Here is a 56,068-nt window from a genome sequence, read left to right on the forward strand (position 1 = left end):
GCGCATATTCCACGGGCGCAAGAGGCAGATTTGACTCAAATCCGCCTCAGCCCCCCATCAGGAAGCCAGCTCCAGCGGCTTGCTCTTCCAGATCTTGTCGGCGTATTCACCAATCGTGCGGTCGGCGGAGAACGGGCCCATCGCAGCCACGTTGCGCAGGGCCATGACGGACCAGGCTTCTTTGCTCTGGTAAGCCACGTCCACCTGTTCTTGCGCGGCGATGTAGGCGGCGTAGTCCGCCAGCAGCAGGTAGTGGTCGCCCCAGTTCACCAGCAGGTCATAGATACCCTGGAAGCGGGCGGGCTCGTCGGGGCTGAAGACGCCGTCGCGGATGGCTTCCAGCACCGCAGTCAGCTCGGTGTTGCCCTCTGCAATGGCGCGCGGCTGGTAGCCCGCGGCGCGGGTGGCGGCCACCTGCGGTGTGGTCAGGCCGAAGATGAAGATGTTGTCAGTACCCACGTTCTCCAGAATCTCCACATTGGCGCCGTCCAGCGTGCCGATGGTGAGTGCGCCGTTGAGGGCGAACTTCATATTGCCGGTGCCGGACGCCTCGGTACCGGCGGTAGAGATTTGCTCGGACAAGTCAGCCGCCGGGATGATGCGCTCGGCCAGGCTCACGCTGTAGTTGGGGATGAACACCACCTTGAGCAGGTTGCCCACACGCGGGTCGTTGTTGACCACGCTGGCTACGTTGTTGATGAGGTGAATGATCTGCTTGGCCATGTGGTAGGCCGACGCGGCCTTGCCGGCAAACACCACCACACGAGGCACCGTGACCGAGCCGGGGTTGTTGATGATGCGCAAATAACGCGTGACCACGTGCAGCACATTAAGCAACTGGCGCTTGTACTCGTGAATGCGCTTGACTTGCACGTCGTAGAGCGCGTCGGTCGGGATGGTCAAACCCATATTGGCCTGCACCCAAGCGGCGAGGCGCTGCTTGTTGGCGAGCTTGGCGCCCTGGAAAGCCTCGATGACTTTCGGCTGCGTCAACACTGCGTTGAGGCCGCTGAGTTGCGTGAGGTCGCGGCGCCAGCCGGTGCCAACCTGCTTGTCCAGCACGGCAGACAAAGCCGGGTTGGCCTGCGCCAGCCAGCGGCGCGGGGTGATGCCGTTGGTCTTGTTGTTGAAGCGCTCGGGCCACAGATTGGCAAAGTCGAAGAAGATGCTTTCCTTCATCAGCTCGGAGTGCAAAGCCGACACGCCGTTGACCGAGTGACTGGTCACCACTGCGAGGTAGGCCATGCGCACGCGGCGCTCGCCCGCCTCGTCCACCAGGCTCACCTTGCGCAACAGCTCGGCGCTGCCGCCGCGCTGGGAAATTTGGGTCAAAAACTGGGCGTTGATGTCGTAAATGATTTGCAGGTGACGCGGCAGGATGCGGCCCATCATCTCCACCGGCCAGGTCTCCAGCGCCTCGTGCATGAGGGTGTGGTTGGTGTAGCTGAACACGCCCTGGCACAGGCGCCAAGCGTCGGCCCAAGAGAGGTGGTGCTCGTCGAGCAGCAGGCGCATGAGCTCAGGAATCGCCAACACCGGGTGGGTGTCGTTGAGGTGGATGCTGACCTTGTCGGGCAGGCTCTCAAAGTTGTCGTGCGTGCGCAGGTAGCGGCGTAACAGGTCTTGCACGCTGGCGCTGCAGAAGAAATACTCTTGGTGCAAACGCAGCTCTTTGCCGGAGGCGGTGGAGTCGTCCGGGTAGAGCACGCGGGACACGTTCTCGGAATGGTTTTTGGTCTCCACCGCCGCAAAGTAGTTGCCGCGGTTGAAGGCGCCCAGGTCAATTTCTTGCGTAGCCTTGGCAGACCATAAGCGCAGTGTGTTGGTGGCCTTGGTGGCGTAGCCGGGGATGATGGTGTCGTAGGCCATGGCCTGCACGTCGTGGCTGTCGACCCACTTGGTAGGCGTCGCCCTCCTTCACCACATGGCCACCGAACTGCACGCGGTAGTTCACCTCGGGGCGCGGAAACTCCCACGGGTTGCCATGGGTGAGCCAGTAGTCGGGCACTTCCACCTGGCGGCCATCCACAATGGTTTGTTTGAACATGCCGTAGTCGTAACGGATGCCATAGCCAAAGCCGGGGATGTTGAGCGTAGCCATGGAATCCAAAAAGCACGCGGCCAGGCGGCCCAAGCCCCCGTTGCCCAGCGCTGCGTCGGGCTCCAGCTCAGTCACGGAGTCGATATCCACGCCAAAGTCGGCCAAAGCTTGCTTGACCCGCTCGCGCAGGCCTACGGCCAACATGGCGTTGCTGAAGGTGCGGCCAATCAAAAACTCCATGCTGAGGTAGTACACGCGCTTGGCGTCTTGGGCGTACTGGGCGCGGGTGGTTGTCATCCAGCGCTCCACCAGCTGGTCTCGCACGGCATAGGCGGCGGCGTGCAACCAGTCTTCGGGGCGGGCGGCTTCTGGGTCTTTGCCCACCACAAACATCAGTTTGTTGGCGATGGAACGCTTGAGTGACTCCAGATCGCGGCCGGGGGCATCAAATTCGAAATTGGGGGAAGTGGCAGAGGTGGCGGGGGCTGTCATTTGGGTCATGGTGTGGGCGTGTGGCGATAAGGGCCATCAGGCCTGGGCAATCAGGTTTTGGTACAGCGCGACATAGTGCTGGGCAGCACTGGCCCAGTCGAAGGCAAGCTTCATGCCCGTCTGGCGCACGCGGTTCCATTCGGCCTTGCGGTGGTACAGCGCAAAGGCACGGCGCACAGCGCGGCGGTAGTGGGATTCATCAAAGGCATCAAATACAAAGCCGGTGGCTGTGCGGTCTTCCAGGGTTTCCAGGTCACTGTCCACCACGGTGTCTGCCAGGCCACCCACGCGGCGTACCAAGGGCAGGCTGCCGTACTTCAGGCCATACATCTGGGTCAGGCCGCAAGGCTCAAAGCGCGAGGGCACCAACGTCACATCGCTACCCGCAAAGATGCGGTGGGCAAAGGTTTCGTCGTAGCCCAGCTTCACGGCCACACGGCCGGGGTTGGCCTTGGCTTGGGCCACAAAAGCCTGTTCCAGCCCGGTCTCGCCACTGCCCAGCACCAGCAGCTGGCCGCCGCGCGACACAATTTCATCCACCGCGGCCAGCACCAGCGGCAGGCCTTTTTGTTCGGTCAGGCGGCTCACCACGGCAAACAATGGCGCATCGGGCTCCAGCGCCAGGCCCATTTCGGCCTGCAGCGCGGCTTTGCTCTGGGCCTTGCCGGTCATGTGGCGGGCGTCATAGGGGTGGGCAATCAGCGCATCGGTAGACGGGTTCCACACGCTGTCGTCCACCGCGTTCAAGATGCCGCTCAGGTGCTGCTGGCGCGCGCGCAGCAGGCCGTCCAGCCCGCAGCCCTGCTCCGGCCCCTGAATCTCCCGCGCATAGGTGGGGCTGACGGTGGTGATGTGGTTGGCGTAAAACAGCCCGGCCTTCATGAACGAAAGCTGGCCATGGAACTCCATGCCATGCACATGGAAGGCGCGTCCGGGCAGGCCCAGGTCGCCAAAATGCTCAGGACCAAACACGCCCTGGTAGGCCAGGTTGTGCACGGTGTAGACCGAAGGCACACGCGGGCCCTGCCCTTCGTTCCACAGCGCCAGGCTGGCGGGGGCCAGCGCAGCGTGCCAGTCGTGGCTGTGCACCAACTGGGGGCGCCACTGTGCATCCAGGCCGTGCGCCACATGGGCAGCCGCCAGGCCCAGCGCCGCAAAGCGCCGGTGGTTGTCTCCGTAGGGCTGCTTGTTGGCATCTTCGTAGGGGTTGCCAGGTCGGTCGTACAGACCAGGCGCCATGAGCACGTAGGCGCCCAGCGTACGGCCGTCCCGCGCCAAGGCAGGCAAAGTACCGTAGACCACCTCCACCCGCTCGCCCCAGGGCATGGCAAAGCTACCCACGGGCTCCCCGCCCTCCAGCCCCGCACAAATGGCCGGAAAACCCGGCAGCATCACGCGCACATCACAACCCGCCACTTGCAAGGCGGCTGGCAGCGCTCCGGCAATGTCGGCCAGCCCTCCGGTTTTGAGCAGCGGAAAAATCTCGGCACTGACTTGCAGGATGCGCATGGTTTCTTTCTTGAAGTTTCCGGCAGCGGCTCAGGGGGTGCTTAGTTTCATCAGCATGTCCTTGGTGACCAGCACCACACCATTTTCGGTGCGCTCAAAGCGCGCGGCGTCCGCCACCGGGTCCTCACCGATCACCAGGCCCTCGGGTACGCTGCAACCGCGGTCCACCACCACGCGGCTCAGGCGGCAGCCGCGGCCAATGGTCACCTCGGGTAACAGCACGGCTTGGTCAATCACGCAGAACGAGTGCACCCGCACGCTGCTGAACAGCACCGAGTTGCTGACGATGGAGCCCGACACAATGCAGCCGCCCGACACCATGGTGTTGATAGCTTGGCCGTGCTTGCCATCGGCGTCTTGTACAAACTTGGCGGGTGGCAGCTGGCGCTGGCTGGTCCAGATGGGCCAGTTGGTGTCGTAAATGTCGAGCTCGGGCGTCACAGACGCCAAATCCAGGTTGGCTTCCCAGAACGCGTCGATCGTACCCACATCGCGCCAATACGGTACGGCATCGGGCGTGGACGACACGCACGACATGGAGAACGGGTGGGCAATCGCCCTCCCCTCGCGCACCACGCGCGGAATCACGTCTTTGCCAAAATCGTGGCTGGAGTCGGGGTTGGCAATGTCGTCTTCCAGCAGGTCGTAGAGGTACTTGGAATCGAAGATGTAGATGCCCATGCTGGCGAGCGACACGGCGTCGTTGCCGGGCATGGGTGGCGGGTCTGCGGGCTTCTCCACGAACTCGGTGATCTTGCGCGTACCGTCCACCGCCATCACGCCAAAAGCCGACGCCTCGGCGCGCGGCACCTCGATGCAGCCCACGGTGCAACCGGCGCCACTGTCCACATGGTCCTTGAGCATCAGCGAGTAGTCCATCTTGTACACGTGGTCACCGGCCAGCACCACCACATATTCGGGCTTGCTGCTCTGGATGATGTCCAGGTTTTGGTAGATAGCGTCGGCCGTGCCGCGGTACCAATGCTCTTCGTCCACCCGCTGCTGGGCCGGCAACAGGTCCACCATTTCGTTGAGCTCAGCACGCAAAAAGCTCCAGCCACGCTGCAGGTGGCGCAACAGCGAGTGCGATTTGTACTGCGTGATCACGCCGATGCGGCGAATGCCCGAGTTCACGCAATTGGACAGCGCGAAATCGACGATGCGGAACTTGCCACCAAAGTAGACCGCAGGTTTGGCGCGGCGGTCGGTCAGCTGCTTGAGGCGCGAACCGCGCCCACCGGCCAGCACCAGGGCAATGGTGCGACGCACCAACATGTGGGGCTGCATATGGCGTTCTTGCTGCACGAGGCTGCGCGATGTGTCTGTGGTGTTCATGCTTGTCTCCTGTTCATTTTTTAGTGGTGTCGTTCTGCAAAAAACTTGAAATGGATGCCTTCAGGTCATCACGGTGGGTTGGTCCATGCCGGTAAAGGCGCGCACCTTGGCCACGGCCTCTGCCAACGCCACCAATGGTTGCAATGCCTCTTGCGCGGGCAGGTCCTGACGGGCAGGGTTGGGTTCGTGGCGCTCCAGGTAGACACGCAGCGTGGCGCCCTCGGTACCGGTGCCGGACAGGCGGAACACCACGCGCGAACCATCGGTCAACACCACGCGCACGCCCTGCTTCTGGCTCACACTGCCGTCCACCGGGTCGGTGTAGGCAAAGTCGTCGGCAAATGCAATGGGCAGGCCCGCCACCGTGGTGCCGCCCAGCGTGGGCAAAGAGGCACGCAGCTCGCGCATCAGCGCATCGGCTTTGTCGGTGGGGATGGCTTCGTAGTCGTGGCGCGAGTAAACGCAGCGGCCGTGCGCCTGCCACAGCGCGCGCACCAATTGCTCCACGGTCTGGCCCGTGGCGGCCACCAGGTTGAGCCAGAACAGCACGGCCCACAGGCCGTCTTTTTCGCGCACATGGCTGGAGCCCGTGCCGTAGCTTTCTTCGCCGCACAGCGTGACCTTGCCAGCGTCCATCAGGTTGCCAAAAAACTTCCAGCCTGTGGGGGTCTCGAAGCACGGAATGCCCAGCGCCTTGGCAACGCGGTCTACCGCGGTGGACGTTGGCATGGAGCGTGCAACACCAGCCAAACCGGCCTTGTAACCCGGTACCTGCGTGGCATGCGCCGCCAGCACCGCCAGACTGTCGGACGGCGACACCACGAACTTGCGGCCGACCACCATATTGCGGTCGGCATCGCCATCGCTGGCCGCGCCCATGTCGGGTGCGTTGTCGGCAAACAGGTGGGCAATCAGGTCTTCGGCGTTCACCGGGTTGGGGTCGGGGTGCAGGCCGCCAAAGTCTTCCAGCGGCTCGGCATTCACCACGGTGCCCGCGGGCGCACCCAGTTCGCCTTCGAGCAGGGATTTGGCATACGGTCCGCCCACGGCACACATGGCGTCATACCGCAATCGAAAGCCGGAGGCAAACAGCTTGCGGATGGCGGCGAAATCAAACAGGCCCCGCATCACTTCGGCGTAGTCGGCCACGGGGTCGATGACCACGATATCGGTACCCTCGATGCGGTAGCTGCCCAACGCATCCAGGCCAATGTCGGGCGTGTCGGTGGTGTGCAGCTGGGCAACCTCCAGGGTGCGCGCGTAGACCGCATCGGTCACCTTTTCTGGCGCGGGGCCGCCATTGGCCACGTTGTACTTGATGCCAAAGTCGCCATCGGGCCCACCGGGGTTATGGCTGGCCGACAGCACAATGCCGCCGCTGGCGCCATGCTTGCGGATCACCGCACTCACGGCCGGGGTGGACAGAATGCCACCCTGCCCCACCAACACGCGGGCATAACCCTTGGCAGCCGCCATGCGCAAAATGGTCTGGATGGCGACGCGGTTGTAGAAGCGGCCGTCGCCCCCCACCACCAGGGTCTGGCCAGCAGCGTCGGGCAGCACGTCAAACAACGCTTGGACAAAGTTCTCCAAATAAAGCGGCTGCTGGAACACGGTGACTTTTTTGCGCAGCCCCGAGGTGCCAGGGCGTTGGCCGTCAAATGGCGTGGTGGGTACGGTGATGATGGACATAGAAGTGTGTGACGTAGTTAAAGAGCGGCGAAAAGGCTGGCTGCGCTGGCCAGCATGAGGCTTTGGGCCGGCAACCACAGCCGTGCGGGCAGCGGTTGATCCGGGCTGCTGCCGGTATCGGTTTCGAGGCGCAACTGCCACGCGGCGCCGGCTGGCGCAGGGGGTGGCACAAACTCCTGCGTTTGCGCCGTGGGATTGCATAACAACAGGCAGGCGGTGCAGGCCAGCGGGTCTACCGAGGCGGCATTGAGCTGTAGCGCCAACGCGTTGTCTTGCGGGTGGTGCCAGTCGGCGTGTACCAAGGTCTGGCCCAGCGGGCCCCACCACTGTGCGACAGGGCCTGGGCCAGGGCCGACGTCATTGGCACCGCGCCACCAAGCCCGGCTTTGCAGCACGGGGAGTTCGTGGCGCAGGGCAATGGCGCGGGCCACAAATGCAGTCAGCTCGGCATCGGCTTGGCCCCAATGCAACCACGTGGTGGCGTTGTCCTGGCAGTACGCATTGTTGTTACCGCCCTGGCTGTGGCCCAGCTCGTCGCCCGCCAGTAGCATGGGTGTACCCAGCGACCACAGCAGGCTGGCCAGCAAGACGCGTCTCTGGCGCAGACGCCGAGCCAAGACTTCGCCGTCTCCGGTCGGCCCTTCCACGCCGTTGTTCACGCTGAGGTTGTGGCCGTGTCCATCGCGGTTGTTTTCGCCGTTGGCTTCGTTGTGACGCTGGGCGTAGCTCACCAAATCCATGAGCGTGAAACCGTCGTGGGCAGTGACCAGGTTCACGCTGCTGTGGGCTCCACGCTGGGTGGGGCTGAAGACGTCGGCCGAACCGGCCAGGCGGTTGGCCAAATCGGCCCGCGTCGCGTGGTGCTGCAACCATGCGCTGCGCTGGGTATCGCGGAACCGGTCATTCCATTCCAGCCATCCGGCTGGAAACGCGCCCAGTTGGTAGCCCCCGGGGCCGATATCCCAAGGCTCAGCCACCATCAGCCGATCGCGCAGCACCGGGTCTTGCGCCACTGCCATCAGGAACGGGGCATTCGCCTCGAAGCGGTGCTGGCGGTCTGTGCCCGCGCGCGCCAGCACGGGCGCCAGGTCAAAACGGAAGCCGTCCACGCCAAACTCCACGACCCAGCCACGCAGGCTGTCCATCACGGTGCGCAGCACCAGTGGGTGGCTCAGGTTCACACAGTTGCCACAGCCGGTCCAGTTGGCGTAGAGCGCGGGGGTGGTGTGATCGAGGTGGTAGTAGGTCGCGTTGTCAATACCGCGCAAGCTCAACGTGGGGCCAATTTCATCGGTCTCTCCCGTGTGGTTGTAGACCACATCCAGAATTACCTCCAACCCAACTGCGTGCAGCGCATCCACCAGCGCGCGGAACTCGCTGCGTGGGCTGGTGCCGGGTGCACCACTCCAGTAACGCTGTTCGGGCGCATTCCAGGCGATCGGGCTGTAGCCCCAGTAGTTAGAGAGCCCCATGCGCAGCAGCCGCACCTCATCCGCCCGTTGCGCCACGGGCATCAGGCACACGGTGGTCACACCCAATCCCTTGAGGTGTGCGATGGCGGCAGGATGCGCCATGCCCGCATAGGTGCCACGCAAACCGGCAGGAATCTCCAGGTGCTGGGCGGTGTATCCCTTGAGATGCACCTCGTAGAGCACCCTGCGCGCCGCATCTACCCGCACACGCCCCGACACCGGCGGCAGATCCTGCACAACGCGTGCCTTGAGCGCCGTGACTGCGTTATCACGTAGATCGGCACGCAAAGGTTCACCGGGCACATGGCCCAGGTGGAGGTCATCGCCATCGTAATGCCCCAGCACCTCACGGGCACACGGGTCCAGCAGCAGTTTGGCGGGGTTGAAACGCTGGCCCTGTGCCGGCTCCCACGGGCCATGCACCCGCCAGCCGTACACCAAGCCGGCCTGCGCGCCGGGCAAAAAACCATGCCAAATGCCATCGACCGGGCCATGCATCGCCAGACGCTGCACCTCTTGCGTGGCACTCCCATCAAAAAGGCACAAGTCAACAGCCTGTGCGTTGGGTGCGGCCAGGCAAAAGTTCACGCCACCGTCGCGCAGCTGTGCGCCCAGTGTGTCGGTGTGGCCGGCTTCCAGTGGCATGTATTAGGTGTCCAGGTGGCGGGTGGCAGGGACTACAGGCGTAAGCAGCAGGCATGCCAGCGGAGGCAAGTTCAAGACCACGGATTGCGAACGTCCATGGTCGGCCACCGCCTCCGTCGCCAGCTCACCGTTGCCCACACCGCTGCCACCATAGACGGCGTTGTCCGTATTGATCAACTCGCGCCAGGTGCCGGCATGGGGCATGCCAATGCGGTAGCCATGGCGCGGCAGCGGCGTGAAGTTGCACACCACCACCGCACATTCGCCCCGCAGTCCATGGCGCACAAAGGCCACCACCGACTGGGACGCATCTTCATGCGCAATCCATTCGAACCCTCCGCCCTGCACGTCTTGCTGGTGCAGTGCCGGGAAGGCTTGGTAGACACGGTTTATATCCCGCACCAGACGCTGCACGCCCTGGTGGGCGGGCTGCTGCTCCAGTGACCAGGACAACTCGGAGCCATCCGCCCATTCGGTGGGTTGGGCCAGCTCGCCGCCCATGAACAGCAGCTTCTTGCCGGGGTAGGCCCACATGAAGCCATACAGCGCGCGAAGATTGGCAAAACGCTGCCAATCGTCGCCCGGCATCTTGCCCAGGAGCGAACCTTTGCCATGCACCACCTCGTCGTGCGAGAGCGGCAGCACAAAGTTCTCGGTGAAGGCATACATCAGCCCGAAGGTCAACTGGTTGTGGTGGTGGCGACGGTGCACCGGGTCCAGCGAGGCGTACTTCAGCGTGTCGTGCATCCAGCCCATGTTCCACTTGTAGTGAAAACCCAGGCCACCGCTTTGTAGGTCCGCACTGGGCGGGCGGCTCACGCCGGGGAACGCCGTGGACTCTTCAGCCAGCGTGATGGCGCCGGGCCGTTCGGTTCCCACCGTGTGGTTCATGCGGCGCAAAAACTCAATGGCCTCCAGGTTCTCGCGGCCCCCATGTTTGTTGGGAATCCACTGGCCTTCTTCGCGGCTGTAGTCGCGGTACAGCATGGAGGCCACGGCGTCCACGCGCAGGCCGTCAATACCGTAGCGCTCCAGCCAGTAGAGCGCGTTGCCCACCAGAAAGTTGCGCACTTCGGTGCGGCCAAAGTTGTAGATCAGCGTGTTCCAGTCTTGGTGGAAGCCTTCCTTCGGGTCGGCGTATTCATACAGGTGCGTGCCGTCAAACTCGGCCAGACCGTGCGCGTCGCTGGGGAAATGCGCAGGCACCCAATCCAGAATCACGCCCAGGCCGGCAGCATGTGCGGCATCCACAAAGAACTTGAAATCTTCCGGCGAACCGAAACGCGAGGTCGGCGCAAACAGGCCCAGCGGCTGGTAACCCCAGGAGCCGTCAAACGGGTGCTCACTAACCGGCAACAGCTCCAAGTGGGTGAACCCCATCTCCTTGGCATAGGGCACGAGCGTGTCGGCCAGCTCGCGGTAGCTGAGCCAGCGCCAGCCGTCGGCCTTGCGCCATGAGCCCAGGTGCACCTCGTAAATGCTCAGGGGTTTGTCAAACGCATTGGCTGCAGCGCGGTCCGCACGCATGGGCAGGCGTGGCGGCAGCGGGTAGACCACGCTGGCGGTGTCGGGCCGCAGCTGGGCGTGGAAGGCAAAGGGATCGGCCTTGACGGCGATCTGGCCCTTGGCGCCCAGGATTTCAAACTTGTACAGGTCGCCTTGGGCGACTTCGGGAATGAAGATTTCCCACACGCCGCATTCACGGCGAAAGCGCATGGGGTGGCGCCGGCCATCCCACTGGTTGAACGAGCCCACCACCGACACACGGCGCGCATTGGGCGCCCAGACTGCAAAGCTGGCCCCCGACACACCGTTGATGCAGACCAGGTGTGCACCCAGGCACTCAAACGGACGCTGGTGCGTGCCCTCGGCCAAGAGCCACAGATCCAGGTCTTGCAACACCAGGGGAAAACTGTACGGGTCATCGATCAGCTGCTGGGCGCCGTCCGCCCACTGCACTCGCAACCGGTACGCAAACGAAGCAGACTCAGCCAGCAACGCGCCAAACACCACACCACCCGCCAGGCGTTGCAGCGTGGCGCACACCTGCCCGCTGGCCTTGTTGACCAGCTCCACCTGCTCAGCGCCCGGCAGGAACGCATGCACCGCCAATCCATCCGGGCGGCTGTGCATGCCCAGCACACTAAAAGGGTCGGGATGCTCTGCCCGCATCAGTGCTGACAGGTCGTGATCTTGAAGCGTCATGGTGTTGGTGCACCAGCATCCAAGATGCCAGCGCTTGTCTCTGGTTGACGAACAGCTTAGTACATTATCAAGGGAGTTTATTTAGTCAAAACCCTTGGACAAACACGGCAAGGCACTATGTAACCCACATTGTCGGAAGTTACCGACACTTCGAAGGACAGCGTGGGCCATTGCAGCATGGGTATCAGCGCTCGTACACCTTGCGCACTTGCTTGCGCATGCGAGTGTGCAGCGCCAGCTGTGCCTCCGGGCAGCTGCTCAAGGCCTGCGGTTTGCCGTCAACCCACACGCGGCCCGCCAGCTTGGCATCTTGGCAAAGCGCCGGCTGCGGCATGGCGGGTGCACTGGCGGCCAAGTCCAGAGACTCTTTGCGCAGGCGCTGCATCCTTTGCGCATCGGACACGTAGTTGCGCTCCATGTGCACAACTTCGAGGCGCTCGATGCCCTGCGCGTCCCGCACCAAGCGGCAACGGCCGTAGTCGCGCGGCAAAGCCAAGCGCAACTGCAAGCGCCCACCAGGTTTTAGCATCTGTCCATCGACGAGCGTAAAGCTGCGCTTGTCCTGGTCGAATACAAAGATGGAGTAAAGCCCGGTTTGGGGATGCTGCTCGGCAACGTCCACGTAACCGTTGCGCAAGGTCCGAACCTCATCGGGCGACTGGTAGTGCTCGGTCTTGACCGCAGTGCAACGCTCCATCAGGCTTTCAAGGGTACTGGCTTCGTACTGCTGCAGCGCCTGTTGACTGTTGTTGAACTGCACCGGAGGCTGAGCCAGCACAACGCCGTGGACCAACACAAAGACTGCAAATCGCGTGATTACCCTGATCATTGTTGTAATAAAACCGTGCAATTTATTGAGAGAATGGCGTTGGCACTTTGTGTGCCTCCCTATAACAATAGCTTAGCGCCTTCCGGGGCAACGGCAACCCTCACCTTTTGTTCATTGGTATTCACTGTCACACCTTCATCATGAAAACATCGATCCAATTTCCACAATCCTCCTCCGGTGCCTATGTGGGCGCGACCTTTGCCTGTCTCGGGCTCGGCACCGCTGGCTTCTTGCTGGGTTTGTGGAATGCTGAAATGCAGCTGAACGAAAAAGGCTACTACTTCACCCTGCTGGCCTTTGGGCTATTTGCGGCAGTCTCGCTGCAAAAGTGCGTGCGCGACAAGCTCGAAGGTATTCCGGTGTCTGGCGCCTACTACGGCATCTGCTACGGCGCCGTAGGCCTGTCACTGCTCTTGCTGGCCACCGGCTTGTGGAATGCCACTCTGCTGTTGTCAGAGAAAGGCTACTACGCCATGTCCTTTGTGCTGGCCTTGTATGCCGCGGTCACCGTGCAAAAAAATGTGCGCGACAAAAAAGGCCAAGGCGCCAACGAGAGCAGCGCGCTGGAATAACTAGACCCGCCTGAGCCGCGCTCAGCGCGGTTTGCGGTTCAGTTTGGTGCTCGGCTTGGCGGCGCCGGTTACCCGCGGGGGCAGCCCGGTGTGCTGGGTGAGCATGCGGCCCTTGACGGGTTTCACGGGCGTCGACGGCTTGGCCAGCGCCACGGTGGAGTTTTTCTTGCGCGCACTTTGGTAGCCGCCATCAGTTAGCGGCTGGAACGTGGGGATCAGGTGGTGCTTGCCATTGCCAACCAGATCAGCCCGCCCCATCGCCTTCAGCGCTTCACGCAACAGCGGCCAGTTGTTGGGGTCGTGGTAACGCAAAAACGCCTTGTGCAAACGACGGCGTTTTTCACCACGCACGATGTCCACGGTCTCGTCCTCGCTCTGCGCGGTGCGGTGCACGCGCTTGAGGGTATTGCGGCCTGAGTGGTACATGGCCGTGGCCGTGGCCATGGGGCTGGGGTAGAAGGTCTGTACCTGGTCGGCGCGAAAGCCATTCTTCTTGAGCCAGATGGCCAGGTTCATCATGTCTTCATCAGTCGTGCCCGGGTGGGCCGCAATGAAGTAAGGAATCAGGAACTGCTTCTTGCCCGCCTCGGCACTGAACTTTTCGAACAGCTGCTTGAACTTGTCGTAGGAGCCGATACCCGGCTTCATCATCTTGGTCAGTGGCCCCTGCTCGGTGTGCTCGGGGGCGATCTTGAGGTAGCCACCCACATGGTGTTGTACCAATTCCTTCACGTACTCAGGGCTCTTCACCGCCAGGTCATACCGCAGGCCAGAGCCGATCAAGATCTTTTTGATGCCCTTGAGCGCGCGGGCACGGCGGTAAATCTTGATGAGCGGGTCGTGGTTGGTCGTCAGGTTCTGGCAAATACCAGGGTACACGCAGCTGGGCTTGCGGCAGGCCGCTTCAATTTCGGGGCTCTTGCAGCCCAGGCGGTACATATTGGCCGTGGGGCCACCCAAGTCGGAGATGGTGCCGGTAAAGCCCTTGACCTTGTCGCGGATGTCTTCCACCTCTTTGATGATGGATTCTTCCGAGCGGCTCTGGATGATGCGGCCTTCGTGTTCGGTGATGGAGCAGAAGGTGCAGCCGCCAAAACAACCTCGCATGATGTTCACGCTGAAGCGGATCATTTCCCACGCCGGAATCTTGGTCGCGCCATCATGGCTACCGTTCTCATCCGCGTAGCTGGGGTGCGGGCTGCGCGCATACGGCAGGTCAAACACCATATCCATCTCGGCCGTGGTCAACGGTATGGGGGGCGGGTTGATCCACACGTCGCGCGCCGTGGTGCCTTCGCCATGCGCCTGCACCAATGACCGGGCGTTGCCCGGGTTGGTTTCCAGGTGCAGCACGCGATTGGCATGGGCGTAGAGGATGGGGTCGCTCTTGACCTGCTCGTAGCTGGGCAGGCGGATGACCGAGCGCTCCCGCGGCGGCACCTTGATCTTGCCCTTGGTGCTGGCCAACGCGGGGTTGGCAAAGAAGGTCAGCGGCGCAATGGCAGCATTGACCTCAGATTTAGAGTCTTTTTGGCCTCTAGCCCCCGTAGAGTCTGCGCAAACAGCTCCTGAATTTATAGCACCGCCAGCCTCCGCAGCTTGGGCCACCGCTTTCGCCTCATCTTCTTTGGCGCAGGTGGCTCCGTTCTCGGCCGCCTGCTCGCTGGTGGTCATGTAGGGGTTGACATGGGCTTCCACGCGGCCCGGTTCATCGACGGTGGTGGAGGTGATTTCGAACCAGCCTTTGCCGGTTTCATCGTCTGGTCGGCGTACAAACGCTGTGCCACGCACGTCGGTGATGCGCTCCACCGGCTCCTTGGCAGCCAGACGGTGCGCGATTTCCACAATCGCTCGCTCGGCATTGCCGTACAGCAGCAGGTCGCACTTGGCGTCCACCACGATGCTGCGGCGCACCTTGTCGCTCCAGTAGTCGTAGTGGGCAATGCGGCGCAATGAGCCTTCGATGCCGCCCAGAATGATGGGCGTGTCCTTGAAGGCCTCACGGCAGCGCTGGCTGTAGACGATGGCGGCGCGATCTGGCCGCTTGCCGCCCACGTCGCCCGGGGTGTAGGCGTCGTCACTGCGAATTTTGCGGTCGGCGGTGTAGCGGTTGATCATGGAATCCATGTTGCCGCTGGTTACGCCCCAGAACAGGTTGGGCTTGCCCAATACTTTGAAAGCGTCAGCGCTGGACCAGTCAGGCTGGGCGATGATGCCCACCCGAAAACCCTGGGCCTCCAGCATGCGGCCGATCACGGCCATACCAAAGCTGGGGTGGTCCACATAGGCGTCCCCCGTCACCAACACAATGTCGCAGCTGTCCCATCCCAGCTTGTCCATCTCGGCCCGGTTCATGGGCAAAAACGGGGCCGTGCCGAAACGGGCCGCCCAGTACTTGCGGTAGCTGGACAGCGGCTTGGCGGCGCGCGCGAAAAAGGAGACGTCAACAGGGGCGTTCATAGGGAATCCGGGGTAACCCGAGAGTGTAAGGTTTCGCGCATATCAACGCACCCCCAAGGGGCAAGTAGCTACCTTTCGCTCACGCGCAATCGGAACTTTGGAAACCGTTCGCCTGCCGAAAGCGCGAAATACCCACATTTCCACGGTAAAAACCCCAATGCACTGGTGTGGGGCGGCATCAAATTTGCTCTGCTTAGCCCGTAGAATGATTTTTCTTACATTTTCAAACCGCCGGAAATGCGTTTCCGGTATTTCTAGGGACTTATTCATGAAGAAACTCCTGCTGGCACTGGCAGTGACCTCCGTTTTGGCCGCTTGCGGTAAAAAAGAAGAAGCTGCTCCTGAAGCGCCTGCTGCGCCCGCATCGGCTCCCGCGGCTGCTCCTGCCCCCGAAGTGGGCCCGCTCAAAGTGGCTATCGACCCCACCTACGAGCCCTTTACCTTCAAATCTGCAGATGGCCAGCCTACTGGCTTCGATGTGGACATCGCCAATGCACTGTGCGAACAAATCAAGCGCAAGTGCGAGTTTGTCGAACAGGTGTGGGACAGCATGATCCCCGGCCTGAACGCCAAGAAGTACGACGTCATCATCTCCTCCATGTCCGCAACAGACGAGCGCAAGAAGGAAATCGACTTCACTGACAAGTACTACCAAACACCCAGCCGTATCGTCCTGAAAAAAGGCACCAAGTTCACGGACCTGGCTTCCTTGAAGGGCAAAAAAATTGGCGTACTGAAGGGCTCTACCCAAGAAAAATACGCCATGGACAACCTGAAGCCGGTTGGCGTAGTGGTGAACTCCTACGAAGCCCAAGACCAGGTCTACTTGGACATCAAGTCCGGCCGCCTGGACGGTACTGTGGCTGATTTCTTGGAAGTCACCGGTGGTTTCCTGAGCAAACCTGAAGGCGCCAAGTACGAGTTTGTTGGCCCCGTGTTGAGCGATGTGAAGTACTTCGCTGGTGCCGCTGTTGCGCTGCGCCAAGGTGAAGACAAGCTCAAGGGCGAGTTGAATGAAGCCATCAAGACCATCCGATCCAACGGCACTTACAAGACCCTGAACGACAAGTACTTTGCCAAGTACAACATCGACGTTTACGGCGAATAATCTTGTAACCGCTCAACACAACGGGGCGCATGTTTGCGCCCCGTTGTGTTAATTGCCCATAGCCTCTCATGAATGCTTATTACGTCGCCATCCTGCAAGGCTCGGCCCTGACGGTCGGCGTCTCGCTCTGCGCCCTGCTGGTCGCGATCGTTCTGGGCCTGCTGGGTGCTAGCGCCAAACTTTCGGGCCGGCGGGTACTGAGCTCCCTCGCTGCGACCTACACCACCGTGATCCGTGGGGTCCCCGACTTGGTGGTCATGCTGCTGGTCTTCTACGGCGGCACCATCGGACTGAATCACCTGCTGGAACTCGCCGGCAGCAAAGCCACCGTGGACATCAACCCTTTTATGGCCGGCGTGCTCACGCTTGGTTTCATATACGGCGCTTACATGACGGAAACCTTCCGCGGCGCCATCCTTGCCATTCCCAAAGGCCAGATGGAAGCTGCAGTCGCCTACGGCATGCATCCGTTGCAAGCCTTTGTGCGCATCACTTTGCCCCAGATGGTGCGTTATGCCCTGCCCGGCTTCACCAACAACTGGCTGGTGCTGATCAAGTCCACCGCGCTGGTGAGCCTGATTGGCTTGAAGGAAATGACCTACCTCTCCAAACAGGCCAGTGCGGCCACGCGCTCGCCGTTTGCGTTTTTCTTGTTCACAGCCGCCCTGTTCCTCGTTTACACCACCATCTCGCTGTACGCGCTGCGCAAGCTCAATGCGCGCTACAGCCTGGGCACCAAGCGGGGCGAACTATGAAGTGGCATGTGATTTTTGAGCCTCAAAACCTGGAGCTCTACGCCACCGGCATCCTCACCACGCTGGGCCTGCTGTTCTCGTCGCTGGGCATTGGTGCCGTGTTGGCCCTCATTTTTGCCCTGCTGCTCACGGGCCCTTGGGCGCCACTGCGCTGGATTGTTGGGGCCTACACCTACGTGATCCGCGGTACGCCGCTGCTGATTCAGGTATACCTGATCTACTACGGCCTGGGCCAACTGGAATGGATTCAGGCACGCTGGGACGATGTCTGGCCCTGGACGCATTTCAAGGAACCCTTTTTCTGCGCGCTGCTGGCTTTCAGCCTCAACACCGCGGGCTACACGGCAGAAATGCTGGCCGGGGCGATCCGCGAGACCTCCGCTGGTGAGATCGAATCGGCCCAAGCCTTTGGCATGAGCCGCTTTCAGGTCATGCGCCACATTGTGTTGCCCAGTGCCCTGCGCCGAACCTTGCCCGCCTACAGCAACGAAGTGGTCATGATGCTGCAAAGCACCAGCCTGGCCAGTGCAGTGCCCAGTATGCTGGACGTCACCGCGGCAGCCAGCCGGGTGTACTCCGACTATTACCTGCCGTTTGAAGCCTATATCGCTGCGGCCGCCATTTACCTGGTGGCCTCGTTCTGCCTGATCGGGATATTCAGGGTCGCAGAAAAGCACTTCCTGGCCTACCTGGCCCCCCGCACGCACTAAACCGCCATGCAACGCATTGACCACCCCTTGCTCTCCAACAGCTTGGGCAGCCACCGCAGCCTGAGCAGCTTTCACTACGGCACGCCCAGCCGCGGACCCAAGGTCTATATCCAGGCCAGCCTGCACGCCGAGGAACTGCCCGGCATGCTGGTAGCCCACCACCTGCGTGCGCTTCTGGAAGCCGCAGACGCGGCCGGCCAGATTCGCGGAGAAATCATCGTGGTGCCCGTGGCCAACCCCATCGGTCTGGCGCAGCGCGTGGACCACAAGCCCATGGGGCGCTTTGAGCTGGCCAGCAGTGAAAACTTCAACCGCCACTACCCGGACCTCGCCAAGGCTGTGTTTCCGGTAGTCAAGACCCAGATGGGACCAGACGTTGCCGCCAACGTGGCCACCGTGCGCCGCGCCATGGCTGACTACCTGCACCAGTGGCAACCCGACACCGAACTGCAAAGCCTGCGCCGCACCCTGCTGACACTGGCGCACGACGCCGACTACGTGCTGGACCTGCACTGCGACTGCGAAGGCGTGATGCACTTCTATACCGAGGAACCGTGCTGGCCCCAGCTGGCGCCCTTGGCACACTTGCTCAAGGCCCGCGCGGTGTTGCTGGCCAAAAACTCGGGCAGCGGCCCTTTTGACGAATGCCTGTCTGGTGCTTGGTGGCAGCTGGCAGAAGCACTGCAGGCCGCAGGCGTCTCTGCGCCATTGCCACAGGGCTGTAACAGCACCACCATCGAGTTGCGCGGCGAGGCCGATGTCACCCACGCCTGGGCCCAAGAGGATGCGCATGCGGTCCGGGCTTTCTTGCAACACATCCAGGTGCTGTCCTGCCCAAATCCACCGTCGATTCCTGCCCCGCTGTGCCCGGCAACGCCATTGGCAGGCTCAGAGACCCTGCGTACCCCGGTGCCAGGCGTAGTGGTCTACCTGGCCGACGTTGGCCAATCGCTGCGCATGGGTGATCTGGTGGCCGAAGTGATTGATCCGATCGCCAACACCACCCACCACGTGGTGGCCGGTGTGGATGGCGTGTTCTATGCCCGGGTACGCGATCGCTACGCCCTCTCTGGTGCCGAAATTGGCAAGATTGCCGGCGCCACCCCCTTCCGAACTGGCGAGCTGCTGGGTGCCTGAGCCCGCAGCATCGCCTCCTTACGCCCCTGTTTGCACCATGACTACCAAGCCTCTCAAACTCCAGGTCGAAAACATCCACAAGCGCTTTGGCAGCAACGAAGTGCTCAAAGGTGTTTCCTTGACGGCCCATGCGGGTGATGTGATCAGCATCATCGGCAGCTCCGGCTCCGGCAAAAGCACCTTTCTGCGCTGCATCAACATGCTGGAGAAACCCCACCAGGGCCGTATCCATGTCGCAGGGGAGGAACTGCTGCTGCACCCCGACGCCAAGGGCGAACTCCAAGCGAAAGACCCCAAACAGCTCCAGCGCCTGCGCACCAAGCTGGCCATGGTGTTCCAGCACTTCAACCTTTGGGCGCACATGACAGTACTGCAAAACATCATCGAAGTGCCGGTTCATGTGCTGGGTATTCCCAAAGACCAGGCAGTGGAAACCGCTCGCAAGTACCTCACCAAGGTGGGTCTGTCAGGCGTGGAAGACCGCTACCCAGCCCACATGAGCGGTGGCCAGCAACAGCGCGTGGCCATTGCCCGTGCCCTGGCAGTGGAGCCTGAGGTGATGCTGTTTGACGAACCTACCAGTGCGCTGGACCCGGAACTGGTGTCCGAAGTGCTCAAAGTCATGAAAAACCTGGCCCAGGAAGGCCGCACCATGGTGGTAGTGACCCATGAAATGGGCTTTGCCCGCGAGGTGGCCAACCATCTGGTGTTTTTGCACAAGGGACTGGTGGAAGAAGAAGGCCGCCCGGCCGACGTGCTGGCCAATCCGAAAAGCGAACGCTTGGCCCAGTTCTTGTCAGGCAGCCTGAAATAAACCACGGGCCAGCGCCCATGCCCAGCCGCGTAACGTCCAGCCTGTTTGAGCAATTGCCCATTGGGGCGTACCGATCCAGCGTGGATGGGAAACTCTTGCAGGTCAACAGCGCGTTTCTCCGGCTCAATGGCTATAAAAGCCTGGAAGAGATGGAGGCCGACCCGCAGGCCCACCGCAATCCCTACTTGCAGTCGCAAAGGCGCGATCGCTTTGCAGAACTGATGCGAGAGCATGGCCAAGTGACCAACTTTGTGTCCGAGATGGTCCGCCTGAAAACAGGGCAAGCAATGTGGGTAAGGGAGCATGCCCACGTGGTGCGCGACGAGAAGGGAGAACTGCTGTTTTACGAGGGTACGGTCGAAGACATCACCCCAGAACGTGCCTCGCGCGCTGCCTTGCGCCGCAGTGAAGCGCTCCTGCGCAATCTGCTGCAAACCATTCCGTACCAAGTTTGGCTCAAAGACATTGACGGTGTTTACCTGACCTGCAACGAGGCCTTTGCCGCCACACTCGGCGTGCCCGCCAAAGACATCATTGGTACACGCGACGCCCACTGGCTCGAAGACCGTGTAGTCGAAATATTCACCATGTCTGACCGCTGGGCCATTCAGGCTGGCAAAGCGGTCACCTTTGAAGAAAACACCCCGACCTTGGTCAACCCGCATGGTGATCTGTTCGAGGTCACCAAGACACCCATGCGCGATTCGGCTGGCAACATCATTGGGGTGCTGGGCGTTGCCCGCAACATCCAGGAACGCAAGGTGGCCGAAGCCTTGCTGCGGGACACCACCGAACAGCTGGAACTGGCCATCATGGGCGCTGACCTTGGCCGCTGGGACCACGACCTGACCAGCGAACGCGGCTACTACCTGGATGAACGCTCCTGCCAGATGCTGGGCCGGGATCCACAAGAAAGTGAACTGGCCCGGGCCTGGGGCCATCTGGTTCACCCGGATGACTTGGCCACGGCCATGCAAGCCATGCGGGCTCACCTGACCGGCAACTCTCCCGCCTACCAAGCCGAATACCGGGCGCGCCATACCAATGGCCGGTGGATGTGGCTTAGCAGCCGCGGCAAGGTGGTGCAGTTCAGCAAAGACGGGGCGCCCCAGCGCATGGTGGGCACGTTGATGGACATCTCGGGCCGCAAGCAGGCAGAAGCCCAGCTACAAGCTACCCAGGCAGAACTACAAGCCACACTGAGCGCCCTTCCTGACCTGCTGTTTGAGTTCAGTGCCGCAGGCCATTACCGCGCCGTGCACAGCCGCAACACAGCGTTGCTGGCGCACGCTCCCGAAGTACTGCTGGGCCGTACTGTCAATGAAGTGCTGCCAAAGGATGCCGCCGGCGCCTGCATGTCAGCACTGGACGAAGCGCGGTTGACGGGAGGATCCCACGGCAAGCAGTACAGCCTGGAGCTGCCTGCGGGCAAGCTGTGGTTTGAATTGTCTGTGGTGCGCAAGCCCACGGTACCGGGCGAAGAAGAACGCTTCATTGCCATTGCCCGTGATATCAGCGAACGCAAAGCCGCCGAAGAAGCCATTCGCCATCTGGCCTTCCATGACACGTTGACTGGATTGCCCAACCGCCGCCTGCTGACCGACCGCTTGCAGCAGGCCATGGGTACCAGCCAGCGCAAAGGCGAACATGGCGCACTGATGTTTCTGGACCTGGACCAATTCAAACAACTCAACGACACCTACGGCCACGATGTGGGCGATCTGCTACTGCAAGAAGTGGCCCGACGGCTACAACAGAGCATTCGTGCGGTGGACACCGTGGCTCGGCTGGGAGGCGACGAATTTGTGGTGCTGATCCAGGACCTCAGCCCTGACAGGGATGAGGCGAGCCTGCACGCCACTGCCGTGGGCCACAAGATCCTGGCCAGCCTGAACGACCCCTATCTGCTCAAACACACGCAACACACCACCACCCCGAGCATCGGCATTACACTGTTCAAAGGCGAAGCCGTAGCGCCCACTGAGCTCTTGAAACAAGCCGACACCGCCATGTACCAGGCCAAAGCCAATGGCAGAAACACGCTGTGTTTCTTTAAACCGTAACAAGCCCATGTTGAATTTCCTGCCTGCGCCCCTGTTGGGGGCCCTTGCGTTCGCCCTGCTCTTGCTCAACATCCTGTTTTGGGTGCCGCTGCTGTTTGTCTTCGCCGCCATCAAACTGGTGCTGCCCTTCAGGGCCGTGCGCCTGGCGCTGGACCCCATCATCCTGTCGATTGCCGAGGGCTGGATTAGCTGCAACAGCGGCTGGATGCGCCTGACCCAGCGCACCGTGTGGGATGTTCAGGGGATTGACGGTCTGGAGCCGCACAGCTGGTACATGGTGAGCAGCAACCACCAGTCCTGGGTGGACATCTTTGCCCTGCAGCACCTGCTGAACCGCCGCATTCCGCTGCTCAAGTTTTTCCTCAAGCAACAGCTTATCTGGGTTCCCATCATGGGCTTGGCCTGGTGGGCGCTCGAATTTCCTTTCATGCGCCGCCACAGCGAGGCCTTCCTCAAGAAGCACCCCGAAATGCGTGGCAAGGACCAGGAAACCACCCGCAAGGCCTGCGCCAAGTTCTCGCTCATCCCCACCAGCGTGATGAATTTTCTGGAGGGCACCCGTTTCACAGCGGCCAAACACGCCAAACAACAGTCGCCCTACCAGTACCTGCTCAAGCCCAAGGCCGGTGGCTTGGCACTGGCACTGCAGGCCATGGGGGACAAGTTCCAGTCCATTCTGGACGTGACGATTTACTACCCCGAGGGCGTTCCCACGTTCTGGGGTTTTCTGTGCGGCAAGGTGCACCGCGTGGTGGTGCGCGTGCGCGCCATCCCCGTGCCGCCCGCGCTGTTGGGCGGCGATTACGGGCAAGACCCTGAGTTCCGCGCTGCCTTCTCCGCCTGGGTAGCCGAGCTCTGGCGCGCAAAAGACAGCCAACTCGCCGCCCTGCACCAGGCCGATGCACCATCTTCTGCGGCAAACGCATCCTCCACTTCCGTGCGCGGCTAAGCCGCGCACGTCTCTTACCTTCTGCCGTGTCTTTTTTTACCCGCCCACGCTCTGTTTTCTTTCTCGCAGGCCTGTGCTGTCTGCTCTGGGGTAGCGCCTACCCCGCCATCAAGCAAGGCTACGCACTGCTAGAGATCGGCCGCGGTGACCTTGCCGCACAAATGCTGTTTGCCGGCTACCGCTTTGTCGGCGCCGGGCTCTTGCTGTTGGTGTTTGCCAAACTGTCTGGCAAAGCGCTCATGCTGCCGCGCGCGCAGGCGGGCCAAGTCGCGCTGCTGGGGGTGCTGCAGACCACGCTGCAGTACATTTTTTTCTACATCGGCCTCGCCCACACCACGGGCGTCAAAGCATCCATCCTGAACGCCTCTGGCGTGTTCTTCAGCGTGCTTCTGGCACATTTTGTGTACCACAACGACACCCTCACCTGGCGCAAGCTGCTGGGGTGCGCGCTGGGCTTTGCCGGGGTGCTGGCCGTGAACATCGGCGGACTGCTGGGCGGCGCAGCTACCGAGGGCGAGTTCACGCTATTGGGCGAAGGCTTCATCGTGCTGGCTGCATTGGTGCTGTCCTCCGCTTCCCTGTACGGCAAGCGCATCTCCCAGGGCATGGACTCGGTCGTCATGACCGGCTACCAGCTTGGCATCGGTGGTGTGGTGCTGGTGCTGATTGGCTGGGTCGCAGGCGGCCACATTGCAGCGTTCACGCTGGCGCCCAGCCTGCTGCTGGTCTACATGGCACTGCTGTCGGCCGTCGCATTTGCCCTGTGGGGTGTGCTGCTCAAGTACAACCGGGTCAGCACCGTGGCGGTGTACAGCTTTCTGATTCCCGTGTTTGGCGCCTGCTTGTCGGCGCTGTTTCTGGGCGAGTCGCTGCTGGAGTGGAAGTACCTCGTGGCGCTGCTGCTGGTCAGCGTGGGCATCTGGTGGGTTACACAAGAAAAGTAGCCAAAAAGCCCATAGATAAGGCGCGAGAAGCTACTTTATTCATAGCAAAATCACCCTGCGTTGCGGGGTCTTCCCGGTGTCGTCAGGCAGCACCATTTCCACGTGACGATTGAGCTGGCGGTTGGCTGCACTGTCATTGGCAGCCAATGGGAACGACTCCCCATAGCCACGCACGCCAATGCGTTCACCAGCGATTCCCATCTGCAACAGGGCCTTGCGCACCACCATGCCGCGGCGCTCAGAGAGCGTCTGGTTGTAGGTGTCAGAACCGGTGCTATCGGTAAAACCTTCCACCAATACCGTGCGATTGTGGGCATCTGCTGTCGCTGTCCTACGACTGCCCAAGCTGTGGGCGCGCTCCTACAGGGCAGCGGCCCGCACACTGACAGCGCCACGGCCCGCTGGCCGATTCCGCCAAACCGGGTGTGTGCCGACAATCCATTCCAGTCCCGCCCCCTGCAGGACAGCACTCGAAAGGCTTCCATGACACACGACACCATCACCACCCAACTCAATGACACCGCCAACCGCGTCGGCCCCATGCTGGACCGCGCCACCGAACAGGCCAGCGCGCTGACCCAGCGGGGCCTGCATGTCGTGCACGACAGTGCCCTGCAGCTGCGGGAAAAGGCCACCCACACCAGCGAAGCCACCGTGCGCTATATCCAACGTGAACCCGTCAAGGCGGTGCTGATTGCAGCGGCCAGCGGCGCCGCTCTGATGGCATTGGCCAGCCTGCTGAGCGGCTCACGCAAACAGTAAGCCGACGACCCGCAGGACCGAACCGCCATGCTGCATCCGCTATTCCATCTCATTGCCACCCAACCACAGCTGCTGGGCGACCATGCACAAGCCTATGGCGAACTATTGGGGTCAGAGCTGACAAGTCAGGCCACCCAGCTTAAACGCCGTACGCTGCTGGGTGCGTTGGGCTTGTGCCTCATGGGTGTAGCACTGGTGTTGGCTGGTGTGGCGCTCATGCTGTGGGTCACCTTGGCACCTGCGCCAACGCCAGGCACCCTGTGGGTCTTGGTGTTAGTGCCGGGCATACCGGCGCTAATGTCGGTGCTGTGCGGCTGGCTGTTGCGCGCCCCCGGCAGTTTTGCGGAGCCGGCATTTGGCGAATTGCGCCGCCAGGTACAGGCCGACGTGGCGCTGCTGCGCAGCTTGTCCACATGAGCGCCCCCATGCTCAGCGCCGCAGAGCGTTTGACGCTCTCGCGCGAACGCTTGCGCCTCACCATGGCCCAGCCATCGCAGTCACAAGGGCCCAGCCCGGGCAGGCCTGATACGGGCTTGTTAGGCCTTCTCAAATCTGCCCTCCCCGGCGCGAGCCTGCTGATTGACACCCTTCAACCAATGGTGGGAGCACCACCCCTTGCACGCCACTGGCGCGCTCGCCAACGGGCTTGCCCAAACACTGCTTCGCCCCCTGGCGCAACGCCACCCCTTGGCCTTGGCGGCAGGTGCTGCAGCGGTAGGCGCCATGCTGGCTTTGAGTCGCCCATGGCGTTGGGCCTTCAAGCCCACACTGCTGAACGCGATGGGGCCAGCCTTGTTGTCAAGCCTGCTGGCTTCGGGCGCCGTGCAATCATGGATTGCTGAGGTTCTGGCCAAAGCAGCGCCCGGATCACCGCCGCCGCAATAACATGGGACGGCACCCCGCTATTGGATGCCCGGTAAGCTAACCGTTTTGCCACGTAAAAGGCACCTGTCACCCTCGCCAACGCGAGGCAGTAGCCGGGTTCCAACGCCCGCACCAAAGGACATCTACCCATGCTCGTTCAGCTTACCTACGCCAGCCGCTCCGCCCATGTACTGGGGCCGGGCGACGTCAAAGACATCTTGCAAAGTTCGGCTCGCAACAACCAGACTGCGGGCATCACAGGCGCACTGTGCCTGTCCAACGGCATCTTCTTGCAACAGCTCGAGGGGGACCGCCAGGCCGTGAATGCGCTGTACCACCGCATCTTGAAAGACAGCCGGCACAAGGACCCTGCGATTCTGGATTTCTCGGAAATTGTTGTGCGCCAATTCGGCCATTGGTCCATGGGCTTGCTGGCTGCCACCCAGGACAACCGGCAGTTGTTTTTGAAATACTCCAGCAGCGCTGACTTTGATCCCTACAAGATGAGCCCCCATACCTTGCGCGCTTTCTTTGCCGAAGTGCTGCAAAACGTGCGCTGGCTCGCCTGAGCACAGGCACATTGCTGGCCAGCCATGGCCACCTGCCATGAGAAAAATGCACCAAGTCCAAGGCGCCAATACGGACCATTCACCGTCTGCCGCCCCATGGCTACCAGCGGATCCAGGCCCTTTGCTACCCACTCTGGCGGCGGCGCACGCGCGCATCGCAGCGGTACACCCCGACGCTTACGCACGCACCCGCAATGCACTGGATGGCGCGGTCAGCGGCCTGTCGCCCTACATCAGCCATGGCTTCGTCACACTGGCAGAGGTGTTGGCCAATGTGAACGCCCGCCACGCACTCGATATCCAGCACAAATTCGTTTACGAATTGGGGTGGCGCGCATTCTTTCGCCACGTCTGGCAGCACCGGGGAGCGGCCATATGGGACTCCCTGCACGAAGGCCCCTTGCCCGACCATGCCTACACGCCAGCCCTGCCGGAGGATATCCGCCAGGGCCGTACCGGGGTGCCCGTGGTGGACATGGCGGTACACACGCTCTACACCACGGGCACGCTGCACAACCATGCCCGCATGTGGCTCGCCAGCTACGTGGTGCACCTGCGCAAGGTGCACTGGCGCGCGGGAGCCGATTGGCTTTATGCCCACCTGCTCGACGGTGACTTGGCCAGCAACCACCTGAGCTGGCAGTGGGTAGCAGGCACCGGCAGTAGCAAGCCCTACCTGTTTAACGCAGACAACGTGGCCCGCTTCGCGCCTGCGCCGTGGCACAGCCCGGGCAGCAGCATCGACACCTCCTACGAAGCTCTGGACCTTTTGGCGCGCGATCCGCGTGCGATCGCCGCCGCCCCGCATCCGGGCGCGACGCCTCTGGCGACCACAACGGAGCCACACCTGCTCACTGCCCCGCCAAGCGCCCTGGGCATCACGCAAGCCGATGCGGCACTGGTGGAGGGCCGAGCAGTGTGGCTGGTTCACCCGTGGAGCCTGGGCGACTTGCCCGTAGACCTGGCCCCTGGCACGGTGGTTATCGGCCTGTACCTGTCAGACTTTCACCGCCTGTGGCCCTGGAGCGAGGCACGCTGGCGCTTTGTGGGCACACGCATGGCCCAGCTGGCCCCTGTTTGCTGGCATGCGGATGCTGCGACCATCGGCCAGGCGTTGCGCGGGGCTAGCCAGGTGGGCTTTGTGGCAGAGCCCCACCTCATGCCGTGGTTGAAGCCATGGGTGCGCGGCTCCCAGGGGCCTGCGCTATTTCCTGCGGTGGGCCAACCCTGCACCTCGTTTTCACAGTGGTGGAGCCGCAGCACGCGTGGCATCGCAAACGCCACAGAGCTGCTGGCACTGGCGAAATCACCCTAATTTGCTATCGTTTAAGGAGCTGCTCGCGCATAATCCATGCGCTCTAGAGGCCCAAAACCCTATAAATGCGCCAGCGGAATGCTGCCCGCCTCATCATCTGCCGCCAACAGGACCACCAGTTTTTCCAGATCGCGATTCAGGTTGTCCAGGGTGGCCTCGTCGAGCTGCCGCAGGGCATTGGGTAGCACGCCTTCAAATGGGCCGGGCATCTTCTTCAAGGCTTTTTTCCCTTCGGGCGTCACACGCAACTCCACCACGCGCTTGTCTTGCGCTGACTTCTCCATGGTGATCAGCGCTTTCTTGAGCAGCACCTTGATCAGGTTGCTGGCGGTGGACTGGTGGATGTCCATGCGCGTGGCAATCTCCCCGACCCCCAGACCGGGGTGCTGCTGGATCAAACTCAGCGCCCACACCTGGGCGCCGCCCAGGCCGGTGTCTTTCTCCACCTGCCGGAAGTGCGTGCGGACGGCATTGAACACCACCCGAAACTGCCGCAGCGCCAGCGCAGCGGAGTCGGTGGGGTTGGCGGATGGCTGGGAGGCTTTCATGAACACACCGGGCTGTGGAAGGTGCCCGCATCATAAATCGCCCCCTCTCGACCGCCCGGCTAAGCCGCTGTTGCGGCGCCCGCCAGCAACTGCGCGCGCACCCGCTTCATCAGCAAATCGTCAAAGGTGTAGAAGCCGGGTGCGCAGTGGCGCAGCTCGTTCAGGGCAAACGCAGCCCCGGTGCCAAAGGCCTCCCGCTTGATGGAGTCGTGAATAAGCCGCACGGTTTGGTACGGAAAACCGAAGATCACCTCGTGGTGCCCCACGATGCCGCCCAGGCGCATGGACGTGATCTTGTCGCCGCCCACGTCCAGGCTCTCGGCAATCTTTTTGGCCGTGCCAGACACCTCCGGCTTGTCCCGAAAATGCTGCTCCAAAATTTCCACATCGGCAAACGGCGCAATCTCGCGCAGCAGGCGCGCGGCCATGATCAAAAAGTTGATACCCACGGTGATGTTGGGCGAACACAGCACCCGCGCATGTGCCCCCAGCGCACGGATGGCGGCCAGCTGCGCGTCGTCATAGGACGAAATGGCCGTCACCAACATCAGCCCGCGGCGCGCCACTTCGTCTGCGTAAATAGCCGCCGACTCCGCGTTCGAAAAATCCACCAAAGCATCCACTGGGTGCTGGTCCAGCCAATCCGCCAGGCTGTCTTTGGACAACGCGGTGACGGGAATACTGGCGTCACCCAGCGTCACCGACACCGGGGTACCGCTGCGCGTGGCAATCCACTGCAGCGCGTAGCGCGGGTCTTCACTCAACACCTGGGCCACTGCGCTGCCCGCCTTGCCGTATCCGATCAATCCCACTTTCATATGTGTCTCCTCGGGTTGCTCGTTTTGTAAATACATTTGTGCAAATATAGCAAATTACATTTGTATCAATGTATGATTTACAACAACACCCCCACGGGCAGCCAGACAATGCGACCGCACCCCCATATTTATTCGGCCTTCCGCAACGAGCTATACGACGCACACCTGTGGCGCGGGCGCGCCCTGTTCATCGCCTTTGCCGCGCTGGCTGGGCTTTCCGTGGTGAGCTTCACCTGGCTCAGCGAGCACGCACTGGCCCTCTTCTTCACCCTGCAATCAAGCCACTGGTGGGCGCCCCTTGCTGTGGACGCCACTCACCGCTGCGGCCATCGTGTGGGTCACCCGACGCTATGCGCCGGGCGCAGCCGGGTCCGGCATACCGCAGGTGATGGCGGCACAAGACCCCAGCGTGAACGAAAGCACACGTGGCCTGTTTGTCTCCCTGCGCTTGGCAGTGGCCAAGGTGGTGCTCACCGCCTGGGGCTTGCTGGGCGGCTTGTCGCTGGGGCGCGAAGGCCCGTCGGTGCAGATTGCAGCGGGCGTCATGCACAGCGTGCGCCGCTGGCTGCCCAAGCGCTCCCAGATCAGCGAACACAGCCTGCTGGTGGCGGGTGGTGCAGCCGGCATAGCTGCGGCCTTCAACACACCTCTGGGCGGCGTCATGTTTGCGATTGAGGAACTCACCCGCAAGCCCGAACACCGCAACCACGGCCTCACCATCGCCGCCATTGTGCTAGCCGGGCTGATGGGCATCTCGGCCTATGGCAACGGCAGCTACTTCGGCATCATCCGCGTTGAAGGCTTTGGCTGGTCCACTCTGTTACCGGGCCTCCTTGTCTCATTGGCTTGTGGCTTGCTGGGTGGCTTGTTTGCGCGCCTGCTGGTGGTGTCTTTGGCCGGCCATTCGCTGGACTGGTTCAGCACACAGCGCAAGGCGCGGCCGGTGGCCTTCGCCGCAGCATGCGGCCTGGCCATTGCCGTCATTGGTGTGGTGACGGCGGGCGACACCTTTGGCAGTGGCTACGCACACACCAAGGCCTCGTTGGAGAACACTGGAGACACCAGCCCTTTTTATGTGCTGCTCAAGTTCGTCACCACCTGGCTCACCACCTGGGCGGGTGTGCCCGGTGGCATCTTTGCACCGTCGCTGGCCATTGGGGGGGCCGTGGGCGGCGATGTGGCGCAATGGACTGCCTACGCCAACCCGCCTACCCTGATCGCCCTGGGCATGGCGGCGTTTTTGGCAGCCGTGACCCAAGCCCCTCTCACGGCCTTCATCATCGTCATGGAAATGGTGGACGGCCACGCCCTGGTGCTGAGCCTGATGGCCAGTGCCCTGTTGGCCAGCGCCGTGTCGCGTCTTATCAGCGCGCCCTTGTATGCGTCGCTGGCCGAGCTGCAGCTCACCCGCCTGCCCAAAGCCTGAGGTTTCGTTATGGTCCGAAAAATCCTGGTCGTTGTGGACGACCGTCCCGTCACCCAATCCGCCATTGACCACGCCATTGAAATGGCACAAACCCACCGTGCCGACATTTTTTTCTTCGGGGTGCTGCCGCACTACGACTACCCGGCCGTCGACATGCTCCCGGTGGCCGATGTGTCCGCCGAAGGCTTGCAGGCCAAAGCGGCTGCGGAAGCCTCACGCTTGCTGGCTGCCGCAAGCGCGTGGGCAGAGCGCTGCGGGGTGCACAGCCACCGCGCGACCGCCATGGCAGGTGATGCCGCCCACGCGGTGGCCGACGCTGCCATCAAACGGCACTGCGACCTGATCGTGGTGGGCACCGAAGACCACAACGCCGTGGTGCGCCTGCTCAATGGCAGCATTGTTCCGGGGCTCATCTCCAAGGCGACCGTGCCGGTGCTGGTCTGCCGGGACCGCCCCTTGCGTGCCAAACGCAACAGCCACCTGCGCCGCCCCTTCGACAAAAAAATAGCGGTCCGAGAATTGGGCACCCGTGATGACGACGAACCGAATGACTAGAGCCACGCCCCCACGCACCACAAGCGCCCTCGCCCCGCTGCGCCGCCGCCTGCTCCAGGTTATCGGTGTAGGCAGCTTGTTGCTGGCCCCAGGCTGGGCCGCGGCCCAAGCTCCCAGCTGCAGCGACCTGTGTGCCCTCTATGGCAGCTTGGTATTGGCACCCGAGCGAGACTTGATTGGCAGCATCCGCACACTGGAAAAAGTAGCCAAACCCGCCGTGGGCCCGCGCAACACCCGCGGCCGCTGGATACAACGCAGCGCCTACCTGGGCACCGAAGCGTTTGACAGCACCTTCTACCTCAAAGGCGGGCTGGTGCAGCGCATTGAACTGCTGAGTACCGCCCCCGAAGCCCAATGCCGCGCCCGCACCCCATGGGCGGCCACACTGTCCACCTTGCAGGCCTGGCAGGGACAAGCCGCCGTGAGCGGTGAATTCAACACGAGCGAAGGCGCACAGCAATCGGCCCATGTGGTGGTGGGCGATCTGAATGTGTCCGTCTACCTGTCCGTGACACCCACCAGCTGCGCAACCACCGTGGCTTTTCAAAAGCGCGATGTGAAAGACGCCTCTGAGTTGTAGAGACAGAGCTGTATGGAGCCTACTGCGGCCCGCCTTTTAGCTATCAAAACAGTAGCTATTCGCGCAATATCCAAAAGGCCTAGAGGCGTATTTGACCCTCAAAGCGCAGCCGCAATCGCTTTGCCCACATCGGTGGTACTGGCGGTGCCACCCATGTCGGGCGTGCGTGGACCGGTAGCCAGGGTGGCCTCAATGGCGCGCAGGATCGCGTCGTGGGCTTGCGTATGTCGGCCGTCGCCATTGCCCAGAAAGTCCAGCATCATCGCGCCCGACCAAATCATGCCAATCGGGTTGGCAATGTTCTGGCCATAAATGTCTGGCGCTGAGCCGTGCACCGGCTCGAAGAGGGACGGAAACGTGCGCTCCGGGTTCAGGTTGGCCGAGGGCGCGATCGCAATGGTGCCGGTGCAGGCCGGGCCCAGGTCCGACAGGATGTCGCCAAACAAATTGGATGCCACCACCACGTCAAAGCGCTCGGGGCTCAGCACAAAGCGCGCCGCCAGGATGTCGATGTGGTACTTGTCCCAGCGCACATCGGGGTAACGCTGGGCCATGGCCTCCACCCGCTCATCCCAATAGGGCATGCTGATCGCCATGCCGTTGGATTTGGTGGCCGAGGTCAGGTGCTTCTTGGGGCGCTTCTGCGCCAGCTCAAACGCGTACCGCACGATGCGGTCCACCCCCTTGCGGGTGAAAACCGATTCTTGCAACACTGTCTCGCGCTCGGTGCCCTCAAACAGCCGCCCGCCGATGGAGGAATACTCCCCTTCGGTGTTTTCGCGCACCACATAAAAGTCAATGTCTCCCACTTTGCGGTTGGCCAGCGGGCACGGCACACCGGGCATCAGGCGCACGGGGCGCAGGTTCACGTACTGGTCAAACTCGCGGCGGAACTTGAGCAGCGAACCCCAAAGCGACACATGGTCCGGCACCAGCGCAGGCCAGCCCGCCGCACCAAAGTAAATGGCATCAAAGCCCCGGAGCTGCTCAAACCAGTCCGACGGCATCATCTGCCCGTGCTCGCGGTAGTAGCCGCAGTGCGCCCAGTCAAAGGTGGTGAATTCCAGCGCAATGCCAAACTTGCGCGCAGCGGCCTCCACCACGCGCAGCCCCTCGGGCATGACCTCGTTGCCAATGCCGTCTCCCGGCAGCACGGCGATGCGGTGTGTGTGCATTCCAGTCTCCTTGTGTTAACCAGCAGCCCCATGGCCGCGTTCACAAATCGTAGTTTTGTCCACCAATCAATACAATCCACCGAAACATAGCTTCACAAGCCACGAAACGTGAACAATCAACCCCTGCTGGAAGACATGCGCCTGTTCTGCGCCGTGGTGCGCGCCCAATCGTTTGCCGCAGTGGCGCGTGACTTGGGCCTGTCCAAAGCCGTTGTCAGCAAGCGCATCAACCTGCTGGAGCGCGCGCTGGAGGCCAAGCTGCTGCACCGCACCACCCGGCGGCTGACGGTGACCGAGCAAGGCGACACCGTCTACCAGCGCGCCACGCGCATTCTGGAAGACGTGGACGCCATGGCCCAGGCAATCACCACCCACCGCGAGGCGCCCAGCGGCCTGCTGCGCCTGTGCAGCAGCTCGGGCTTTGGCCGGCGCAAGCTGGCACCGGCCCTGGCAGCCCTGGCCAAGCGCTACCCGCAACTGGAGCTGCAGCTGGAGCTGCTGGACCGCCCGGTAGACCTGGTGGGCGAAGGCTTTCACCTCGACATCCGGCTCGGCCAGGTGCAAGAGCCCCACCTCATCACCCGGCGCATTGCCCACAACCAGCGCGTGTTGTGCGCAGCCCCAAGCTACGTGGCGCAACACGGTGCGCCCCAGAGCCTGCAAGATTTGACGCAGCACCAGTGCCTCGTCATCCGCGAACGCGACCAGGACGTAGGCCGCTGGACACTGAACGGCCCGCAGGGGCCAGAGACCGTCAAGGTATCGGGCGCGCTGTCAGCCAACAACGGCGAGGTGGTGCACCAATGGGCGATCGAGGGGCTGGGCATTTTGTTGCGCTCCGAGTGGGACGTAGGCCCCAGCATCGCGCAAGGCAGACTGGTACGGCTGCTGCCGGACTACGCGCAGGACGCCCCAGTGTGGGCCGTGTACCCCACGCGCCTGAACCTCTCGGCCAAGGTGCGGGTGTGTGTGGAATTTCTGGAGGATTGGTTCAGGGATCCTGATGAGGTTGTGGCCAAGCACCTGTTGACCTAAGGCTTGCACACCGGGTTAATTTTATGTATGATACACATCATGCGAAAAACAGGTAACGCCCGATCTGCTGCCAAAGAAGCCTCCCACGAGCGCATTGTGGATGCGGCTGCCAAAGCCATCCGCCGCAGCGGTTATGACGGCACAGGCGTGGCTGACATCATGAAAGAAGCGGGGCTGACGCATGGCGCCTTCTATGCCCACTTTGAATCCCGTGAAGCCATGCTGGCAGAAGCGGCCGACCGCGCGGGGGCCGAATCTAATGCCCTGGCGGCCCGCATCGTCGCCTCGGCAAAGCCTGAAGAATCGTTGCAGGCACTGATGCAGGTATACCTCTCCAAAGAGCATTTGGCCAGCATCGAGACGGGCTGCCCCATCTCTGCCCTGGGCTCGGAAATGCCACGCCAATCGCCCGAGGTGCGCTTGGCCGCTACGCGCCGTATCAAAGAGATGATTGACTTGGTTGCCCGCCAGTTTCCCGATTGGGGCCAACCCAGCGCCCATGAGCGCGCCCTGGTGACCGTTGCCACCATGGTGGGCACGCTGACACTGGCCCGTGCGGTCAACGACCCTGCGCTGTCCGATGCGTTCTGCAAAGCCACGCTTCAAAGCCTCATTTTGCCGAAAGCGGACTCCGTCAACTGACGGTTTTTTTTGACCTTTAATATGATGATCATCATCTGAATTTGCAATCCATCGCAGCAGACCATCGCCCCCAACCACTTCACTGAAACCATGAAAGCCCTCACCTTCCAGCGCTACGGCAAATCGCCCGAGATCGGATTCACTACCGTGCCTACCCCCACGCTCCAGCCCGATGAGCTGCTGGTTCGCATCCATGCCGTGGGCCTGAACCCGATTGACAACGCGATTCCCACCGGCAAGTTCAAACCGGTGCTGGCCTTCCAACTGCCGGCCACGATCGGCAGCGACTTGGCCGGCGTGGTGACCGAGGTCGGCAGCCGCGTGACCCGCTTCAAACCGGGCGATGAAGTCTTTGCCAGCCTGTTTGACCTGGGCAAGGGCTCTCTGGCTGAGTTTGCAGCGGTGCCCGAGAGTGCCGCGGCGTTCAAGCCCAGCAATCTGAATTTCGTCCAAGCAGCCTCCATTCCCATGGTCGGCCTCACCGTGTGGCAAGCCCTCAAGGAGCGGATCAACCTTCGGCGCGGCCAGAAGGTGTTCATCCCCGCAGGCTCGGGTGGCATTGGCACCTTTGCCATCCAGCTGGCCAAACACTTGGGTGCCAAGGTCGGCACCAACACCAGCACGCCCAACGTCCCGCTGGTGAGCCAACTGGGCGCGGACGAAGTGGTGGACTACAAGAAGCAAAATTTTGAAGACGTGCTGCGCGGATACGACGCCGTGCTGGGCACCATCCCCGGCGACACCATCGAAAAGTCCATCGGCATCCTCAAGCCCGGCGGCAAGATCGTGTCTCTGGTGGGCCCACTGGACGCGGCATTCGCCCGCACCAAAAAGCTCAACTTCGTGCTGACCTTCGTATTCGGTCTGATGGGCCGCAAGATCACACGCCTGGCCCAAAAGCGGGATGTGGGCTACTCCTTCCTGTTCGTTCGCCCCGATGGCCAACAGCTGGGCCAAATCGCTGAAATTCTCAACAACGGCGGCATCCAGCCCGTTGTCGACAAGGTGTTTCCGTTCGAGCAAGCCATGGATGCCCTCGCCTACCTGGGCCAGGGACGCGCCAAAGGCAAAGTGGTCGTCTCGCTGCGCTAATTCCCCCTCGCCCGCCATGCGTGTGGGCGGCTTGCCACACGGCCAAGTCGCTCGCCCACACATATGACGACCATCATTCCAAACCTAATTTAGCCATCCAACCTCTTATGAAAATCGAAAACTCTGTAGCCCTGGTAACGGGTGCCAACCGTGGAATCGGCCTGGCTTTTGCGCAAGCCTTGTTGGCCCGTGGCGCACGCAAGGTCTACGCGACCGCGCGCGATCCCTCCTCCATCACCTTGCCCGGTGTGGAAGTCATTCAACTCGACGTGACCAAGCCGACAGACATCCGGGCGGCGGCGCAACTGGCATCCGATGTGACGCTGCTGGTCAACAACGCAGGCATCGCCCAACCCGGCGGATTTTTGGCGCCCGATAGCGACGACCTGACTCGCCGCATTTTTGAGACCAATGTCTACGGCGTGTTGAACATGAGCAAGGCCTTTGCGCCCGTGCTCAAGGCCCATGGCGGTGGTGCCCTGCTCAATGTGCTCTCTGTAGCGTCGTGGGTGAACGATGGCGCACTGGCCGCCTACTCGGCCAGCAAATCGGCAGCCTGGTCGCTCACCAACGCACTGCGCCACGAACTTGCAAGCCAACACACCCAGGTATTGGGCTTGCACATGGCCTATGTCGATACCGACCTCACGCGCGGCATTGACGTGCCAAAAACCAGCCCTGAAGACATCGTGCAGCGCGCGCTGGACGGCTTGGAAGCCGGTGCAGATGAAGTCTTGGCCGATGCGCTGACGCAGCAGATCCACCAAGGACTGACGGCACCACGTCCGTTCTACCTGCGCTCACAAAACTGAGTCCGGTCCGCACCATTCCTGAAAGAAAACCATGCTGTTTCAACCCCTTGCAGGTGCGCATCTTCAACTGCGCAACCGGATCGTCATGGCCCCCATCACAGGTATTGGTGCTGCAGACAGCAAAACGCCTTCTCTGAGGAGGGCGGAGTATTACGGCAATCGCGCTACGGCGGGTTTGGTCATCACCGAAGGCACATCACCGTCCCCCAATGGTTTGGGCCGCGCCCACATACCAGGGCTGTTCAACAACAAGCAGGTGGGAGGCTGGAAGCTGGTGGCCGACGCCGTACAAGCGCAAGGCGGCAAGATCTTCCTATCACTCATGCACACGGGCCGCGTAAGCCATGTGGACAACCTGCCCGCTGGCGCAGAAGTGCTGGGGCCTACTGCATTAGCTTGCCCTGGAGAGATCCACACGGACACACAAGGCATGCAAGCGCACAGCACCCCACGCGCGATGACGGAGGCGGATATTGCCCAAGTGGTAGCGGAGTACGCCAAGTCAGCCAAATTGGCGATATCTGCTGGATTTGATGGTGTGGAACTCCACGCTGCGGATGGGTACCTGGTGGAGCAATTTCTCAATGCCAATGTGAACCAGCGTATCGACCGCTACGGTGGCAGCATCCACGGCCGCAATCGCTTTGCGCTCTAAATCCTGCGTGCCCTGGTGGATGCCATCGGCGCGCACCGCGTGGGCATTCGCTTGTCGCCCTACGGGGTGGCCAACAGTACCGGTTCGTATGCCGACCTCGAAGCACAGTACCTGGCGCTGATCGACGCCATGGCGGAGATGCGGATTTTGTATGTCCACTTGTTGGATCACTCTGCGATGGGAGCGCCACCGGTACCCAATAAATTCAAGTTCCGGCTGCGCGTCGCCTTCGCAGGCATTTTCATTTTGACAAGCGGTTTTGACCGCGTCTCCGCAGACTACAGCATTGGTGCCGGCCATGCAGATCTCATAGGCTTTGAGCGACCGTCGGTTGCCAGCCCTGACTTCGTAGAGCGCATACGGACCAAAGTGGACCTGAACGCACTGGACCAAGAGGCCTTCTATGCACCCGGTCCCAAAGGTTACTCCGGCTATCCCTCTTTCACCGCTCACCAAGGACACTGAAATGCGCAATTATTTGAAACTCACAATGGCCGCCATCACGGTATTGGCAACACTGCATGCGGCACCTGCAAGCTCTGCCGAGGCACCAGGCCCAAATGCGGGGCAAATGCCGCCAGCCACCAGCCGCGCTTTCCATGACACCTGGAAAACGGTGCCCACACAAACCATCACCGCCGATGGCATCAGCTTCGCCTACCGCGAGATGGGACAGCACAACGGCGGAACACCCGTGGTGTTTCTGGTCCACCTCGCCGCCGTGCTGGACAACTGGGACCCCCGGATCATGGACGGCATTGCGGCGAAGCACCATGTCATTGCCTTCGACTATCGCGGTGTCGGCGCATCCAGTGGGTCACCGGCGAACACCATGGAGCAAATGGCAGACGATGCCCTCACGTTCCTCAAAGCCAAAGGGCTCAAGCAGGTAGACCTCTTGGGCTTCTCGATGGGCGGCATGATCGCCCAGGAGATGGTTCTGAAGGAGCCGCAGCTGATCCGCAAAATGATTCTTGCGGGCACCGGCCCTGCCGGGGGTGAAGGCATCAGCACCGTAGCAGGCGTGGCCAACTACGACATTCTTCGGGGCCTGCTCACGGGCCAAGACCCCAAGCAATACCTGTTCTTCACCCGCACATCCCATGGCATCGACGCTGGCAAAGCCTTTTTGGCGCGATTGAATGAACGCACGGACAACCGCGACAAAGAAGTCAGCGTTGCTGCCTTCATTGCGCAGTTGCAAGCTCTGCGTGCGTGGGGCCAGAAGCAACCCGCGGATCTGTCCGTGGTCAAGCAGCCTGTGCTGGTGGTCAACGGCGACCAGGACCGCATGGTGCCTACGAGCAACACCCACGACTTGGCGCGACGGCTTCCAAACAGCACCCTGATCATTTATCCCGACGCGGGCCACGGCGGCATCTTCCAGTTCCACGCCGACTTTGTACCCAGCGCGCTGACATTTCTTGCCCAGTAACGCAAGCAGGCGCACCTCTCCAACCCATCACCCTTTACGACAACGCTTTATGACACATACCCCATCTTCCAAAACCGCCCTCATTACCGGAGCCTCCTCTGGCATCGGCGCCGTCTATGCAGACCGCCTGGCCCAACGCGGATACAACCTCATCCTGGTTGCCCGACGCGCAGACCGCCTGGAAGCCCTGTGCGCGCAGCTCAGCAAGGCGCATGGCATCCAAGCCGAGGCCGTTGCGGCAGACCTGACCAACGACCAGGATGTGGCGCGCATCGAGGCGCTGCTAGCAACCCGCGCGGACGTGCAAGTGCTGGTGAACAACGCCGGGATAGCCCGCTTGGCGCCTGCGGCCCAGACATCTGCCAGCGACGCGCAGACCCAGATCGCCCTCAACATCACCGCCCTGACGCGCCTGACGCAAGCGGCCGTGCCGGCCTTCGTGGCAAAAAAGCAAGGCTTGATCATCAACATCGCATCCGTCCTTGCCGTGCACTCCATGGCCATCAGCGCCATCTACAGCGGCACCAAAGCCTATGTTTTGCAATACACCCGAGGCCTGCAGCAAGAGCTGGCCGAAACCGGTGTGCAGGTTCAACTGGTGCTGCCAGCCTCCACTGCCACCGAACTCTGGGATTTGTCGGGCGTGCCGTTGGCAGCCCTCAACAAAGACACCCTGATGACGACCGAACACATGGTCGATGCGGCGCTGGCAGGCCTGGACCAGGGCGAAACCATTACCTGGCCATCGGTTGCCGATGCGAGCCTGTGGGACAAGTACGACGCCGCCCGCGCCGAACTGTTTGCCAACACCCAAGCTGGCAAGCCGGCCCCCCGATACCAGATTGCTTGATTCCGACGCACTGAGCAACGCAACTCAGCCCGTCTTCTGCACTTCCATTTTTAAATGGTCACCCCATGCTTTTCGATTCATTCCAACTTCGCGCCACCCCACTCAGCAACCGCATCGTGATGTCGCCCCTCACACGCAGCCGCGCCATCGACAACACCGCCAACAGCCTGATGGCCACCTACTACGCCCAACGCGCAAGCGCCGGCCTCCTCATCACGGAAGGCACCTCGCCCTCCCCCAACGGCTTGGGCTATGCCCGGATTCCGGGTCTGTTCAATGACGCCCAGATGCAAGGCTGGAAGCTGGTGACCGACGCGGTGCACGCCAAGGGCGGCAAGATCGTGGTGCAACTGATGCATACCGGCCGCGTGTCCCACCAGGCCAACCTGCCTGCGGGTGCCGAGGTGTTGGGGCCTTCGCCCGAAACCTGCCCCGGCGAGATGTGGACCGACACGCAAGGCAGCCAAGCGCACACGCCACCGCGCGCCATGACAGAGGCCGACATCCAGGCCGTGGTGAGCGAGTACGCCAACGCCGCGCGCCTGGCCATGCAGGCGGGCTTTGACGGTATCGAATTGCATGCGGCCAATGGCTACCTGCTGGAGCAGTTCCTGAATGCCAACATCAACCGCCGCACCGATGGCTACGGTGGCACAGCGGAAGGCCGCAACCGATTGGTGCTGGAAGTCGCCCGCGCTGCCGCAAAAGAAATCGGCGCAGAGCGCGTAGGCATCCGCCTCTCCCCCCACGGCGTGGTCAACGCCGCGGGTGCATTCGATGGCGTAGACGAACAGTACCTGGCACTGGTGCAGCAACTTTCCGCACTCGGCCTAATGTATGTGCACGTGCTGGACCATTCGGCCTTGGGAGCCCCGCCGGTTCCGGCCACGCTGAAGGCGGATCTGCGGGCCGCGTTCAACGGCCCCTTCATCCTGGCCGGTGGACTCGACAAAGCCAGCGCAGAGCAGGCCCTGAGTGAAGGCCGCGCAGACCTGACGGCCATGGGCCGGCCCTTCATTGCCAACCCTGATTTGGTGGAGCGCCTGCGCCAAGACGCCGCGTTGAATGCGCCAAACCCCGCCACCTTCTACACGCCCGGTTCCGAGGGCTACACGGACTACCTGACGCTGGCCGCCTGAACATCAAGACGCGCACAGCACTCGCGGTTGTCTGAAGCATCGACAACCGCGCCCTCAACCACAAACCATCAGGATTTTTTTCATGAAAACAAATAAACGCGTTGCGCTCGTTACTGGCGCTTCCTCAGGCATCGGTGAAGCCACCGCCAACAAACTCGTCGCCGCGGGCTACAAGGTCTATGGCACAAGCCGGCGCGGCGCGCAGGCGGGCCACGGTGCCATGACCATGCTGGCGATGGATGTGACAGACGACGCCTCGGTCCAGGCCGCTGTCGATACGCTGCTGCAACACGAAGGACGCATCGATCTGCTGGTGAACAATGCGGGCTTTGGTTTTGGCCCGGCCGCCGCGGAAGAGAGTTCGATCGCACAGGTGCGGGCGATGTTCGAGACCAATGTGTTCGGCGTGGTGCGGGTCAGCAATGCAGTCTTGCCCACCATGCGCAAGCAGGGCAGCGGCCGCATCCTGAACGTGGGCTCCGGGCTGGGCATCATCCCGGCGCCCTTCAACGCCCATTACTCGGCCACCAAACACGCCATCGAGGGCTACTCCGAATCGCTCGATCACGAAGTGCGCGGCTTCGGCATACGCGTCGCGGTGATTCAACCGGGCGTGACCCGCACCGCATTCGACGCCAGCGTGACACCCGCCGATCAGCCCCTGGCCGCCTACGACGCCAGTCGCAAAAAGTACCTCGTCGCATTCGAGGTTGCAATGCGTGCCGCAGATAGTGCCGACAGCGTGGCGGACACCATCGTGCTGGCCGCTGACGACCAGACGCCGCTGCTGCGCTACCCCTCCGGCAAGGTCGCGCGCCAGGGCGCGTTCGCCCGCCGCTTTCTGCCGCGCGGCTTCTTTGACAAGGTGCTGCACAAGCAATTCGGATTAGGCTAAGGCAAAGGGAGGCTGGGGGCGTGGGGCGGGGGGGTGGGTAGGGGGGGGAGGAGGGGGGGGGTGGGGGGGGGGGTGGGGGGAGAGTAGGGAGGGTAGAGAGGGGGGGGGGAAAAAAAGGGGAGAGAGCAGCGGGGAGTGAGGGGGTAAAGGGGGGGGAGAGTAGAAGGGGGGGGAAAGAGGGGGGGGGGAGGAGGGGAGGAGGGGAGAAAGGGGGGGGGGGGGGGGATGGGGAGAAATGGGGGGGGGGAGGGAAACAAAAAGAGAGGAGGGGCAGCGGGGGGGGGGGAAGAAAGAGGAGGGGAGGGAGAGGGAGGGGGGGGGGTGGAAGGGGGGGAGCTGGGGGGGGGAAGGCCGGGATGGGGGAGGTGGGGGAAGAAAAAAATGAAGTTAAGGGGAGCAGAGGGTACCGCACCAAGCGCCTGCGAGCCTCAGGCCTCCAGCGTGGGTATGCAAAGCCAAAATGCTATGGAATAGGTAGCTGCTCGCGCATACTTCCATAAGGGCTAGAGGCCTATTTGACTACTATTTAGCGCCTATTTTGCATTTGCAGCGGGCCTGCCCAGCGCCCCTGTGGACGCGGCTTGGAGCAAGCGCTGGAACGATGGGCAGGCCATGTGGCTGGCGGCCGGGCACTTGGCGGCGTGGCGCAAACTGGTCGCTCGTGGCCTGTAGCCGGGTCACCATGGCGTCGATCTGGTCCGCCTTGGCGGCGAGCATGGCCCGGTCAATGCTCGGCGCTGTCGTCGGTGAAAACATCTGCGCAATCTCATCCAGCGTAAAGCCCCGCCGCCTGCCCCAGCGACACCAGGGCCAGCTGCTCCAGCACGTTCGGTGCAAGCGTAAACCGCCGCCGCAAACCCTGCCGGCCTATCGACGCGCGATCAGCCCGCGCTCTTCGTAGTAGCGCAGGGTCGATGCGGGCAAGCCCGAGCGCTTGGAAACTTCTGAAATATCCATAGTGAAAAAATGTCTTGACCTCAAGTTGACTTGAGTTTGCATACTGCTTTCAGACCGACAACTTGTCAACGTGAAAGGCACCCCATGACACTCTGGATCGACACACTTGCACCCGCAGCCGCCATCGGCCTTGGCGCCACCGCGGTGATGGACCTGTGGCAGCTGCTGCTTCAAGGCGCTGGGCATTCCCACCCTCAACTTTGCGCTGCTGGGCCGCTGGGTGGGCCATATGCCGCGGGGCCAACGGCCCACGCCTCCATCGCGCGAGCCACACCCGTGCCCATGGAGCGGGCGCTGGGCTGGGCCGCCCATTACGCCACTGGCTCGGTGTTTGCTGCCGCGCTGGAGGACTGGTTCAAGGCCCAGGATTGAGCAGTCTGGCCTACCAGGGCCACGCCTGGCTACAGGCCCCCACACTAGCGCCGGCACTGTGGTTTGGCCTGGGCACCGCCGTGTTTCCGCTGTTCGTCATGCAGCCCGCCATGGGCGCAGGATTTGCCTCATCGCGGACCCCTAACCCGCTGAAAAACTGCACCAAGAGCCTCGCCAACCACCTGGCGTTTGGGTGCGGGCTGTATGTCGCAGCGCTTGCTGTGTCTTCCCTCGCCTGGGTCTGAACCTGGGCTTTCTTTTACCAACCGTTTGGAGCTATTGCTATGAAAAAAATCCCCGCACGTTTCGCCCCCGCTTTGTTCGGCCTCATCCTCTCCGGCCTCATGTCCTGGGTGGTGTCCGGCATCTCCACCTTCCGGGCGTCCGGCCCCGGTGCACACTTTCTGGACCTGTGGATAGGCGCCTGGCTCATGGCGTGGCTGGTTGCGTTCCCCGTGGTGCTGGTCATCGCCCCCTTCACCCGGCGCATCGTCCAACGCCTGGTGGCCAGTGCGCCACAAGCCCAGCGCTAACGCGAAGCGCAAGACCCGCGCCTCATGGCTTGGTGCGGGTCAAATTGCTACTTTATTGATAGCTGTTTGCGCAATATCTAGTGCCTCCTTGAGTCACCGCCGCCGAGAAGACGGAGATGCGGGCCGGGCGGCAACAGGAGTTCGTGGGGGGTTAGGTTAAGGCGTGCATTCGCGCTAGTTTTATTAGTTAAGCGACATCATCCAATCGTCAAAATTTATTATCCAGAGATCTCGCACAACGATTGCTCAAGCCTGCTTACCGCCATGCAAAGGAATTCCATGCTTAAAAATCGGCCTTTGCACAACAGCGCGAAGTAGGTTGGCACCTAGCATATAGGCGTATAGGCTAGCTGGACGAAAAGCGAAATCCACACCTTTATATTTAACATCCTCATCCGCGACCGTCTTAGATGTAATCAAAATTGGTTGTCCAATTTTTGGATTTCGCCCAACAAATTCCACACAATTATCTAGCTCTGCGCGTGCTTTATATGGACGATCACTCCACTTAACTTCGACAGCCCAAGTCGGTTTCTGCTCACTCCCGCTGAGATGAACAATATCTATTTCACCCGAGTTCCATCTCGCATAGTAAAGCTCGGTTAATTTACTATGTTGCCACTGACTATAGATCGCAGTCTCTGTCAATGCACCCATTGCTTCCGAGTCTGCTTCAATCTGACCAAATAGCGCAGCGCGCATAGAGGGATTTGTTAGGTATACCTTAAAGCACATCGCCCGCTTAAACTTTTTAGCGGTTTGATCGATTCGTTCAACGCGTCGAATCAAAAATGCAGCCTCAAGGTATTCAAGATACCGACGGATAGTATTTTTTGCAACACCCGATGATTGAGAAAGAGCCTCAAGGCTGACCTCATTTCCGGAGTTGTAGGCAAGCGTGGTGAATAATCGATTAAGCTCTTGTATATCACTAATTCCGTACAGACTAGGAAGGTCGCGCAGCAAGACCTTGTCGATAATATCGCTCTTAATGTACTGACCAGGATCTCGTCGAATCGTCTCAGAAAAGACCGCCTCAGGATAGCCGCCAAAATTGAGGTAATTTACAAATTCCTCATTCAGCTGATCGATATTTTTGGCAGCATAATCAAAACTTCCCATCTCATCACTAGAAGTCGGAGTAGTACTAACAAGCTCCTCCTCTCTCCCAATAAACATTAAATACTCAGCAAATGTTAAAGGCGGCAATACATAGTCACTAAATCTTCCTGCACCTGATTCGTTGCTTTTTAATCGCAAAGCAGCTGCAGCTGATCCAGTAACAGCAAAGCGATAGTCTGGATATGAATCAACTAAAGATTTAAGATGAATCTCCCAGTCCCGTAAATACTGAATTTCGTCAAAAAAGACAAAGAGATTCGAATCACGTTTATGAGAAAATAATTCTTGAAAGTACGCCAAAATTCGCTCTAACGAGAGTCCCGTATAAATTGGCGTTTCCAAAGAGATATATAAGATATTGGAAGCATCGACCCCTGTATCTAGCAGAGCTCGAATACTGTGGTAAACCATCACAGTTTTTCCAACTCGCCTCGGCCCCATCAGTACTACAGCTCGTCGTACAGTAGCGTCTGCGACAGCCCGATGAAATAGTTCAAAATACTTTCGACGCGGTGTACCCTCATAGGCTACTTTGCCACTACGACCATCTGACCACCAAGGGTTGTCAAACTGGAGCCGGGAAACGATGTCTTTCTTTGCTATCTCAAGCATACAAATCCAATCAAGATTAACTGACTGATCTTAGTTTACATCAATTTTCAAACAAGATTAATGCCATGATCTTAATGCGGCTTAAGATCTATCGTCGATCGTATCGAGCTGATGACGCCCAGCTTGCCTAATTTGGTCCCCGGCCGCCCTTGAAGCAACGCCACAATATCTCTTCAGCATTGATGCCTCAACAAACTGCCACTGGCATGCAAATCTGAAAAACTCAATGCACCGAGTAACTGGCTGCTATCTAATCCATAGCTTCTCGCGCAATATCCACGGGGACTAGCAGCCCATTTACCGCCCAAACATCCCCCGATAGTCCCGCGGTGACAGCCCCAGCTGTTGCTGAAAATGGTGCCGCAGCGCCTGCAGGCTGCCCAGCCCCACTTCGGTGGCGATGCGCTCTACCGACAGCGCGCTGCCTTCCAGCAGGCGCTTGGCCTGCTCTACGCGTTCGGCCACCACCCATTGGCCGGGGGATTGGCCGGTCAGGTCCGCAAAGCGGCGCAGAAAGGTGCGCGGGCTCATGGCGACGCGGCTGGCCATGTGGTCCACTGTCCACGGCGCTTGCAAATCGCTGCGCACGGCCTCCAGCAACTTCACCAGGCGTTGGTCGCCGTCTTGCGGCACGGGGCGCTCGATGAACTGGGCCTGGCCGCCGCTGCGGTGTGGCGGCATGACCAGGCGGCGCGCCACGCTGTTGGCGGCGTCCACCCCAAAGTCGCTGCGCACGATGTGCAGCATCAGGTCCATGCCTGCGGCGCTGCCGGCCGAGGTGTAGACGCGGTCGCCCTGCGCATAGAGCACGCTGGCGTCCACCTCCACACTGGGGTGCCGCGCCTGCAGCGCCTTGGCGTAGCGCCAGTGGGTGGCGGCGCGCTTGCCGTCCAGCAGGCCGGTGGCCGCCAACACAAAGGCACCGGAGCAGATGGACGCCAGCCGCGCTCCGCGCTGCCAGGCTGCGCGCAAGCGCTGGCTGAGTTCGTCCGGCACGGGAACCTGCGCGCCCTTCCACCCTGCCATGACGATGAGGTCGGCCTGCTCCAGCAGGCTGGCGTCGCCATCGCAGCTGACGCGCAGGCCGCCGTGGGCACGCAGCGGGCCGGGCTCGATGGCGGCACTGGCGAAGCGGTACCAGTCCGGCCCCATCTCGGGCCGATGCAATCCAAAGATCTCGGCGACGATGGAGAACTCAAAGGTACACAGCCCGTCGTACACGGGCGCCACCACCAGGGGGCCGGTGGTGGACGAAGGTGAGGTCGGCGCGGTTTGCGAGTTTGGCGTGTTTTTTGTCATAAATGGCTTTTACGCCAATTGTAGAAACACGCCTGCGCCAACACCATAGAGGCATCAACCACCCACCGGAGAAACCCAGATGCCCACCGCAGTCACCGCCATCCCCGCCGCCCCGTCCGCCCTGGCCGAAGCGCACTTTGCCGCCGAATTCACCTTCGAGGCCGACTGCTGGGACACGCACGATGCGCTGGCCCAGGGCGCCGACTTTGTGCTGCTGGACGTGCGCTCCCCCGCCTTGTTTGCGCGCGGCCATGTGCCCGGCGCCATCAACCTGCCGCACGGCAAGATCGTGGCCAGCAAGATGGCCCAGTGGCCGGCCGACACCCTGTTTGTGACCTACTGCGCGGGCCCCCACTGCAACGGCGCCGCCCGTGGCGCGCTGGGGCTGGCGCGGCTGGGCCGGCCCGTGAAGATCATGGCCGGTGGCATTACCGGCTGGCTGGATGAGGGCTTTGAATTGGCAACGGGCGAGGCCTGACAGCAGCCAGCCCCGCCCGAAACGCTACGTTATTGATAGCTGTTCGCGCAATATCCACGAGGGCTAGAGGCCAATTTGGCACTTAAACGCCCTGCCCCTGCCGATGCTGGGCGGCCTGCTGCTGGATGGCGTCGCGCGCTGGCGCATCAAGCCGGGCCAGGTTTTTAAGCTGCATGGCCATGCGGGCGTTGGGCTTGAGCAGGGCTTCGTGGCGGATCAAAAAGTCCCAATACAGCGTGGTGAACGGGCAGGCTTGCGGGCCGGTGGATTGGGCCGGATCAAAGCGGCAGCCTTGGCAGTGGTTGCTCATGCGCTGGATGTACTTGCCGCTGGCCACATAGGGCTTGCTGGCCATCAGCCCACCGTCGCCAAACTGGCCCATGCCCAGCGTGTTGGGCAACTCCACCCACTCCACCGCGTCCACATACACGCCCAGGTACCACTGGTGCACCGCCTGCGGGCGCACGCCCAGCAGCAGTGCGTACAGGCCGGTCACCATCAGGCGCTGGATGTGGTGGGCGTAGCCGTGTTCCAGGGTCTGGCCAATGGCGTCTTCGAGGCAAGCCATGTCGGTCTCGCCCGTCCAGTACCAGGCGGGCAAGTCGGCCTGCGCGTCCAGCGCATTGCGTTCCAGGTAGCTGGGCATTTGCGTCCAGTAGATGCCGCGCACGTATTCGCGCCAGCCCAATATTTGGCGGATGAAACCCTCGGCCGCTGCCAGCGGCGCGTGGCCTGCGCGGTGGGCGTCTTCGGCGGCTTGCACCACTTCGCGCGGGTTCAGCAGCTTGAGGTTGAGCGCGCAACTCAGGTGCGAGTGGTAGAGCCAGGCCTCGCCTGCCCACATGGCATCTTCATATTTGCCAAACAGTGGCAGACGCTGGGTGATAAAGGCCTGCAGGGCCTGCAGCGCCTGCACGCGCGTGACCGGCCAGCCAAAGCTGTGCAGCGTGCCGGGGTGGCTGGCAAAGCGGGTGTTGACCAGCGTGATGACGTCTTGCGTGATGGCGTCGGGCGCAAAACGCGTGGGTGGCGGCACATTCTGCGGGCCTGCCTTGCCAAAAGATTCGCGGTTGTCGGCGTCAAAGTTCCATTGCCCGCCCACGGGGGCCTTGCCCTCCATCAGGATGCCGTGCTTTTGCCGCAGCGCGCGGTACCAATATTCCAGGCGCAGCTGCTTGCGGCCCTGGGCGTGGGCGGCGAACTCGCGCACGGTGCTGAAGAAGTGCGTGTCATCGCGCAGGTCCAGAGGCAACTGCTGTTGGGTAGCTACAGCGCGCAGGCTGTGCAGCACGCGCCAGTCGCCCGGGGCGGTGAGCACCAGGCCAGCAGGCTGCAGCGTGGCAATGGCCTGCTGCAGCGCCCCAGCCAAGGTGCCGGGGTTGTTGGCATCGTCCAGCGCGGTGTAGTGCAGCGGCAAGCCGCGCGCTCGCAGGTCGTGCGCAAAGTGCCGCATGGCGCTCAAAAACACGGCGGTGCGCTGCTTGGCAGACCACACGTGGGTGGACTCCTCGGCCACCTCGGCCATCCACACCACGTCTTGCGTGGCATCAAACCCGTCGAATGCGGACGACTCTGCATCGAGCTGGTCGCCCAGCACGATGACGAGGTTGCGCACTTTGGTGGGCATGGGGGCAAGTGCGGGCATGGGCGTGGTGGAGTTGTTCATTTTTTGGCCCGGCAGGCGTCGGAGCAGTAGCGCACGGCATCCCAGTTTTTGGCCCAGGCCTTGCGCCAGGTCATGGTGCGGCCGCACACGGCGCAGGGTTTGCTGGGCAACGATTGTTTGTTGCCCTTGAAGTCGTTTTTGGTGGGGTGTGGCATGGGTGTCTTGCGGGTTCAGCCAAACAGGTCGCCCTGGGGCGATGGCGTGTCAACGGCTTTGGCACGGGACTTGGCAGCCGCCTTGCGACGCTGGCCAGAGGGCGGCAGGCCGCTTTTGCGCGAGCCATGGCGCGCTTGCACATCGCCCGCCTCTGCCCTCGCCGCCTGCGTTTGGCGCAGGCCGTACATGCGGTCTTTGGCGGCCTTCATGGCCAGCTTGTCATCGACGATAGGCGCCGGGTAATCGGTGCCAATGTGGCAGCCCGCCATGCGCTGAACGCTGGCGTCCATGTTCCAGGGCTGGGCCAGATACGGCAGCGGCACGCGGGCCAGCTCGGGCACCCAGCGGCGAATGAACAGGCCCTCGGGGTCTTGGTCTTGCGCCTGTTTGGTGGGCGAGTACATGCGCAGCGTGTTGATGCCGGTGGTGCCGCTTTGCATCTGCATCTGGCTCCAGTGGATGCCGGGCTCGAAGTCGAGAAACTGCCGGGCCAAAAACAGGCCCGGCTCGCGCCAGTGCAGCCACAGGTGGTAGCTGGCAAAGCTCACCAGCATGGCGCGCATGCGAAAGTTCAGCCAGCCGGTGGCCCGCAGGGAGCGCATGCAGGCGTCCACCATGGGGTAGCCGGTGCGGCCTTCGCACCAGGCGGCAAAGTGCGCGTGGTTGAAATCGTCCTCGCGCAGGCCATCGCACACGCGGGCAAAGTTCTGGAACTCAATGTCCGGGCTCGTCTTCCAGCTTTTGCATGAAATGGCAGTGCCAGCGCAGGCGCCCGGCAAAGCCACGCAGCGCGTGCGCGAGTGTGCGGTCGGGGGTGTTGGCAATGGTGACTTCGGTAGCTTGGTGCACCGTGCGCAAGGACACGGTGCCAAAGGCCAGGTGCGGGCTCAGGCGGCTGCAGCCGTCTTGCGCGCTGAGCGGGCTGGAGAGTGCCTTGCGGTAGTCGTAGCCGCGCTCGGCCAGAAAGGTTTGCAGGGTGCGCCGCGCAGCCTTTTCACCAGCGCGCTGCAGCTGCCGGCCGTGGGGGGAGAAGCCCAGTTCTGCCAGGCTGGGCAGCGCGGGTTGGTCCAGCGGTGCCGCGGCCACAAACCCGCCCTCCAGCAGCTGCAAGGGCGCATCCATACGCGCCTGCCAGCGCCCTGCCCAGCCGCTGCGGCTGCGCAGGCGGCGCACCACGCCGGTCTGGGTAAATTCTTGCCACACCACTTGCTGCGCTTGGCACCACTGGCCCACCTGCACATCGCGCACATAGCTCCAGCCCGGGCCGGTTTCCTCGTGGCTGAGCAGCTGGCCAAAGCCCAGCTCGGCGTGCAGCTGCGCCAGCACCGGCACGGCCGAGCCCACGCGCACCAGCAGCGGCATGCCGCGCGCCGCCAGCGCCTCGCGCAACTCCTGCAGGCTGCGCAGCACAAAGTCCACATGCTGCGCATCGCACTCGGGGCTGTGCAGCCACTCGGGCTCGATGATGAAGAGGCCCGCAGCGTCCGCACTGCGCTGCGCTGCCACCAGCGGCGCGTGGTCGTGCACGCGCAGGTCGCGCTTGAACCAGACCAGGGTGCGCAGGGCCGGCATGCAATCCGTCCGGGTGGTCTAGCGCCGGGGCTCCGCGGCCTGGGAGAGCAAGGCGGCGCGCAGCTCGGGGCGTTTGGTTTTGGGGTCGAGCCAGATTTTGAAGAAGGCCTCGCTAAACGCCGGTATCGGCGGTCTCACCCAGCAGCTTGCCATTGAAGAAGAAGCGCGCGCCCTCGCCCGGCAGGTGCACGCCCACCAGTTGGTCGCCCGACTTCACATCCACAAACAGCGCTTCCATCCATTTGGACCAAGCCACGATCTGCTCGGGCGACGAGGTGCTGATGCGCTGCAGCTCAATCAGCGAGGTGTTGGCAATGTCACGGCCCTTGATGGCGGTGGCGTAGCGAATATCCAGCGCAAACGGGCGCGCAAAGCTGAACGCCGCATCGGCGCCCGGCAGCCAGAGCGTGGCGTCATACGCGTTGAAGCCAAAGAACCGCAAGACGCCACTGCCTTTGGCCTGCCAGTTGGAGCCGTAGGGCGCCAGCTCGGCGGGGGCGGCCGCCGTGGCGGGCGCTGGGGCGGTGGGCGCGGCAGTTTGGGCCAAGGCAGCCTGGCCACACAGCAGCGCAAGCGTCGCGCACCAAGATAGCAGCAAGCGGGAGGGAGATAGACGCGAGAGATGCATGGCGGGGGTGGGCTGGGCCCGGTGTGAAAACCAAAAAGCCCAGGAGTGCAAAGCAGTCCTGGGCGGCGGGCAAAACGTCTGGCGTTTACTTGGGCATCACGACGCTGTCGATCACGTGGATCACGCCGTTGTCGGCCACGATGTCGGTCTTGACCACCTTGGCGTTGTCCACCATCACACCACCGGTGGTGGAGACGGTCAGCTCAGAACCCTGCACGGTCTTGACCTTACCGGCACGCACGTCAGCGGCCATCACTTTGCCGGGGACCACGTGGTAGGTCAGGATGGCGGTCAGCTTGGCTTTGTCTTTGAGCAAGGCGTCGAGGTCAGCCTTGGGGATCTTGGCAAAGGCTTCATCAGTCGGCGCAAACACGGTGAATGGGCCCTTGCCCTTGAGGGTGTCCACCAGGCCAGCAGCGCCCAGGGCTGCGGCCAATGTCTTGAAGCTGCCAGCACCCACAGCGGTATCCACAATGTCTTTGGCCTGTGCAGAGAAGGCTACGCCCAGGGACAGAACAGATGCAATCAGAAACTTTTTCATCGATATCTCCATGATGGTTAGATCAATCAACCTCGCCAAAAATGTGGCGCAAGCGGAATATACAAACCGAAAAGTATCCATATGAACTATACGGTATTTATTTGTTTTGGGGCCTCACCATTTGCGACACTACACCCAAAGATGGGGGTAAAAGCTTTGCGACACTAGACCCCGGCTGCTGCTTTGGATTTGTTGCGCCTGTGGATATACGGTGTGCTGTTGGCCTACTGCCTTGGCAAAAAGGGCTGCGTGAGGCTTGGTGAGGGTGCATTGGGCTGGAGGATGGGCTTGTACGGGGAGTTTGGGGGGGGTGGCTTTGCGCTGGGGCGATTTGCTTCGCCCTGGATCTGCAGCACCTTTACCACCACGGCGCCCTGGATTGCACTGGCAAGTGCCGGCGTGGAGCGTTACAGCCTGCGCGTGTTGCTCACCTACCGATTTGTCAAAGGTTCTTTCTCTTTGGTCGGCTTGGGTGCCGGTGCCTCGCTACTCTCGTGGCGGAAGTTTTTGCTAATTGACGGCGAGGCGCTGTGTGGATGGAAGATCGTGGTTGGTGGAGCTTTGGAATGCTGGGTGCAGCGCTTGACCCCAAGTGGGCCGCCTATGTTGGCCTAACGTTGCTGGCTATTTCTATTGCCTCGCTGGCGATATTTGGGAAAGCGTTGAAAAAGCGCTGTTGCCGAAAAATACGGGACGCCGCCAAGCGGGGGGAGCGGTTGCGCGGCAATACTTAGTGACCCACACGTCGTAAATGATTTGCAGCATTGGACGTTTTGGCTGCGCACGGTGCGTGGACGCGCGCCTGAACCAACTCGCCAAACGTGGCCACCAAAATCTTGCCTTGGTCAGCGAATATTGAAACGCGTTGGTGCGGCTTTCGCAAGCTGTTACTTCAACCTGACTTCTTGCCAAAAGTTGCCAGATCTTTGCCATCTGCACTGAAGTCACTGGCGTAGTACTTCATTAGCTCACCCACGCTTCCTGAGCTTTGGCCGCGCCATGCAAGACTTTCCGTTGAGGTTCCGCTGCCCGTTTGCCGCCAATTGAGCTGCAATAGGAGGGGTAGTCGAATTTCCAAGTGCGAATAATGCGATCCAAGTAGGATTGGCCCGCAGCTCGTGCTGGGTTTGGTGTGGTGGGGTTCCTGTCGTGCCGCGTTGCGGTCGAATTGGGGTGCTCGGGCGTGCCGTCATGGTCGGGCTTGGGGTCAGGGTGGTAATGATACCCCCCGGCGTGCGCTTCCCATTTGCCGTTCCGGAGATGTAGTGTGCCCGTCGGGTTTTGCTCCCGTGTTCTCAAAAAGATAAGGAGCTGGCGGTGTCGGCGATGGATGTTTGTTTCTTCTGGAAAGGCCAAAAATGGGTGGTCAGTAATGGAGGACGCTTGTGCCGCGTGCGCATGCGCCGCGGTTAAGTTGTTTTGCGGCCCGCTCCAGTTGTGGGGACTCGCCGCCGTCGAATGGAGCGAAAGGCGGAAAAGGTTGTGGCTGAAAATTTGGGTCGCGGCGTTTGTTTGCGCGCTTGCGGGTGTCGTGCCCTAGGGTATTTCTGGCGTGTTGGCGTGTTGGTTGGTTATTGGGTTTGGAGTGATTGGAAATGCGGTGAATGGTGAGGCAGAATGTGCTTGAAAGAAGTAGGGTGGGTTCTTCGTTGTTTGCTTCTGTGTCCTTCGCTTGTTTTGGGTCTTTGATTTCTCGTCGCGGCCTCCTTCTTGCTCTTGCCCTCTTCCGCCCAGCGCTGTGTTGCTAGGACCAATTGGCGGGTGGCCATTCACAAAAAAGGTTGGTGTCTTCGTCACTTCCAACGCTGTCAAGTCCTGAACATCTTGGGACAACACGCTTAATTCGCCCGCTTGCTGCAGGGCTTTGGATATTTACCCCGCCTGGCTTGGTCGCCATTCAGTTGGGCTTTGCGTGGTCCGCCCCTCGGTTGGGCCGCCAGGTCTTTCCAGCCGGGGTTTTGTCCTGTTTTGGCTGCTTCGGCGCTTTCCCTTGGTCAGCCTTGATGGGGCGCATACCGTCAGGGATTCGTTGGGGTGTTTCGCATAAGTTTGACAGTGGATAAAAGGCTGTGTCTCGCACGCAGGATCAAAAAGGATGGGGGGCGCATTGACGGGCCCCCGGGTTGGGACGACCTTGTTGGCGCTTGTGCCTTTCCATTTGAGAATTTTGGACACGCTGTTGGTACACGTACATACCAAGCGCAAAGGCTGGATAGAAAGGGATGTTGTTTTTGGATTTCATTTGGGGACTTTTTTGAGATAAGTAATGATCAAAACGGTGATGAGAAAAAAAGCGGCCAAGGACAGCCACGGGATCTGCAAACCGTTGAGGATTTCCAGCTTTTGATTCGCGCACGAGACACCTGTTCCACAGGGGGTCCATGTTTTCGGAATCCAAGAAGCGACAAGCAGCGTGTGGTAGCCAGAAATCAATGTCCCTGACACCGCCAAAGGCAAGGCATAGACGGCACCTCGACGGTCATGGCTATAACTGGCTATACCCAGAATGAGCGCCAAAGGAAACATCGCTATGCGCTGGTACCAGCACAAGGTGCAGGGCGTCATCAACATCACTTCGCCAATGAATAGGGCGCCTGCTGTAGACAACAAGGCGAGCAACCAGGCAGTCAGAAGTAGTAGCCAGGTGGACTTCATAAGCCTCCCTTGCGGAGGCCGGCAGATTGGCGTTTTGAAATGGAAAAGGAGAGCCCAACCCAGACAAGCATGGCGCAAACCACGAACACATCCGCCAAATTGAACGCTGGCCAGTGAAGCGCCTTCCAGTGCAAATCAAGAAAATCTATGACCGCGCCGGTCTGGACCCGATCAATCAAGTTGCCACTGCCTCCGGCAACAACACCCGCGCCGATCCAGCGCTCCGCGGGATCGATTTTGCGAAGCAGGCACAGTACTGTTATAGGCAGTACCACCAGGACACTGATAGAAATAAAAAACCAACGTTGCCAACCACCCGCATCGGCAAGTATGGAAAACGCCGCTCCTGTATTCAGGACGTGTACGAAGTTAAACCAAGAAGTAACTTCAATCAAACCTCCCAATGGAATGATGGAAGCGAAAAAAACTTTGGTGATTTGATCCAGCGAGACCAAAGCCAACACCACAACGATCCAGACCCAACGCGGATATACGCGCCAAAACGCTTGCGCCACAAACAACTCCTCCAACAGGCTCAGTCAAAACCGGCAGATTTGCCGGAACAAGAATCCAGGAGAAGAATGGTTACGGTGGACAGACCGGCAATGCACCGGTCAATCCCTTAACTGAAACGCCCCTGGTTAAACCAGGGAAACCCATTGCGGGCGTTCGGGTAAGTCTTGGTAGTGAGCCAGATACATAGCGGCATTGGCATGTATCCGCACAGGCCCTGTAGTCAGCCGTAGCGTTTTCGACGAACTTTGAAATGCTACGGAACAGTTCGCGTGGCAAACGCCGCATTCGTTTTCAACAGAGACGCCATCTACCCCAGCAGAGCCATCGTTGTCCGTGGTCACAGTCGCGTGCTTGTGTGCATGGTGACCTATGTGTTGGACTGAAGGCATGCTTTCATGCTGGCAATAGGTACTCACAGCAGCCCAGGTTAACTGCAATGGCAAGAGCACCAAGAGAAAGACGAGAAGCCAGCGTCGCATGCTATGAAGTTTAGCAGCTACAACCTTGCACCCAGGTACTGGCCGGCCTTTCCGGGCTGGAGCATATGGCGCTTTGCGGGGCGCACGCGCCCAGTGCGGATGTTGTCCACATTGCGGTTCATCCAATGGCGAATAAAGCGGGTGTAGAGCCACTGCTTGAGGCCCGACAGGTTGACTCCATGCAGCTGATAAAAAGCATCTGGCGTGTCAAAAACGCCAAAGTCTTGGTTGATTCCCTCTTTCTGGATGAAGGTGTCCTGCCCGGCCCAATCGACCCCAGGCGCCTGCAGGTTGGGAGTAGCCACGCCAAAGCCGCAGAAGCTACCTTGTACATCTGCAAATCCGGTCTGCAATGCGTTGAGGTAGGGCATATCGAGAATGAAGCCTTCCAGCCGCAACCAGCGGTCTTCCAACAGAACCTCCACCCAGCTGTGCAGGATGGACGGTGGTGCCAGCTGGTAGGCCAGCCCAGTGATGGCGCCGCGCTGCAACACCTTGTCGATAGTGAAGCCATGAAAGCGACAAGGAATGTCCAACGCCCGAAGCAAGGCCATGAGCAGCGTGCCCTTGGTGTTGCACTGGCCCAAGCCATCGGCCAGTACCTGTGAAGCGGGCAGATCGTCACTGTCGTTGTAACCAAAGACCAGTTCGTCACGCACAAAGTCATAGGCCGCGCCAATGCGTGCATAGGGCTCCAGCGCACGCCAGCCGCGTGCCTGGACCAGGCGCTGAATCTCGGGATGGTGGATGTCCAGAATCGGGCTGGCGCTGGTCCATTGGGGTGCGGTAGCGCTGAAATATGTCATAGGTATTGGTTATTGAAATATGGCAAAACCACTATTAAAAAGCCTGTACCAACTACAGAGTCAAGCCGTACAATTCGCTATCTGCGCTCATAGGGCGCACCCGGGAGAATGTGCATGAAAATTGGTGAACTGGCCAAGGCCACTGGCACCCAGGTGGAGACGGTGCGCTACTACGAGCGCGAGGGCCTGCTGCCCACGCCCCTGCGCACCGAAGGCAACTACCGCATCTACGGCGCCAACCACATGGAGCGCCTGTCCTTCATCCGCCACTGCCGCTCGCTGGACATGACGCTGGACGAAATCCGCACCCTGCTGGGTTTCAAAGATGCACCAAAAGACAACTGTGAACAAGTCAACGCACTGCTGGACGAGCACATTGGCCACGTGGCCCAGCGCATCAAGGATCTGCGGGCGCTGGAGCGGCAACTCAAAGCCCTGCGCGAGCAGTGCCTGGTAACGCAGGAAGCCGCGCACTGCGGCATCTTGAATGAGCTGTCAGTCGCAGCCCGCACCCAAGCGGTACCGAGGGCAGCACATGGCCATGTGCATGGCGCGCACACCCGCGGCGCGCAAGCCAAGGTCAAGAAGCAATAGCGTTCAACACCTGCGAAGGAATGCGCCGTGGCTTGAGGGTGTCGGCCTGCACGCAACCGATGCGAATGCGACCCTGGGCCAGCAGCGTGTCGCCACGCCAGGCCTCTTGCACCAGCACCATGCTGGCAGCGCCGAGCTCGGCGACCTGCACGCTCACCGTAATCAGATCGTCCAGCTTGGCCG

The 56,068-nt window shown here is 61.4% G+C and carries 55 protein-coding genes and 3 pseudogenes (1 of these 58 cut by a window edge); 32 read left to right on the forward strand and 26 right to left on the reverse strand.

Features of this window, described 5'->3' with window-relative positions:
* Window positions 1-57: 57 nt before the first annotated feature.
* The 7 genes and pseudogenes from U5O12_RS03845 to U5O12_RS03875 all read right to left on the reverse strand — a co-directional run bounded on the left by U5O12_RS03845 (window position 58) and on the right by U5O12_RS03875 (window position 12,184).
* Window positions 58-2,542, reverse strand: a pseudogene (locus tag U5O12_RS03845) (glycogen/starch/alpha-glucan phosphorylase).
* A gap of 27 nt (window positions 2,543-2,569) precedes the next feature.
* Window positions 2,570-4,042, reverse strand: coding sequence for a glycogen synthase GlgA (gene glgA, locus U5O12_RS03850; protein WP_322577366.1), 1,473 nt, complete (start codon window positions 4,040-4,042; stop codon window positions 2,570-2,572).
* 30 nt (window positions 4,043-4,072) lie between these two features.
* Window positions 4,073-5,377 carry a glucose-1-phosphate adenylyltransferase gene (gene glgC / locus U5O12_RS03855; RefSeq protein ID WP_416221438.1) on the reverse strand — a complete coding sequence of 435 codons (1,305 nt, stop codon included), beginning with the start codon at window positions 5,375-5,377 and terminating at the stop codon, window positions 4,073-4,075.
* 60 nt (window positions 5,378-5,437) lie between these two features.
* The gene (locus U5O12_RS03860; protein WP_322577367.1) at window positions 5,438-7,069 is read right to left on the reverse strand and encodes an alpha-D-glucose phosphate-specific phosphoglucomutase; all 1,632 of its coding nucleotides are present in this window, start codon (window positions 7,067-7,069) and stop codon (window positions 5,438-5,440) included.
* Window positions 7,070-7,086: 17 nt separating this feature from the next.
* A complete protein-coding gene (gene glgX, locus U5O12_RS03865; protein ID WP_322577368.1) occupies window positions 7,087-9,186 on the reverse strand; it encodes a glycogen debranching protein GlgX in 2,100 nt (699 codons plus the stop codon).
* A gap of 3 nt (window positions 9,187-9,189) precedes the next feature.
* The gene (glgB, locus tag U5O12_RS03870; RefSeq protein WP_322577369.1) at window positions 9,190-11,391 is read right to left on the reverse strand and encodes a 1,4-alpha-glucan branching protein GlgB; all 2,202 of its coding nucleotides are present in this window, start codon (window positions 11,389-11,391) and stop codon (window positions 9,190-9,192) included.
* A 184-nt stretch (window positions 11,392-11,575) separates the two neighbouring features.
* Window positions 11,576-12,184, reverse strand: a complete 609-nt coding sequence (locus tag U5O12_RS03875; protein WP_322577370.1) for a hypothetical protein — start codon at window positions 12,182-12,184, stop codon at window positions 11,576-11,578.
* A gap of 176 nt (window positions 12,185-12,360) precedes the next feature.
* Between U5O12_RS03875 and yiaA the strand changes: the two genes are divergently transcribed.
* Window positions 12,361-12,792, forward strand: a complete 432-nt coding sequence (gene yiaA, locus U5O12_RS03880; RefSeq protein ID WP_296465702.1) for an inner membrane protein YiaA — start codon at window positions 12,361-12,363, stop codon at window positions 12,790-12,792.
* A gap of 21 nt (window positions 12,793-12,813) precedes the next feature.
* On the opposite strand, the gene U5O12_RS03885 is transcribed toward yiaA, so the two are convergent.
* Entirely contained in the window at window positions 12,814-15,252 is a 2,439-nt protein-coding gene (locus U5O12_RS03885) for a YgiQ family radical SAM protein (protein ID WP_322577371.1), read from the reverse strand.
* A 268-nt stretch (window positions 15,253-15,520) separates the two neighbouring features.
* Here U5O12_RS03885 and U5O12_RS03890 point away from each other — a divergent pair, with 268 nt between their 5' ends.
* The 8 genes from U5O12_RS03890 (at window position 15,521) to U5O12_RS03925 (ending at window position 23,732) form a co-directional block, all read left to right on the forward strand.
* Window positions 15,521-16,360: an ABC transporter substrate-binding protein gene (locus U5O12_RS03890; RefSeq protein WP_322577372.1), complete on the forward strand. Its 840-nt coding sequence runs from the start codon at window positions 15,521-15,523 to the stop codon at window positions 16,358-16,360.
* 68 nt (window positions 16,361-16,428) lie between these two features.
* Entirely contained in the window at window positions 16,429-17,115 is a 687-nt protein-coding gene (locus tag U5O12_RS03895) for an ABC transporter permease (protein WP_322577373.1), read from the forward strand.
* A complete protein-coding gene (locus U5O12_RS03900; protein WP_322577374.1) occupies window positions 17,112-17,825 on the forward strand; it encodes an ABC transporter permease subunit in 714 nt (237 codons plus the stop codon). The genes U5O12_RS03895 and U5O12_RS03900 overlap by 4 nt, the downstream gene beginning before the upstream one ends.
* Window positions 17,826-17,831: 6 nt before the next feature.
* Window positions 17,832-18,962, forward strand: coding sequence for a succinylglutamate desuccinylase/aspartoacylase family protein (locus U5O12_RS03905; protein ID WP_322577375.1), 1,131 nt, complete (start codon window positions 17,832-17,834; stop codon window positions 18,960-18,962).
* A gap of 37 nt (window positions 18,963-18,999) precedes the next feature.
* Window positions 19,000-19,776, forward strand: a complete 777-nt coding sequence (locus U5O12_RS03910; RefSeq protein WP_322577376.1) for an ABC transporter ATP-binding protein — start codon at window positions 19,000-19,002, stop codon at window positions 19,774-19,776.
* A gap of 17 nt (window positions 19,777-19,793) precedes the next feature.
* Window positions 19,794-21,839 carry a diguanylate cyclase domain-containing protein gene (locus tag U5O12_RS03915; RefSeq protein WP_322577377.1) on the forward strand — a complete coding sequence of 682 codons (2,046 nt, stop codon included), beginning with the start codon at window positions 19,794-19,796 and terminating at the stop codon, window positions 21,837-21,839.
* Window positions 21,840-21,846: 7 nt separating this feature from the next.
* Entirely contained in the window at window positions 21,847-22,788 is a 942-nt protein-coding gene (locus U5O12_RS03920) for an acyltransferase (RefSeq protein WP_322577378.1), read from the forward strand.
* 26 nt (window positions 22,789-22,814) lie between these two features.
* Complete coding sequence (locus U5O12_RS03925) at window positions 22,815-23,732, forward strand: DMT family transporter (protein WP_322577379.1); 918 nt, start codon at window positions 22,815-22,817, stop codon at window positions 23,730-23,732.
* A gap of 39 nt (window positions 23,733-23,771) precedes the next feature.
* Here the strand turns inward: U5O12_RS03925 and U5O12_RS03930 are convergent, their stop codons facing one another.
* Window positions 23,772-24,077, reverse strand: coding sequence for an OmpA family protein (locus U5O12_RS03930; RefSeq protein WP_322577380.1), 306 nt, complete (start codon window positions 24,075-24,077; stop codon window positions 23,772-23,774).
* 138 nt (window positions 24,078-24,215) lie between these two features.
* On the opposite strand from U5O12_RS03930, the gene U5O12_RS03935 reads away from it, so the two are divergent.
* The 5 genes from U5O12_RS03935 (at window position 24,216) to U5O12_RS03955 (ending at window position 27,242) form a co-directional block, all read left to right on the forward strand.
* Window positions 24,216-24,494: a hypothetical protein gene (locus tag U5O12_RS03935; RefSeq protein WP_322577381.1), complete on the forward strand. Its 279-nt coding sequence runs from the start codon at window positions 24,216-24,218 to the stop codon at window positions 24,492-24,494.
* A 27-nt stretch (window positions 24,495-24,521) separates the two neighbouring features.
* Complete coding sequence (locus U5O12_RS03940) at window positions 24,522-24,911, forward strand: hypothetical protein (RefSeq protein WP_322577382.1); 390 nt, start codon at window positions 24,522-24,524, stop codon at window positions 24,909-24,911.
* A 162-nt stretch (window positions 24,912-25,073) separates the two neighbouring features.
* A complete protein-coding gene (locus U5O12_RS03945) occupies window positions 25,074-25,379 on the forward strand; it encodes a hypothetical protein (RefSeq protein ID WP_322577383.1) in 306 nt (101 codons plus the stop codon).
* A gap of 128 nt (window positions 25,380-25,507) precedes the next feature.
* On the forward strand, window positions 25,508-25,927 hold the full coding sequence (locus U5O12_RS03950; RefSeq protein WP_322577384.1) for a BLUF domain-containing protein: 420 nt from the start codon (window positions 25,508-25,510) through the stop codon (window positions 25,925-25,927).
* Window positions 25,928-25,973: 46 nt separating this feature from the next.
* Window positions 25,974-27,242, forward strand: coding sequence for an FAD-binding domain-containing protein (locus U5O12_RS03955; protein WP_322577385.1), 1,269 nt, complete (start codon window positions 25,974-25,976; stop codon window positions 27,240-27,242).
* Window positions 27,243-27,301: 59 nt separating this feature from the next.
* Here the strand turns inward: U5O12_RS03955 and U5O12_RS03960 are convergent, their stop codons facing one another.
* Entirely contained in the window at window positions 27,302-27,790 is a 489-nt protein-coding gene (locus U5O12_RS03960) for a MarR family winged helix-turn-helix transcriptional regulator (protein ID WP_322577386.1), read from the reverse strand.
* A 59-nt stretch (window positions 27,791-27,849) separates the two neighbouring features.
* A complete protein-coding gene (locus U5O12_RS03965; RefSeq protein ID WP_322577387.1) occupies window positions 27,850-28,608 on the reverse strand; it encodes a 4-hydroxy-tetrahydrodipicolinate reductase in 759 nt (252 codons plus the stop codon).
* Window positions 28,609-28,906: 298 nt separating this feature from the next.
* Here U5O12_RS03965 and U5O12_RS03970 point away from each other — a divergent pair, with 298 nt between their 5' ends.
* The 3 genes from U5O12_RS03970 to U5O12_RS03980 are packed head-to-tail and all read left to right on the forward strand — an operon-like array spanning window position 28,907 to window position 31,169.
* Window positions 28,907-30,034: a chloride channel protein gene (locus U5O12_RS03970; protein WP_322577388.1), complete on the forward strand. Its 1,128-nt coding sequence runs from the start codon at window positions 28,907-28,909 to the stop codon at window positions 30,032-30,034.
* A gap of 9 nt (window positions 30,035-30,043) precedes the next feature.
* Window positions 30,044-30,589, forward strand: a complete 546-nt coding sequence (locus tag U5O12_RS03975; RefSeq protein ID WP_322577389.1) for a universal stress protein — start codon at window positions 30,044-30,046, stop codon at window positions 30,587-30,589.
* The gene (locus tag U5O12_RS03980; RefSeq protein WP_322577390.1) at window positions 30,567-31,169 is read left to right on the forward strand and encodes a hypothetical protein; all 603 of its coding nucleotides are present in this window, start codon (window positions 30,567-30,569) and stop codon (window positions 31,167-31,169) included. The genes U5O12_RS03975 and U5O12_RS03980 overlap by 23 nt, the downstream gene beginning before the upstream one ends.
* A gap of 98 nt (window positions 31,170-31,267) precedes the next feature.
* Here U5O12_RS03980 and U5O12_RS03985 read toward each other — a convergent pair whose 3' ends face one another.
* Complete coding sequence (locus tag U5O12_RS03985; RefSeq protein ID WP_322577391.1) at window positions 31,268-32,344, reverse strand: tartrate dehydrogenase; 1,077 nt, start codon at window positions 32,342-32,344, stop codon at window positions 31,268-31,270.
* 108 nt (window positions 32,345-32,452) lie between these two features.
* Here U5O12_RS03985 and U5O12_RS03990 point away from each other — a divergent pair, with 108 nt between their 5' ends.
* The 9 genes and pseudogenes from U5O12_RS03990 to U5O12_RS04030 all read left to right on the forward strand — a co-directional run bounded on the left by U5O12_RS03990 (window position 32,453) and on the right by U5O12_RS04030 (window position 40,899).
* A complete protein-coding gene (locus U5O12_RS03990) occupies window positions 32,453-33,379 on the forward strand; it encodes a LysR family transcriptional regulator (protein WP_322577392.1) in 927 nt (308 codons plus the stop codon).
* Between the two features lie 27 nt (window positions 33,380-33,406).
* Window positions 33,407-34,021 carry a TetR/AcrR family transcriptional regulator gene (locus U5O12_RS03995; RefSeq protein WP_322577393.1) on the forward strand — a complete coding sequence of 205 codons (615 nt, stop codon included), beginning with the start codon at window positions 33,407-33,409 and terminating at the stop codon, window positions 34,019-34,021.
* 90 nt (window positions 34,022-34,111) lie between these two features.
* On the forward strand, window positions 34,112-35,113 hold the full coding sequence (locus U5O12_RS04000) for an NADP-dependent oxidoreductase (RefSeq protein WP_322577394.1): 1,002 nt from the start codon (window positions 34,112-34,114) through the stop codon (window positions 35,111-35,113).
* 107 nt (window positions 35,114-35,220) lie between these two features.
* Entirely contained in the window at window positions 35,221-35,925 is a 705-nt protein-coding gene (locus tag U5O12_RS04005) for an SDR family oxidoreductase (protein WP_322577395.1), read from the forward strand.
* A 31-nt stretch (window positions 35,926-35,956) separates the two neighbouring features.
* A pseudogene (locus tag U5O12_RS04010) lies at window positions 35,957-37,045 on the forward strand (alkene reductase).
* A 106-nt stretch (window positions 37,046-37,151) separates the two neighbouring features.
* On the forward strand, window positions 37,152-38,015 hold the full coding sequence (locus U5O12_RS04015) for an alpha/beta hydrolase (RefSeq protein WP_322577471.1): 864 nt from the start codon (window positions 37,152-37,154) through the stop codon (window positions 38,013-38,015).
* Between the two features lie 49 nt (window positions 38,016-38,064).
* Window positions 38,065-38,865 carry an SDR family oxidoreductase gene (locus tag U5O12_RS04020; protein WP_322577396.1) on the forward strand — a complete coding sequence of 267 codons (801 nt, stop codon included), beginning with the start codon at window positions 38,065-38,067 and terminating at the stop codon, window positions 38,863-38,865.
* A gap of 65 nt (window positions 38,866-38,930) precedes the next feature.
* Window positions 38,931-40,004 carry an alkene reductase gene (locus U5O12_RS04025; protein WP_322577397.1) on the forward strand — a complete coding sequence of 358 codons (1,074 nt, stop codon included), beginning with the start codon at window positions 38,931-38,933 and terminating at the stop codon, window positions 40,002-40,004.
* Between the two features lie 82 nt (window positions 40,005-40,086).
* The gene (locus tag U5O12_RS04030; protein ID WP_322577398.1) at window positions 40,087-40,899 is read left to right on the forward strand and encodes an oxidoreductase; all 813 of its coding nucleotides are present in this window, start codon (window positions 40,087-40,089) and stop codon (window positions 40,897-40,899) included.
* 533 nt (window positions 40,900-41,432) lie between these two features.
* Here U5O12_RS04030 and U5O12_RS04035 read toward each other — a convergent pair.
* A pseudogene (locus tag U5O12_RS04035) lies at window positions 41,433-41,856 on the reverse strand (helix-turn-helix domain-containing protein).
* An 84-nt stretch (window positions 41,857-41,940) separates the two neighbouring features.
* On the opposite strand from U5O12_RS04035, the gene U5O12_RS04040 reads away from it, so the two are divergent.
* From U5O12_RS04040 to U5O12_RS04050, 3 genes are read left to right on the forward strand one after another with little or no spacing between them, the layout of a single operon-like run.
* The gene (locus tag U5O12_RS04040) at window positions 41,941-42,228 is read left to right on the forward strand and encodes a DUF2938 family protein (RefSeq protein WP_322577399.1); all 288 of its coding nucleotides are present in this window, start codon (window positions 41,941-41,943) and stop codon (window positions 42,226-42,228) included.
* The gene (locus U5O12_RS04045) at window positions 42,225-42,473 is read left to right on the forward strand and encodes a DUF2938 family protein (protein ID WP_322577400.1); all 249 of its coding nucleotides are present in this window, start codon (window positions 42,225-42,227) and stop codon (window positions 42,471-42,473) included. The genes U5O12_RS04040 and U5O12_RS04045 overlap by 4 nt, the downstream gene beginning before the upstream one ends.
* A gap of 39 nt (window positions 42,474-42,512) precedes the next feature.
* The gene (locus tag U5O12_RS04050) at window positions 42,513-42,761 is read left to right on the forward strand and encodes a DUF2798 domain-containing protein (RefSeq protein ID WP_322577401.1); all 249 of its coding nucleotides are present in this window, start codon (window positions 42,513-42,515) and stop codon (window positions 42,759-42,761) included.
* A gap of 246 nt (window positions 42,762-43,007) precedes the next feature.
* Here the strand turns inward: U5O12_RS04050 and U5O12_RS04055 are convergent, their stop codons facing one another.
* Together U5O12_RS04055 and ftrA are read right to left on the reverse strand one after the other, a co-directional pair.
* Window positions 43,008-44,495, reverse strand: coding sequence for an ATP-binding protein (locus U5O12_RS04055; protein ID WP_322577402.1), 1,488 nt, complete (start codon window positions 44,493-44,495; stop codon window positions 43,008-43,010).
* Window positions 44,496-44,792: 297 nt separating this feature from the next.
* Window positions 44,793-45,794, reverse strand: a complete 1,002-nt coding sequence (gene ftrA / locus U5O12_RS04060; protein ID WP_322577403.1) for a transcriptional regulator FtrA — start codon at window positions 45,792-45,794, stop codon at window positions 44,793-44,795.
* Between the two features lie 79 nt (window positions 45,795-45,873).
* On the opposite strand from ftrA, the gene U5O12_RS04065 reads away from it, so the two are divergent.
* Window positions 45,874-46,272, forward strand: coding sequence for a rhodanese-like domain-containing protein (locus tag U5O12_RS04065; RefSeq protein ID WP_322577404.1), 399 nt, complete (start codon window positions 45,874-45,876; stop codon window positions 46,270-46,272).
* Window positions 46,273-46,354: 82 nt separating this feature from the next.
* On the opposite strand, the gene U5O12_RS04070 is transcribed toward U5O12_RS04065, so the two are convergent.
* The 6 genes from U5O12_RS04070 to U5O12_RS04095 all read right to left on the reverse strand — a co-directional run bounded on the left by U5O12_RS04070 (window position 46,355) and on the right by U5O12_RS04095 (window position 50,835).
* Window positions 46,355-47,917 (reverse strand): cryptochrome/photolyase family protein, encoded by a 1,563-nt coding sequence (locus U5O12_RS04070; protein ID WP_322577405.1) that lies wholly within the window; start codon window positions 47,915-47,917, stop codon window positions 46,355-46,357.
* Window positions 47,918-47,934: 17 nt separating this feature from the next.
* Window positions 47,935-48,093, reverse strand: coding sequence for a DUF2256 domain-containing protein (locus tag U5O12_RS04075; protein ID WP_322577406.1), 159 nt, complete (start codon window positions 48,091-48,093; stop codon window positions 47,935-47,937).
* A gap of 15 nt (window positions 48,094-48,108) precedes the next feature.
* Window positions 48,109-48,879, reverse strand: coding sequence for an FAD-binding domain-containing protein (locus tag U5O12_RS04080; RefSeq protein ID WP_322577407.1), 771 nt, complete (start codon window positions 48,877-48,879; stop codon window positions 48,109-48,111).
* Entirely contained in the window at window positions 48,809-49,666 is an 858-nt protein-coding gene (locus U5O12_RS04085) for a deoxyribodipyrimidine photo-lyase (RefSeq protein WP_322577408.1), read from the reverse strand. The genes U5O12_RS04080 and U5O12_RS04085 overlap by 71 nt, the downstream gene beginning before the upstream one ends.
* Window positions 49,667-49,778: 112 nt before the next feature.
* Window positions 49,779-50,213 carry a hypothetical protein gene (locus U5O12_RS04090; protein ID WP_322577409.1) on the reverse strand — a complete coding sequence of 145 codons (435 nt, stop codon included), beginning with the start codon at window positions 50,211-50,213 and terminating at the stop codon, window positions 49,779-49,781.
* 166 nt (window positions 50,214-50,379) lie between these two features.
* Window positions 50,380-50,835, reverse strand: a complete 456-nt coding sequence (locus U5O12_RS04095) for a fasciclin domain-containing protein (protein WP_322577410.1) — start codon at window positions 50,833-50,835, stop codon at window positions 50,380-50,382.
* A 183-nt stretch (window positions 50,836-51,018) separates the two neighbouring features.
* Between U5O12_RS04095 and U5O12_RS04100 the strand changes: the two genes are divergently transcribed.
* Window positions 51,019-51,450, forward strand: coding sequence for a hypothetical protein (locus U5O12_RS04100; protein WP_322577411.1), 432 nt, complete (start codon window positions 51,019-51,021; stop codon window positions 51,448-51,450).
* A gap of 1,623 nt (window positions 51,451-53,073) precedes the next feature.
* Here the strand turns inward: U5O12_RS04100 and U5O12_RS04105 are convergent.
* From U5O12_RS04105 to U5O12_RS04115, 4 genes are all read right to left on the reverse strand, one after another.
* Window positions 53,074-53,490: a disulfide bond formation protein B gene (locus U5O12_RS04105; RefSeq protein WP_322577412.1), complete on the reverse strand. Its 417-nt coding sequence runs from the start codon at window positions 53,488-53,490 to the stop codon at window positions 53,074-53,076.
* Entirely contained in the window at window positions 53,487-54,005 is a 519-nt protein-coding gene (gene lspA, locus U5O12_RS04110; RefSeq protein ID WP_322577413.1) for a signal peptidase II, read from the reverse strand. Before lspA ends, U5O12_RS04105 begins: the two co-directional genes overlap by 4 nt.
* Window positions 54,006-54,131: 126 nt before the next feature.
* Window positions 54,132-54,485, reverse strand: coding sequence for a cation efflux protein, CzcI family (gene czcI, locus U5O12_RS21130; RefSeq protein ID WP_416221439.1), 354 nt, complete (start codon window positions 54,483-54,485; stop codon window positions 54,132-54,134).
* Window positions 54,486-54,502: 17 nt separating this feature from the next.
* Window positions 54,503-55,291: a transglutaminase family protein gene (locus U5O12_RS04115; RefSeq protein ID WP_322577414.1), complete on the reverse strand. Its 789-nt coding sequence runs from the start codon at window positions 55,289-55,291 to the stop codon at window positions 54,503-54,505.
* Window positions 55,292-55,405: 114 nt separating this feature from the next.
* On the opposite strand from U5O12_RS04115, the gene cadR reads away from it, so the two are divergent.
* Complete coding sequence (gene cadR, locus U5O12_RS04120) at window positions 55,406-55,885, forward strand: Cd(II)/Pb(II)-responsive transcriptional regulator (protein ID WP_322577415.1); 480 nt, start codon at window positions 55,406-55,408, stop codon at window positions 55,883-55,885.
* On the opposite strand, the gene ybgC is transcribed toward cadR, so the two are convergent.
* Window positions 55,872-56,068: the end of a tol-pal system-associated acyl-CoA thioesterase gene (gene ybgC, locus U5O12_RS04125; RefSeq protein ID WP_322577416.1), read on the reverse strand. The gene runs 235 nt beyond the window's last position; only the last 197 of its 432 coding nucleotides appear in the window; its start codon lies off the right edge, out of view; its stop codon occupies window positions 55,872-55,874. The genes cadR and ybgC overlap by 14 nt on opposite strands.

The organism is Rhodoferax sp., from assembly GCF_034519335.1.
GTDB lineage: Bacteria > Pseudomonadota > Gammaproteobacteria > Burkholderiales > Burkholderiaceae_C > Allorhodoferax.

Excerpts from the sequence above, each read along its gene's own strand:
- glgA (WP_322577366.1), bottom strand. The coding sequence starts at position 4,042 with ATGCGCATCCTGCAAGTCAGTGCCGAGATTTTTCCGCTGCTCAAAACC.
- glgC (WP_416221438.1), bottom strand. The coding sequence starts at position 5,377 with ATGAACACCACAGACACATCGCGCAGCCTCGTGCAGCAAGAACGCCAT.
- U5O12_RS03860 (WP_322577367.1), bottom strand. The coding sequence starts at position 7,069 with ATGTCCATCATCACCGTACCCACCACGCCATTTGACGGCCAACGCCCT.
- glgX (WP_322577368.1), bottom strand. The coding sequence starts at position 9,186 with ATGCCACTGGAAGCCGGCCACACCGACACACTGGGCGCACAGCTGCGC.
- glgB (WP_322577369.1), bottom strand. The coding sequence starts at position 11,391 with ATGACGCTTCAAGATCACGACCTGTCAGCACTGATGCGGGCAGAGCAT.
- yiaA (WP_296465702.1), top strand. The coding sequence starts at position 12,361 with ATGAAAACATCGATCCAATTTCCACAATCCTCCTCCGGTGCCTATGTG.
- U5O12_RS03885 (WP_322577371.1), bottom strand. The coding sequence starts at position 15,252 with ATGAACGCCCCTGTTGACGTCTCCTTTTTCGCGCGCGCCGCCAAGCCG.
- U5O12_RS03890 (WP_322577372.1), top strand. The coding sequence starts at position 15,521 with ATGAAGAAACTCCTGCTGGCACTGGCAGTGACCTCCGTTTTGGCCGCT.
- U5O12_RS03895 (WP_322577373.1), top strand. The coding sequence starts at position 16,429 with ATGAATGCTTATTACGTCGCCATCCTGCAAGGCTCGGCCCTGACGGTC.
- U5O12_RS03900 (WP_322577374.1), top strand. The coding sequence starts at position 17,112 with ATGAAGTGGCATGTGATTTTTGAGCCTCAAAACCTGGAGCTCTACGCC.
- U5O12_RS03905 (WP_322577375.1), top strand. The coding sequence starts at position 17,832 with ATGCAACGCATTGACCACCCCTTGCTCTCCAACAGCTTGGGCAGCCAC.
- U5O12_RS03910 (WP_322577376.1), top strand. The coding sequence starts at position 19,000 with ATGACTACCAAGCCTCTCAAACTCCAGGTCGAAAACATCCACAAGCGC.
- U5O12_RS03915 (WP_322577377.1), top strand. The coding sequence starts at position 19,794 with ATGCCCAGCCGCGTAACGTCCAGCCTGTTTGAGCAATTGCCCATTGGG.
- U5O12_RS03920 (WP_322577378.1), top strand. The coding sequence starts at position 21,847 with ATGTTGAATTTCCTGCCTGCGCCCCTGTTGGGGGCCCTTGCGTTCGCC.
- U5O12_RS03935 (WP_322577381.1), top strand. The coding sequence starts at position 24,216 with ATGACACACGACACCATCACCACCCAACTCAATGACACCGCCAACCGC.
- U5O12_RS03940 (WP_322577382.1), top strand. The coding sequence starts at position 24,522 with ATGCTGCATCCGCTATTCCATCTCATTGCCACCCAACCACAGCTGCTG.
- U5O12_RS03950 (WP_322577384.1), top strand. The coding sequence starts at position 25,508 with ATGCTCGTTCAGCTTACCTACGCCAGCCGCTCCGCCCATGTACTGGGG.
- U5O12_RS03955 (WP_322577385.1), top strand. The coding sequence starts at position 25,974 with ATGCACCAAGTCCAAGGCGCCAATACGGACCATTCACCGTCTGCCGCC.
- U5O12_RS03960 (WP_322577386.1), bottom strand. The coding sequence starts at position 27,790 with ATGAAAGCCTCCCAGCCATCCGCCAACCCCACCGACTCCGCTGCGCTG.
- U5O12_RS03965 (WP_322577387.1), bottom strand. The coding sequence starts at position 28,608 with ATGAAAGTGGGATTGATCGGATACGGCAAGGCGGGCAGCGCAGTGGCC.
- U5O12_RS03975 (WP_322577389.1), top strand. The coding sequence starts at position 30,044 with ATGGTCCGAAAAATCCTGGTCGTTGTGGACGACCGTCCCGTCACCCAA.
- U5O12_RS03980 (WP_322577390.1), top strand. The coding sequence starts at position 30,567 with ATGACGACGAACCGAATGACTAGAGCCACGCCCCCACGCACCACAAGC.
- U5O12_RS03985 (WP_322577391.1), bottom strand. The coding sequence starts at position 32,344 with ATGCACACACACCGCATCGCCGTGCTGCCGGGAGACGGCATTGGCAAC.
- U5O12_RS03995 (WP_322577393.1), top strand. The coding sequence starts at position 33,407 with ATGATACACATCATGCGAAAAACAGGTAACGCCCGATCTGCTGCCAAA.
- U5O12_RS04000 (WP_322577394.1), top strand. The coding sequence starts at position 34,112 with ATGAAAGCCCTCACCTTCCAGCGCTACGGCAAATCGCCCGAGATCGGA.
- U5O12_RS04005 (WP_322577395.1), top strand. The coding sequence starts at position 35,221 with ATGAAAATCGAAAACTCTGTAGCCCTGGTAACGGGTGCCAACCGTGGA.
- U5O12_RS04015 (WP_322577471.1), top strand. The coding sequence starts at position 37,152 with ATGCCGCCAGCCACCAGCCGCGCTTTCCATGACACCTGGAAAACGGTG.
- U5O12_RS04020 (WP_322577396.1), top strand. The coding sequence starts at position 38,065 with ATGACACATACCCCATCTTCCAAAACCGCCCTCATTACCGGAGCCTCC.
- U5O12_RS04025 (WP_322577397.1), top strand. The coding sequence starts at position 38,931 with ATGCTTTTCGATTCATTCCAACTTCGCGCCACCCCACTCAGCAACCGC.
- U5O12_RS04030 (WP_322577398.1), top strand. The coding sequence starts at position 40,087 with ATGAAAACAAATAAACGCGTTGCGCTCGTTACTGGCGCTTCCTCAGGC.
- U5O12_RS04040 (WP_322577399.1), top strand. The coding sequence starts at position 41,941 with ATGACACTCTGGATCGACACACTTGCACCCGCAGCCGCCATCGGCCTT.
- U5O12_RS04050 (WP_322577401.1), top strand. The coding sequence starts at position 42,513 with ATGAAAAAAATCCCCGCACGTTTCGCCCCCGCTTTGTTCGGCCTCATC.
- U5O12_RS04055 (WP_322577402.1), bottom strand. The coding sequence starts at position 44,495 with ATGCTTGAGATAGCAAAGAAAGACATCGTTTCCCGGCTCCAGTTTGAC.
- ftrA (WP_322577403.1), bottom strand. The coding sequence starts at position 45,794 with ATGACAAAAAACACGCCAAACTCGCAAACCGCGCCGACCTCACCTTCG.
- U5O12_RS04065 (WP_322577404.1), top strand. The coding sequence starts at position 45,874 with ATGCCCACCGCAGTCACCGCCATCCCCGCCGCCCCGTCCGCCCTGGCC.
- U5O12_RS04070 (WP_322577405.1), bottom strand. The coding sequence starts at position 47,917 with ATGCCCGCACTTGCCCCCATGCCCACCAAAGTGCGCAACCTCGTCATC.
- U5O12_RS04075 (WP_322577406.1), bottom strand. The coding sequence starts at position 48,093 with ATGCCACACCCCACCAAAAACGACTTCAAGGGCAACAAACAATCGTTG.
- U5O12_RS04085 (WP_322577408.1), bottom strand. The coding sequence starts at position 49,666 with ATGCCGGCCCTGCGCACCCTGGTCTGGTTCAAGCGCGACCTGCGCGTG.
- U5O12_RS04095 (WP_322577410.1), bottom strand. The coding sequence starts at position 50,835 with ATGAAAAAGTTTCTGATTGCATCTGTTCTGTCCCTGGGCGTAGCCTTC.
- U5O12_RS04105 (WP_322577412.1), bottom strand. The coding sequence starts at position 53,490 with ATGAAGTCCACCTGGCTACTACTTCTGACTGCCTGGTTGCTCGCCTTG.
- czcI (WP_416221439.1), bottom strand. The coding sequence starts at position 54,485 with ATGCGACGCTGGCTTCTCGTCTTTCTCTTGGTGCTCTTGCCATTGCAG.
- U5O12_RS04115 (WP_322577414.1), bottom strand. The coding sequence starts at position 55,291 with ATGACATATTTCAGCGCTACCGCACCCCAATGGACCAGCGCCAGCCCG.
- cadR (WP_322577415.1), top strand. The coding sequence starts at position 55,406 with ATGAAAATTGGTGAACTGGCCAAGGCCACTGGCACCCAGGTGGAGACG.